This is a genomic window from Pseudomonas sp. B14(2017), assembly GCF_002113255.1.
Taxonomy (GTDB): Bacteria; Pseudomonadota; Gammaproteobacteria; order Pseudomonadales; family Pseudomonadaceae; genus Aquipseudomonas; species Aquipseudomonas putida_Z.
The window spans coordinates 1-56,908 of sequence record NZ_NEJY01000027.1 but is presented as its reverse complement, the minus strand read 5'-3'; the positions used below and the strand labels follow the sequence as shown (position 1 = coordinate 56,908).

Sequence of the window (56,908 nt, the reverse complement as noted above, 5' to 3'; positions counted from 1 at the left end):
GAAGCGGGTGAACACATAGCCATCGATCTGCTCGGCGAAGTACTCGACCATGTCGTTGCGCTCGGCCTCGCCGTGCACCAGCACATCCAGGCCCAGGTCCTCCTGGATTTTCACCGCATGGCGGATCTCGCTGTGCATGGCCTCGACGTAATCGGCCTCGGTCAGCTTGCCCTGCCTGTAGGCCTGGCGTGCCAGGCGAATCGCCGAGGTCTGCGGGAACGAACCGATGGTGGTGGTCGGGAACGCCGGCAGGTCGAGCCCCGCACGCTGCTTGGCGATACGTTGGGCAAACGCCGACTGACGCTGGCTGTCAGCGGGCTCGATGGCCGCCAGGCGGGCCTGCACGGCCGGCTTGTGAATACGCGGCGAAGCGGCGCGGCTGGCCTGCACGGCCTGGCTCTGGGCCAATGCGGCGGCCACGTCGTCGGCTTGTGGGGCATTGATGGCCTTGGCCAGCAGCGCCACTTCCTGGCACTTCTGCACGGCGAAGGCCAGCCAGCTGTGCAGTTCGGCATCGAGCTGGTCTTCACGGTCCAGGTCCACCGGGCTGTGCAGCAGCGAGCAGGACGGCGCCACCCACAGCCGCTCACCCAGGCGCTCATGGGCATGGCGCAGTACCTCCAGCGCCTTTTCCAGGTCGCAGCGCCAGACGTTGCGGCCGTTGACCAGGCCCAGCGACAGCACCTTGTAGGCCGGCAGGCGGTCGAGGATGGTCGGGTACTGCTCGGGCGCACGTACCAGGTCGATGTGCAGGCCATCGACCGGCAGGTTGGCGGCCAGGCCCAGGTTGTCTTCCAGGCCGCCGAAGTAGGTGGCGATCAGCTTCTTCAGTGGCGCCCGCTGAAGGATGTTGTAGACCCGCTCGTAGGCATTCTTCCAGTCCTGAGGCAGGTCCAGGGCCAGGATCGGCTCATCGATCTGCACCCATTCCACGCCTTGGGCAGCCAGGCGGTTGAGGATCTGGTCATACAGCGGCAGCAGGCGATCGAGCAGCTCCAGCTTGTCGAAATCGCCACCCTTGGCCTTGCCCAGCCACAGGTAGGTCAGCGGGCCGATAACCACCGGCTTGACCGCGTGGCCCAGGGCCTGGGCTTCTGCCACTTCTTCGAACAGCTGCTCCCAGCTGAGGGCGAACTGCTGGTCGGCGGTGAATTCGGGGACCAGGTAGTGGTAGTTGGTGTCGAACCACTTGGTCATTTCCTGAGCGTGCGCGCCGCCGCAGCAGCTGTCACCCACAGCGCCACGGGCCATGGCGAACAGGGTCTGCAGGGTGGGCCTGGCAGTGTCGTGGCTGCGAAAGCGCTGCGGGATCACGCCGAAGGTCAGCGAGTGGGTCAGCACCTGGTCGTACCAGGCGAAGTCGCCGACCGGCAGCAGTTCGATGCCGGCGTCTTTCTGCACCTGCCAGTGGCGGGCACGCAGCTCGCGGCCGACGGCGCGCAGGCCGGCTTCGTCGAGCTCACCCTTCCAGAAGGCTTCCTGGGCCTTTTTCAGCTCGCGGTCGCGGCCGATACGTGGAAAGCCCAGGTTGTGTGCCAGTGCCATGTCTTGTCCCTCAGCATGCATAAATGAATGAGGGGATTTTCCGGGCACTGGCATCTTGAGACAAACTCATTAAATTTGAGATGAACTCAAGGTTTTCTCATGTTCATGTTGTTGTGCTGCCTGTACCGGCCCTTTCGCGGCTAAAGCCGCTCCTACAGGTACCGCGCCACCCTGTGGGAGCGGCTTTAGCCGCGAAAGGGCCGGCACAGGCAAACCCGGATGTCTCATTCAGAGCACCACCCTGCGCATCCGGACATGACCCCACCCGCCTTCTGCCGCACAATGCCACCCTGACCAAACCAGGTACCCGGCCCCATGAGCCTGCTGAAAACCGCGCTGCGCGAAAACACCTTCGTCTGCGTCATGGAATTCGTTCCCAAGCCCTCCGCAGAACGCTTCGCCGCCATGGACGCGATCCTGGCCCGTGCGCACCTGTGCGGCTGGCCGATGACCGTGGCCATCGGCGACCGCGTCGGCAGCCCGCTGGACATGTCGCCACTGGACGCCCTCGCCTCGTTCAGCAACCGGGTACCCGCCCTGCCGCACTTCTCCGGCAAGGACCGCGAACGCCACCACCTGCTCGCCCAACTGCAACGCATGGATGCCGCCGGCCTCGACCAGCTGTTGCTGCTCACCGGCGACCGCCTGGCGGGCCACCAGCCCGGCCAGCGCCCGGTGCGCTACCTGGAATCGGTCGCAGCCCTGCAGATCGCCCGCCAGGCCTGCCCGCACTGGCTGCTTGGCGCTGCGCTCAACCCGTTCAAGTACTGCGAGGAAGAAGGCGGCGCCCAATACTTCAAGGCCGAGAAAAAACTGGCGGCGGGCGCCGACTTCCTCACCCTGCAACTGGGTTTCGATGCCGGCAAACACCAGGAAGCCATGCACTGGATGAACCGCCAGGCCGCGCCCAGGCCGATGCTGGCCTGCCTGATGAGCCTCACCCACGGGCGTGCGACGATGCTCGAGCACGTGGCCGGCGTGACCGTCACGCCGTCCATGCGCGACATGCTGGAAGCGGAAGCGGCGCAGTCCAAGGCCTTTGCCCAGGCGCGCAGCGTCGACCGCCTGGCCTTGCAGATCATCGGCGTGAAGCTGATGGGCTACGCCGGCGTGCATCTGTCGGGGGTTCACGAACTCAAGCAACTGCTGGCCCTGGAGGCACGCATCGAGCACTGGCAGGCGCAAATCCACACACTGGAACAATGGGCGCCGGCCTGGCAGGCCAGCTGGCAGATGCCCGGCCTGCCGGCAGTCAGCTTCCATCCGCCGCAGGCAAGCTGGCGCCAGGGCGAGTCACGGGTCGATGCCTCGTTCAAGGAGAAAGCACGCTATCACCTGATGCACGGCATGCATTCGCTGCTGTTCAGCCGCCGCAATAGCCTGAGCAAGGCATTTGGCTGGGCCGTGCGCCAACCGATGTGGGCTACCCGCCTTGGCGCGCAGGTGCTGCACAAGGTGGAGCACGCGGTGAAGCACCCGCTGGTAGGCTGCGACACCTGCGGCCGCTGCCGCCTGGAAGACACCCTGTACATCTGCCCGGAAACCTGCCCCAAGGGCCTGGCCAACGGCCCCTGCGGCGGCACCGCGCTGAACCGCTGCGAGTTCGGCGACCGTGAGTGCATCCACAGCGTCAAGTACCGCACCGCCAAGGCGGTGCGGCAGACGGCGCTGCTGACCGAGCGCCTGATCCCGTGCATCGAGCTCGAGACACGCCACCGCAGCTCATGGCCGCAGTGGTTCCAGGCCCAGACGCCGCGTCAGCTCAGCCCGCAGCCAGCGCCTCGAACCCAGCCCGAATCGTAGCTTCGGGCAGTTCGTCTGCAATGAACACCATCACGCTCTCGCGGGTTTCCCCCTCGGCCCATTCGGCGTCCCAGTCGAAGCCATAGAGCTTGAGCACACCCTGGAACACCAGCTTGCGCGCTTCACCGGCAATGTTCAGCACGCCCTTGTAGCGCAGCAGCTGCTTGCCGTGGGTTTCCAGCAGTTCGTTCATGAAATCGCTGAGGCGGTCGATATCCAGCGCGCTTTCCGTGCGCAGCACCAAGGTGGAGATCCGGTCCGGGGTAGCGGGCTTGAGCAGCGGGCGTAGCGCTGGCTTCAGGTTCGCGCCCAGATCGGGGTTGAGGTTGAAACCACGCACATCCAGCAGCTCGGCCAGGTCGATGCGACCATGCTCGACCACGCGGATCGCCGCCCGGCCATTGATGCGGGCCAGGCGCTCGCGCAGGGCCTCGACCGCAGCGGGCTCGACCAGGTCGGTCTTGCTCAGCAGCAGGCGATCGGCAAAGCCGACCTGGGCCTGGGCGATGGTCTGGGTCAGGTGCAGCTCGGCGTGGGCGGCATCGACCAGGGTGATGATGCCGTCGAGGATGTAGCGCTCACGCAGTTCTTCGTCGATGAAGAAGGTTTGGGCCACCGGCGCCGGGTCGGCCAGGCCGGTGCATTCGATTACCAGGCGGTCGAAGGCGATCTCGCCGGCATCCAGGCGTTCGAGCAGCAGGTACAAGGCGCGGGTCAGGTCGCCGTGGATGCTGCAGCACACGCAGCCATTGGCCAGGGTCATCACCTGCACCGGCTCGTCGCCCAGCAGCTGGCTGTCGATGCCGGCCTCGCTGAATTCGTTTTCGATCACGGCGATCTTCAGGCCGTGCTCGGCCTTGAGCATGTGCTTGAGCAAGGTGGTCTTGCCGGCACCGAGGAAGCCAGTGAGTACGGTTACGGGAATAGGCGTCTGCACGCAGAACATCTCCTGTGCGGAAAAAACACTGGCCTCATCGCCGGCAAGCCGGCTCCCACAGGTACCGCACAGACCTTGAGGCCTGTGGAGTACCTGTGGGAGCCGGCTTGCCGGCGATGAGGCCGGGACAGGTTAACGCTTGTGGCTCAACAGCACTTGGGCCCGGACTTGCCGCCATAACGCGCTTCCTGGCGTTCGCGGAAGAACTCCTCGTACGTCATGACCGGCTTGTCCGGGTGCTTGGTCTGCATGTGCTCGACGTAGTTGTCGTAGTCGGGCATGCCGACCATCAGGCGGGCTGCCTGCCCCAGGTACTTACCCAGTCGACCCAGGTCGTTGAACATCGCAGCAGTCCTCTCAAGCGTCAGGCAGGGCCTGGAACGGGGTTTCCTTGTCGGTACGCTCCTTGCGGCCGAGGGCGGCGAAACCGACCTTGACAGCGAAGAACAGCACGCTGAACACCACCACCAGGAACAGCACGGTCAGGCCGGCGTTGGTGTAGGCGTTGAAGATCACGTGCTGCATCTGCCCGATGTCCTTGGCCGGGGCCAGTACCTGGCCGGCGTCCAGCGCGGTGCTGTACTTCTTGGCCAGGGCAAGGAAGCCGACTGCTGGGTTCGGGTCGAACAGCTTGATCAGGCCTGCGGTGGTGGTGCAGATCAGCAGCCACACGGCCGGCAGCAGGGTGACCCAGACGTAGCGCTGGCGCTTCATCTTGATCAGCACTACGGTGCCGAGCATCAGGGCGATACCGGCCAGCATCTGGTTGGAGATACCGAACAGCGGCCACAGTGTGTTGATGCCACCCAGCGGGTCGATCACGCCCTGGTACAGCAGGTAGCCCCACAGGGCCACGCAGCCGGCAGTACCGATCAGGTTGGCAGTCCACGATTCGGTGCGCTTGAGCGCCGGCACGAAGCTGCCCAGCAGGTCCTGCAGCATGAAGCGCCCGGCACGGGTGCCGGCGTCTACCGCGGTGAGGATGAACAGCGCCTCGAACAGGATCGCGAAGTGGTACCAGAAGGCCATGGTGTTTTCACCCGGCAGCACCTGGTGCAGGATCTGCGCGATACCCACGGCCAGGGTCGGCGCACCACCGGCACGGGCCAGCACGGTGTGCTCGCCAATGTCGCGGGCGGTGGCCTCGAGCTGCTCAGGGGTGATCAGGAAGCCCCAGCTGCTCACCGTTTGCGCAACCGACGCCACGTCGGCACCGACCACTGCGGCCGGGCTGTTCATGGCGAAGTACACGCCTGGCTCGATCACCGAGGCGGCGACCATGGCCATGATGGCAACGAAGGATTCCATCAGCATGCCGCCGTAGCCGATGTAGCGGGCGTTGGTTTCGTTGTCCAGCAGCTTCGGCGTGGTCCCCGAGGAGATCAACGCGTGGAAGCCGGACACCGCGCCACAGGCAATGGTGATGAACAGGAACGGGAACAGGGTGCCCTTCCACACCGGGCCGGTGCCGTCGGTGAACTGGGTCAGCGCCGGCATCTTCAGCTCGGGCGCGATGATCAGGATACCGATGGCCAAGCCGACGATGGTGCCGATCTTGAGGAAGGTCGACAGGTAGTCACGTGGCGCCAGTACCAGCCATACCGGCAGTACCGCGGCGACAAAGCCATAGCCCACCAGCATCCAGGTGATCTGCACGCCGGTGAAGGTGAACGCCGGGCCCCAGGTCGGATCTGCGGCAATCTGGCCCCCCAGCCAGATCGAAGCCAGCAGCAGCACCACGCCGATGACCGAGATCTCACCGATATGGCCCGGGCGGATGTAGCGCATGTAGATGCCCATGAACATCGCGATCGGGATGGTCGCCATCACCGTGAACATGCCCCACGGGCTTTCGGCCAGGGCCTTGACCACGATCAGCGCCAGCACCGCGAGGATGATGATCATGATCAGGAAGCAGCCGAACAGGGCGATGGTGCCCGGGATGCGGCCCATCTCCTCGCGCACCATGTCGCCCAGCGAACGGCCGTTGCGGCGGGTGGACAGGAACAGGACCATGAAGTCCTGCACCGCACCAGCCAGCACCACGCCGGCGATCAGCCACAGCGTGCCGGGCAGGTAGCCCATCTGCGCGGCGAGTACCGGGCCGACCAAGGGCCCTGCACCAGCGATGGCGGCGAAGTGGTGGCCGAAGAGGATGTGTTTGTTGGTCGGGACGTAGTCCAGGCCGTCGTTGTTGAGCACCGCCGGGGTGGCACGGCGTGGGTCGAGCTGCATCACCTTGGTGGCGATGAACAGACTGTAGTAGCGATAGGCGACCAGGTAGATGGCCACTGCCGCGACCACGATCCACAAGGCATTGATCGCCTCGCCGCGACGCAGGGCAACCACACCCAGCGCACAGGCTCCTATGACTGCCAGCGCCAGCCACGGAATGTGGCGTAGCAGGCTATTATTGTTGTTCATGGTTTGCTTCCAGCTGGTGGATTGGAAAAGACCGCCCATCGAGTCTAGGGCGAGTCATCGCGCATTGCCACACTTGCTTTGGTCTAGAGCCTCTGCGGCCAGATTGCGGTACCTGATGTACATACCACTCTAACTATAGTCAGGATGTCACCTGAGGACCTATGCGAGGATCTACCCCATGAGCGATCACGACGAACGCCGCCGTTTCCAGCGCATCGACTTCGACGCCCCAACCGAACTGCGCCAGGGCGTGCAACGCTGGCCTGCCAAGCTGCTGGACCTTTCACTCAAAGGTTTGCTGATCGAACGCCCGGCAAATTGGGATGCCGACCTGACCCAGGATTTCGATGCCATCATTCACCTGGCCCCCGATGCACGGGTACAGATGCAGGTTGAACTGCGCCATGAGGAACCAGACCGCCTGGGTTTCATCTGCCTGTACATCGACGTCGAGTCGATGACTCATCTGCACCGTCTTGTGGAATTGAACGTGGCCGACAGCACCGAAATGATGCGTGAGCTGCGCGAACTCATCGAATAATGAAATCTCTTAGCTAGCTAATGGCTTCCCCACCTTGTGTTTCCTGTCTACCCAGACAGCTTTAAGCCTGGGTAGCAGCGTTTTGTACACACCCCTCTAGCACAGCCTCTGACGAGTTGGTACGCCTTCTGCATTGGGTTCTCGCACACCTTGCGGGCGCTCTTGTGCGCGCTCCGATCAAAATATTGTATACAATTCTTGTGGCAATCATTTGTAGGAAGTGTCTACAGTAGCACCACAACAATAAACAGAGAGCCTGCTCCATGACTACGTCCCCTAGCACGTCTCCCGCCAAGCGCCCCGAGGATGAAAACCTCGGCCTTGGTGCCAACCTGGCCTATGGTCTGCAGCATGTGCTGACCATGTACGGGGGGATCGTCGCGGTACCCCTGATCCTGGGGCAGGCCGCGGGCCTGAACGGTGCCGAAATCGGCATGCTGATCGCCGCTTCGTTGTTTGCCGGTGGCCTGGCCACCCTGCTGCAAACCCTCGGCCTGCCGTTCTTCGGCTGCCAGTTGCCGCTGGTGCAGGGCGTGTCGTTCGCCGGTGTGGCAACCATGGGTGCAATCCTCAGCAGCGAGGGCGGCGGTGGCCTGCCAGGCGTGCTCGGCGCGGTCATGGCAGCGTCGCTGATCGGCTTTCTGATCACCCCGGTGTTCTCGCGCATCACCAAGTTCTTCCCGCCGCTGGTAACCGGCATCGTCATCACCACCATCGGCCTGACCCTGATGCCCGTGGCCGCTCGCTGGGTGATGGGTGGCAACAGCGCCTCGCCGGAATTCGGCAGCGTGGCCAACATCGGCCTGGCAGCCCTGACCTTCGCCATCGTGCTGCTGCTGAGCAAGCTGGGCAGCGCGGCGATCTCGCGCCTGTCGATCCTGCTGGCCATGGTGGTCGGCACCCTGATCGCCTGGGCGCTGGGCATGGCCGACTTCAGCAAGGTCACCGAGGGCCCGATGTTCGCCTTCCCCACGCCGTTCCATTTCGGCATGCCGGAATTCCACATCGCCGCGATCCTGTCGATGTGCATCGTGATCATGGTGACCCTGGTGGAAACCTCGGCCGACATCCTCGCCGTGGGTGAGATCATCGACACCAAGGTCGACTCAAAGCGCCTGGGCAACGGCCTGCGCGCCGACATGGCCTCGAGCATCCTGGCGCCGATCTTCGGCTCGTTCACCCAAAGCGCGTTCGCCCAGAACGTCGGCCTGGTAGCCGTGACCGGGGTCAAGAGCCGCTACGTGGTGGCCACCGGTGGCGTGATCCTGGTGGTGCTCGGCCTGCTGCCTATCATGGGCCGGGTGATTGCCGCAGTCCCTACTCCGGTACTGGGTGGCGCGGGCATCGTGCTGTTCGGCACCGTGGCGGCCAGCGGTATCCGCACCCTGTCCAAGGTCAGCTACAAGAACAACGTCAACCTGATCATCGTCGCTGCCTCGCTGGGCTTCGGCATGATCCCGATTGCCGCACCGACCTTCTACCACCACTTCCCGAACTGGTTCGAGACCATCTTCCACTCGGGCATCAGCTCGGCGGCGATCATGGCCATCCTGCTGAACCTGATCTTCAACCACTTCACCGCCGGCAACTCGGACCAGCAGTCGGTGTTTGCCGCCGCGTACGAGCGCACCATCCAGTACTCGGACATTTCAGCGCTGCGTGATGGCGACTACTTCAAGGATGGCAAGCTGTTCGATGCCGAGGGTAATGAAGTGCCGATGCTGGAACTGGACGAGCATGGCAATGAAACGGTCAGGCGCAGTGCGGTTGCCGAGCATTGACTGCTGACTGAGCGGTGAGGTGGGGGGCCGACGCGCATCGTCGGCCCCTTTTTCGTTTTGCCTGTGCCGGCCTCTTCGCGGGCGCGCCCGCTCCCACAGGGACTGCACAAGCTTCGGAGACCGAGGTGATCCTGTGGGAGCGGGGGTGCCCGCGAAGAGGCCGGTACAGGCCACGAATTATTCGAACAGCGCATCCAGGGCCTGCTCCAGCCGGGTAACGGCAATCACCTGCAACCCTGCCGGAGCCTCTTTCGGCGCATTGCCCTTGGGCACGATGGCCCGCTTGAAACCATGCTTGGCGGCTTCCTTCAAACGCTCCTGACCACTGGGCACCGGCCGCACCTCGCCCGACAGGCCGATCTCGCCAAACACCAGCAGGCCATGGGCCAGGGGCCGGTTGCGCAGGCTGGACATCACCGCCGCCAGCAGCGCCAGGTCCGAGGCGGTTTCCAGCACCTTCACCCCGCCCACCACGTTGAGGAACACATCCTGGTCATGGGTGGGAATACCGCCGTGGCGGTGCAGCACTGCCAGCAACATGGCCAGGCGGTTCTGGTCCAGGCCCAGGGTCACCCGGCGCGGGTTGGCCAGGTGGCTGTCGTCGACCAGCGCCTGCACCTCCACCAGCATCGGCCGGGTGCCCTCCCAGGTCGCCATCACCACGCTGCCCGGTACTTCCTCCTGGGTGCGGTTGAGGAAGATCGCCGAGGGGTTGGATACCTCCTTCAGGCCACGGTCGGTCATGCCGAACACACCCAACTCGTTGACCGCGCCAAAGCGGTTCTTCACCGCCCGCAGCAGGCGCAGGCGGCCATCGGACTCGCCCTCGAAATACAGCACGGTGTCGACCATGTGCTCGAGTACCCGCGGGCCGGCCAGCGAGCCTTCCTTGGTCACGTGGCCGACCAGGAAGATCGCCGTGCCGCTCTGCTTGGCGTAGCGCACCAGCAACGCCGTGCTTTCGCGCACCTGGGCCACGCCGCCGGGAGCCGATTGCAGCTGCTCGGTGAAAATGGTCTGGATCGAGTCGATCACCATGACCCGCGGTTTCTCGACGCGGGCCGTGGCGATGATGGTCTCGATGCAGGTTTCGGTCATCACCTTGAGCTGGTCCTGGGGCAGGCCCAGGCGCCGGGAGCGCATGGCCACCTGCTGCTGCGACTCCTCGCCGGTGACATACAGCGCCGGCATGCCCACGGCAATGTTGCACAAGGTCTGCAGCAGGATGGTCGACTTGCCGATGCCGGGGTCACCACCGATCAACACCACCGAGCCATCCACCAGGCCACCGCCCAGCACGCGGTCCAGCTCGGTGCTGCTGGTGGTGAAGCGCGGGATTTCCTCGACGCTGACTTCGGCCAGGGTCTTGATCTGCGCCTGCTGCCCGGTCCAGCCGGCACGGCCGCTACTGGGTGCAGCTGCGCCGCCGCTTTCGATCATGGTCTCGACCAGCGTGTTCCAGGCCCCGCATTCGCCACACTGGCCGGCCCATTTGGGGAAGGTCGCACCGCACTCGGTGCAGCCATACAAGCGCTTGGCCTTGGCCATGGCTGGGGTCTCCTGGAAAAAAACCGCCATGATAGCCGAGCCGGACGTGCCTCGAACGCCTCGGGATGCGACAAAACTATTCGTTCTAACAGCAGTCTGTGGCCCTGAGCACAACGCATGAAGCGTTTGAGTGGCTTACACTGCGTAAACCTTACCTTTTGTTACAAGGAACCAAACATGGGCATGATCAGTGAATTCAAGGCCTTCGCGGTCAAAGGCAATGTCGTCGACATGGCGGTTGGTATCATCATCGGCGCGGCCTTCGGCAAGATCGTCTCGTCTTTCGTCGGTGACGTGGTCATGCCGCCACTGGGCCTGTTGATCGGTGGCGTGGACTTCAGCGACCTGGCAATTACCCTGAAGGCTGCCGAAGGTGACGTTCCGGCGGTGGTGCTGGCGTATGGCAAGTTCATCCAGACCGTGATCGACTTCGTGATCGTGGCCTTTGCCATCTTCATGGGGGTGAAGGCGATCAACCAGCTCAAGCGTGAAGAGGCCGTGGCGCCGACTGCACCGCCTGTGCCGACTGCAGAAGAGACCTTGCTGACCGAGATCCGCGACTTGCTCAAGGCGCAGAATCAGAACCGCTTGCCCTGAGGTTGTATAGGGAACGCTGTGGGAGCGGGCATGCCCGCGAAGAATCCAACGCGGTGGGTGGCACCGGCTCCGCCGGTGTTCGCGGGCACGTCGGACCGCCGCACCGCCGCTCCCACAACGGCCCCAACGGCCTTACCAGTAGTTCTCCACAGCCACCTGCCCCGGCCGCTTGCTCAGGCTCAATTGCAGGTCGCGCGCCTTCAGTACCTTGCGCGTTTCATCAATCATCTCCGGGTTGCCACACAGCATCACCCGCGAATGTTCCGGCGACAGTTCCAGCCCCGCCGCCTTCTCCAGCTCGCCATTCTCGATCAGCGTGGTAATCCGCTGGTTCAACGCCCCCGGGTGCTGTTCACGGGTCACCACCGGAATGAACTGCAACTTGCCGGCGAATTCGGCCAGGTAATCGCGCTGCTCCAGCCCGGCGATTTCATCCACATAAGCCAGCTCTTTCGCTTCGCGCACCGAGTAGACCAGCTTGATGTTGTCGAAACGCTCCCAAGCCTCGAAGTCCTGCAGGATCGACATGAACGGCGCAATGCCAGTACCGGTCGCCAGCAACCACAGGTCGCGGCCACCGACGAAGCGGTCGAGGGTGAGGAAGCCGAAGGCCTGGCGGTCGATCAACAGGGTATCGCCTGCCCCCAACCGGCTCAGCTCGCTGGTGAATTCCCCACCTGGCACCACGATGGAGAAGAAGTCGAGGTGCTCGTCATGGGGCGCGCTGACCATGGAATAGGCGCGCCACACCACGCTGCCATCGGCCTTGGTCACGCCAAGGCGCGCAAACTGGCCGGAACGGAAGCGGAACCCCGCATCGCGCGTAACCCGCAGGCTGAAGAGGTTCGGCGTAAGTGGCTGAACATCGAGCAGGGTCTGGCGGGTGAACTTTTCGGCGCTAGCGGTCATATCGGGCTCCAGGTTTGGCGTGCGCACAGTGTCGCGCAAAGTGGCGCGGATAAAAACCACTGCTTTGTAGGGCCTCATCTGCGGCGATCCTGCCGAAGTCGCATCGGATCCTGACCGCTATAACAAAAAAATCTCAGCACATTGGTAGGTCTTTTCCTACAATCATCCGGGCATCCAAACGGACTGGACCTGAGGCACAAGGAGTATTTCAGATGCGCCACTGGAAACCCGAGTATCTTCGTGCGTTCGCCGACGAACGCTGCCCACAAAAGTTGTTCGGCATGGCCGTGGATATGGCGCAAGATCTGGGCATGGAGTATCTGGGGCTGAACATTCGCATCCAGATCGCTACACAAACACCCCACCTGTTCATGTACAGCAATTACCCCCGTGAATGGATCGAGCGCTACCAGCGCGATGACCTCTACAAACAGGATTCAGCCGCCAATGCGAGCCATGTCTCGACCATGCCGGTGCTGTGGACCGATGATCTGTATCGCGAGGCTCCGCAATTTCGTAAAGCTGCCTGCCAGAGCGGTTTGCGCCATGGCTGGACGCAGTCATTGCACGACCGGCAGCACAACGAAAGCCAGATAACCGTAGCCAGATCCAGAAGGTCCATCAGTATCGCCGAACTCTATGAAAAGGCCGGCAGTGTGCAGTGGCTATGTCATACCCTGCATGAGGTAATTAGCGCACATCACCTCACAGCGCTATGCCCGCCGCAGCCGAAGTTGAGCGAGCGGGAGCTGGAAGTGCTGAAATGGTCGGCCGCCGGCAAGACCGCCGCCGACGTTGCCTGCATCCTGTCACTGTCGCAAAGCACGGTAAACTTCCATATCCGCAGTGTCATCACCAAGACCAACGCCGCCAACAAGGCCGCCGCCATCGCCATCGCCGTCATGCGTGGCTGGATCTGACCTTCAAACCTGCGACCTTGGGCAAAGCCCTGTAGAATCGCCCGGCAAAGCCCGGGGCGAACCGCAACGGGCAGTTTCGTACCCGAGCCAGACGCCATGCCCCTGTTGACCACCCCCTACGCCGAACTCGACCTGATCCGCCAGCCGGAACAGGCCAACGACCCGCTGCAGGCTTTCGATGCCGCCGACGAGTACCTGCTTGCGCAACTGCACGAACAGGCCCCCGAGGCCAACTGCCGGGTTCTGGTGCTCAATGACAGCTTCGGCGCCCTGGCCGCCAGCTTGGCGGGCAAGCTGCAGGTGGTCAGCAGTGGCGATTCACACCTGGCGCACCTGGCCCTGGAAAAGAACCTGGCACGCAATGGCCTGCCGTTCGACAGCGTGCCATTCGTGCCGGCCAGCGAACGCTGGCAAGGCCCGTTCGACCGGGTACTGGTGCGCGTGCCCAAGACCCTGGCCCTGCTCGAAGAACAACTGATCCGCCTGCAAGGTCACCTGGCGCCCGGTGCGCAGGTGATTGCAGGGGCGATGATCAAGCACCTGCCACGGGCGGCCGGTGACCTGATGGAGAAGTACATCGGCCCGGTGCAGGCCTCGCTGGCGCAGAAAAAGGCCCGCTTGCTGACCGCGACGGTGGCCGAACGGCCGGTCGCCCGCTCGCCCTACCCTAGCCGCTACCGCCTCGACGCGCCGGCGCTGGAGCTGCTCAACCACGCCAACGTATTCTGCCGAGAGGGGCTGGATATCGGCACGCGGGCGTTCCTGCCGCACCTGCCCCGCGAACTGGGCCGCGCGCGGGTGGCGGACCTGGGCTGCGGCAACGGCGTGCTGGCGATCGCCAGCGCCCTGGCCAACCCGGATGCCCAATACACCCTGGTCGACGAGTCGTACATGGCGGTGCAGTCGGCGCGGGAGAACTGGCAGGCCGCGCTGGGCGAGCGCCCGGCGGTGTTCGAGGCAGCCGATGGGTTGGCGGGGGTAGAGAAGCAGTCGCTGGACGTGGTGCTGTGCAATCCGCCGTTCCACCAGCAGCAGGTGGTGGGCGATTTCCTCGCCTGGCGCATGTTCCAGCAGGCGCGTGAAGCGTTGGTGGTGGGTGGGGCGCTGTATATCGTGGGTAACCGGCACCTGGGCTATCACAGCAAGCTGGCGCGGTTGTTCCGGGGGGTGGAGCAGGTGGCGGCTACGCCCAAGTTCGTCATCCTTAAAGCCCGCAAGTAAACCTGTACCGGCCCTATCGCCGGCAAGCCAGCTCCCACAGATACTCCACTGCATTCAAGGGCAGTGACTTACCTGTGGGAGCTGGCTTGCCGGCGATAGGGCCAGAGCAGGCTTACCTCAATGGGTGGTCAGCCCCGCAGCCCCCATGAACAGCCGCATCACGTAGGCCGCCACGCCCAGGGCCGCCACGCTCATCGCCCAGATCAGCAGCAGCCAGCCCAGGCGCTGCCACAGGGGTTTCTTCTCGTCCAAGCCATGCTTGCCGGTCATCATGCAGCCCTCCTAGTGATAGCCGTCTTCATGGGTCACCTTGCCGCGGAACACGTAGTAGCTCCAGAAGGTATACATGAGGATGAACGGCAGGATGAACAGTGTGCCCACCAGCATGAAGCCCTGGCTCTGCGGTGGTGCCGCGGCATCCCAGATCGAGATCGACGGCGGGATGATGTTCGGCCACAGGCTGATGCCCAGGCCGCTATAACCGAGGAAGATCAGCACCAACGTCAGCAGGAACGGCGTGTAGTGCGCATTGCGCGCCACCGCCTTGAGCAACCCGTAGAAGGTTACCAGCACCAGGATCGGCACCGGCATGAACCAGACCAGGTTAGGCATGCTGAACCAGCGGTCGGCGATCTGCGGGTAGGCGATCGGTGTCCACAGGCTGACGATGCCGATCACTACCAGCAGCACCAGCGCCAGCGGCCGAGCGATGTCGTGCATCTTCTGCTGCAGCGACCCTTCGGTCTTCATGATCAGCCAGGTGCAGCCCAACAGGGTGTAGGCAACGATCAGCCCCAGGCCGCAGAACAGGCTGAACGGGGTCAGCCAGTCAAGGGTGCCACCGGCGAAATGCCGGTCGACCACCTTGAAGCCTTCGAGGAAGGCACCCAGCGCCACGCCCTGGAAGAAGGTGGCGATCAGCGAGCCCCAGATGAACGCCTTGTCCCAGATGTGGCGCTTGTCGGCCTTGGCCTTGAAGCGGAACTCGAAGGCCACGCCGCGGAAGATCAGGCCGATCAACATCAGGATCAATGGCAGGTACAGGGCCTCCAGCACTACCGCGTAAGCCATCGGGAACGCCCCGAACAGCCCGGCACCGCCCAGCACCAGCCAGGTCTCGTTACCGTCCCACACGGGGGCGACGGTGTTCATCATCACATCGCGGTCATGCTCGCCCTTGACGAACGGGAAGAGCATGCCGATCCCCAGGTCGAAACCATCCATCACCACGTACATCATGACGCCGAAGATGATGATCACGGCCCAGATCAGCGGAAGGTCGATACCCATGGCTCAGTTCCCCTTGCTCAGGCTGGCGGAGTTGGCCTCTCGGCCATCATCGGCGGCGGACAGCGGCCGCGCCGGCGTGCGTTTGGTGCCAGGGCCACCTGGGTTGTGCTCGTCACCCTCACCGGTCTGCGGCCCTTTGCGCACCAGGCGCATCATGTAGCCAAGGCCGGTGCCGAACAGGGCGAAGTACACCACCACGAAGGCCACCAGGGTAAAGCCGAGCTGGGCGTAACTGTGGTTGGACACACCGTCTGCCGTGCGCATCAGGCCATACACCACCCAGGGCTGGCGGCCGATTTCGGTGGTGAACCAGCCGGCCAGCAGCGCGATCAGCCCGGAAGGGCCCATCCACAGGGCCAGGTACAGGAACGGCCGCGAGGTGTAGAGCGTGCCACGCTTGCGCAGCCAGAGGCTCCACAGCCCGACGAAGATCATCAGGAACCCCAGCCCGACCATGATCCGGAACGACCAGAAGACGATGGTCGAGTTGGGCCGGTCTTCGGGCGGGAACTCCTTCATCGCCGGCACCTGCTTGTCCAGGCTGTGGGTCAGGATCAGGCTGCCGAGCGCCGGGATCTCGAGCTTGAAGCGGGTGGTTTCGGCCTGCATGTCGGGAATGCCGAACAAGATCAGCGGGGTCGGCTCACCGGGCACGTTCTCCCAGTGGCCTTCGATCGCGGCGATTTTCACCGGCTGGTGCTTGAGCGTGTTGAGGCCATGGAAGTCACCGATCACCGCCTGGATCGGGGCGACGATCAGCGCCATCCACATGGCCATCGACAGCATCTTGCGCACCGCCGGGTTGTCACGCCCGCGCAGCAGGTGCCAGGCCGCCGAGGCACCGACGAAGAACGCGGTGGCAACGAACGCGGCCGTGGCCATGTGCATCAGGCGGTAGGGGAACGAGGGGTTGAATACCACCGCCAGCCAGTCCACCGGCACCACCCGGCCATCGATGATCTCGTGGCCTTGCGGGGTCTGCATCCAACTGTTGGAGGCGAGGATCCAGAAGGTCGAGACCAGGGTGCCGAGCGCCACCATCACCGTGGAAAAGAAGTGCAAGCCACGGCCGACGCGGTTCCAGCCAAACAGCATGACCCCCAGGAAGCCAGCTTCGAGGAAGAACGCGGTCAGCACCTCGTAGGTGAGCAGCGGGCCGGTAATGGCGCCGGCGAAGTCGGAGAAGCGGCTCCAGTTGGTACCGAACTGGTAGGCCATGACCAGGCCGGAAACCACCCCCATGCCGAAGTTGACGGCGAAGATTTTCGACCAGAAGTGATAAAGGTCACGGTAGACCTGGTTGTTGGTCCGCAGCCAGAGGCCTTCGAGGACTGCCAGGTAGCTCGCCAGGCCAATGGTGATGGCCGGGAACAGGATATGGAACGACACGGTAAAGGCAAACTGCATTCGGGCGAGCTCTAAGGCCTCTATTCCGAACATGGTGCTTCCTCTTCAGATAATCCGGCGTCCGGGCCGCTGGCCCCGTCGCCCACTGCCCCCACGGTAGTCGAGTGCGGCGCGTTGGAATTGTTCTGTTCGATCGCAGGGATTTCGGCCCGAGGGCCCGATCGTTACATCTGGAACGATTGACCCAGATCAACGATTGCTAGGAAGCATAGTCCTGAATGGCCCGCCGGGCCGTGTGGTTGATTGCCGCGTGACCGGTTGCCCCACCCCCTTTCATGACACGTGAAAAAGTGCCGACCCCGGCAAACAGTAACCGTTTGTTACAAACAGATGATACGCTGCGAACCCCTCTACTGCGCCGAGGCCCCTGGTTTCCGATGTCCGATTCCGCACCGCAGTTGTTGCGTCACCACCGCCCGTTCCTGGCCTTCTGGCTGGCCCGCGTGTTCACCGCCAGCGGCTTCCAGATGCTCACCGTGGCCATTGGCTGGCACCTCTACCAATTGACCGGCAATGTGCTGGACCTGGGCCTGGTCGGCCTGGTCGAATTCGCCCCACGGGTGCTGTTCATGCTGCACACCGGGCATGTTGCCGACCGCTATGACCGGCGCAAGGTCGCTGCGCTGTGCCAGAGCCTGCAGGGGCTGATAGCCCTGGCACTGGCGCTGGGCAGTGCCACCGACAACGTCACCCGCGAGCTGATCTTCGCCCTCGCCTTCCTGCTCGGTGCCACGCGCTCGTTCGAAATGCCGGCGACCCAGGCGCTGCTGCCCAACGTGGTACCGGCCGGGCTGTTCCCACGCGCGGTGGCGGCTTCGGCCTCGGCCACCCAGTCGGCAACCATTGTGGCGCCGGCGGTGGGCGGCTTCCTGTATGCCTTCGGCAGCATCTGGGTATACGGCCCCACCGTGGCCCTGTACGCCATCGCCTGCGTGCTGACCCTGAGCCTGCAGGCACGCGGCCAGGTGGCCCAGCGCGGGCGCGCCAGCATCGAATCGCTGCTGGCCGGCATCCGCTTCATTCGCAGCCGGCCGGACATCCTCGGCGCCATCTCGCTGGACCTGTTCGCCGTACTGCTGGGCGGGGCCACCGCGCTGTTGCCGGTGTTCGCCAAGGACATCCTGCTGACCGGCCCGCTGGGCCTCGGCCTGCTGCGCTCGGCGCCAGCGGTGGGGGCATTGCTGATGTCGCTGTGGCTGGCGCGCTTCCCGTTCGAGCGCAACGTGGGGCGGACCATGTTCACGGCAGTGGGCGTGTTCGGCGTGGCGACCATCGCCTTCGGCCTTTCGACCTCGTTCTGGTTCTCGCTGGCAGTGCTGGTGGTGCTGGGTGCGGCAGACATGATCAGCATGGTTATCCGCGGTGCCTTCGTGCAGCTGGAGACGCCGGATGAAATGCGCGGACGGGTGAGTGCGGTGAACGGCTTGTTCATTGGTGCTTCGAACCAGCTCGGCGAGTTCGAATCGGGGGTGACCGCGCACTGGTTTGGCACAGTGCCGGCGGTGGTGCTGGGTGGGGTGGGCACTTTGGTGGTGACTGGGGTGTGGATAAAACTGTTCCCGACACTGGCCAAGCGAGATCGATTGCATAACGGTTGATCGTAGGCCTGTTCTGGCCCTATCGCCGGCAAGCCAGCTCCCACAGGTACACCACAGTTTCCGAACCCTGTGCAGTACTTGTGGGAGCTGGCTTGCCGGCGATAGGGCCAGAACAGGCCATGCAGAACCCATTCCCCAACGGCCATAGGCCCCCGCCAAGCATGCTGGTATGATGCGCGGCTTTTTTCCGCCCCACACAAAACCACGGCAACCGGTACGGTCTGTGCTTTGCTGATGGGGTCGATACATTCATGGCGCCGGGGGCGCCTTGGGGAGCGGGCATGCTGGAAAGGCTGTTTCAACTAAAAGCACACAACACCAATGTGCGCACCGAGATTCTCGCGGGCGTCACCACCTTCCTGGCCATGGCCTACATCCTGTTCGTCAACCCGAGCATCCTCGGCGAGACCGGCATGGACAAGGGCGCGATCTTCGTCGCCACCTGCCTGGCCGCGGCCATCGGCTCGGTGACCATGGGCCTGATCGCCAACTACCCGATCGCCCTGGCGCCGGGCATGGGCCTGAACGCGTTCTTCACCTACACCGTGGTCCTGCACATGGGCCACACCTGGCAGGTGGCACTGGGTGCGGTGTTCCTGTCGGCGGTGATGTTCTTCCTGCTGTCGATCTTCCGCATCCGCGAATGGATCGTGAACAGCATCCCGCTGCCGCTGCGTTCGGCCATTGCCGCGGGCATCGGCCTGTTCCTGGCACTGATCGCCCTGCATAACGCAGGCATCGTCGTCGATAACCCGGCCACCCTGGTGGGCCTGGGCGACCTCAAGCAGCCAGCACCGATCCTCGCCACCCTGGGCTTCTTCCTGATCGTCGGCCTCGAGTCGCTGAAAGTGCGCGGCGCCGTGCTGATCGGCATTCTCGCCGTAACCATCGCCTCGATCCTGATGGGCGTGACGCCCTTCGGCGGCGTGGTCTCGATGCCGCCATCGCTGGCCCCGACCTTCCTGCAGCTGGACATCGCCGGCGCGCTGGACGTGGGCCTGGTCAGCGTGATCTTCGCCTTCCTGTTCGTCGACCTGTTCGACAACTCCGGCACCCTGATCGGCGTGGCCAAGCGCGCCGGGCTGATGGGCAAGGACGGCCACATGCCGAAGATGGGCCGTGCCCTGATCGCCGACAGTACCGCAGCCATGGCCGGCTCCCTGCTGGGCACCTCGACCACCACCAGCTACATCGAATCCGCTGCGGGCGTGAGCGCCGGTGGCCGCACCGGCCTGACCGCCATCGTGGTCGCCGTGCTGTTCCTGCTGGCGCTATTCTTCGCCCCGCTGGCCGGTAGCGTGCCGGCCTTCGCCACCGCCCCGGCGCTGCTGTTCGTCGCGGTGCTGATGGCCTCGGGCCTGGCAGAAATAAACTGGGACGACGTCACCGAAGCCGCACCGGTGGTAGTGACCGCCCTGGCCATGCCGCTGACCTACTCGATCGCCAACGGCATCGCCTTCGGCTTCATTTCCTGGACCGCCGTCAAGCTGATCTCCGGCCGCCACCGCGACCTGAACCCGGCCCTGGTGATCCTTTCCATCCTGTTCGTCATCAAGCTGGGCTGGTTCAACGCATGAGTGCTGCTTTCGACCCCTCCTCCTACACCACCCAGCTGGACGCCAAGGTGGCCCGGCTGCGCGAGCTGCTGGCGCCGTTCGGCGCGCCGGAGCCGGCTGTTTTCGACTCGCCGCGCGAGCATTACCGCCTGCGCGCCGAATTCCGCCTGTGGCGCGAGGATGGCCAGCGCCACTACGCCATGTTCGCCCCGGGCGAGAAGCACAAGGCGATCCTGATCGACGACTTCCCCATAGCCAGCCAGCGCATCAATGCACTGATGCCGCGCCTGAAAGCGGCCTGGCAGGCCAGCGAGGAACTGGGCAACCGCCTGTTCCAGGTGGAGTTCCTCACCACCCTGGCTGGCGATGCCATGGTCACCCTGTGCTACCACCGCCCACTGGACGAGGCGTGGGAAACGGCCGCACGGCAGCTGGCCGAAGAGCTGGGCGTGAGCATCATCGGCCGCTCCAAGGGCAAACGCCTGGTCATCGGCCGTGACTACGCGGTGGAAAAACTCGACGTCGCTGGCCGTGTGTTCAGCTACCGCCAGCCGGAAGGCGCGTTCACCCAGCCCAACGGCGCGGTGAACCAGAAGATGCTGAGCTGGGCCTTCGAGGCCATCGGCGAGCGCGATGACGACCTGCTGGAGCTGTACTGCGGCAACGGCAACTTCACCCTGCCGCTGGCCACCCGCGTGCGCCAGGTGCTGGCCACGGAAATCAGCAAGACCTCGGTCAATGCCGCGCTGAGCAACCTCGACGAGAACGCTGTGGATAACGTGCGGCTGGTGCGCCTGTCGGCAGAAGAGCTGACCCAGGCGCTGAATGAGGTGCGGCCGTTCCGCCGGCTGGAAGGCATCGACCTGAAGAGCTACGAGTTCGGTACGGTGTTCGTCGACCCGCCGCGGGCGGGGATGGACCCGGATACCTGCGAGCTGACCCGGCGTTTCGAGCGGATCCTGTACATCTCGTGCAACCCGGAGACGCTGGCGGCGAACATTGCCCAGTTGCAGGACACCCACCGCATCGAGCGGTGTGCGTTATTTGACCAGTTCCCGTATACCCACCATATGGAGAGTGGGGTTTTGCTGGTTCGGCGCTGACCTTCAGATCGCCGGGGCTGCTTTGCAGCCCATCGCCGGCAAGCCAGCTCCCACAGGTGCTGCACAGGCCTTGAGGGCCGCGCGGTCGGTGTGGGAGCTGGCTTGCCGGCGATGGGCCGCAAAGCGGCCCCAGGCTTCACTCAGAAGTCGAAGAACACCGTCTCCCCTTCCCCCTGAATACGGATATCGAAGCGATACGCCGTCTTCCCGTCCACCTCGCAACGCTTGGCCACCAGGGTCTCGCGCCGCTGCGGCTGCTCGATCAGGTTGAGCACCGGGCACTTGGCATTGGCCTCGGCCTCGTCATCGAAATACAGCCGCGTGTGCAGGTGGATGTTGATCCCCCGGGCAAACAGGCTGATGTTGATGTGCGGCGCCATCGGCACGCCCGCAGCGTTGTTCACCACACCCGGCTTGACCGTGTGCAGGGTCCACTCACCGGCATCGAAGGTGGTGGCGGTGCGGCCAAAGCTGTTGAAGGCGTTTTCCAGGTTGTAGGCATCCTGGTACTCGCCGTTGGCATCGGCTTGCCACACTTCCAGGAACGAATCGCGCACCAGGTGGCCGTTACCGTCATACACCTGGCCGATCAGCAGGATGTGCTCGCCCGGCGCGTCCGGCTTGGCCAGGCGGTTCCAGATTTCCTGGTCGCGGGTCGGGTTGCCGGCCGCTTCCAGGGCCAGGCCGATGTGCACGTAGGGGCCGGCGGTCTGCGAAGGGGTTTCCGGCAGCAGTTCGATTGGCATGGCGGGGTCCTCAGCAGTTTTCGAAGTGGGTCTTGCGCTGGCCGCGCAGCACGATGTCGAAGCGGTAGGCCAGGCAGTCCATCGGGTTGGCGTTGCTCATGTCGAGCTTGGCGATCAACTGCTGCACGGCTTGCGGGTTGGCGATCGACTTGACGATCGGGCACATCGGGATCAGCGGGTCACCCTCGAAGTACAGCTGGGTGATCAGCTTGGTGGCGATCGACGGGCCGCTGATGGCGAAGTGGATGTGCGCCGGGCGCCAGTCGTTCGGGCCGTTGCGCCACGGGTACGGGCCCGGCTTGATGGTGCGGAAGCTGTAGTAGCCATCACGGTCGGTCAGGCAACGGCCGACGCCACCGAAGTTCGGGTCCAGCGGCGCCAGGTAGCGGTCGTTCTTGTGACGGTAGCGGCCGCCGGCATTGGCCTGCCACATTTCCACCAGGGTATTCGGCACAGGCTTGCCGTACTGGTCGACGACACGGCCGGCGACGATGATGCGCTCGCCGATCGGCAAGCCGCCGTTGTTGAAGTTCAGCAGCAGGTCATGGTCATGGGCGCCGAAGCCTAGGTGGGAAAAGTCCGGGCCGGTGGTTTCGCTGATCGACTGCGGGATGCTGACCAGTGCCTGGCGTGGCGAGCGGGCAATGGACGTCTTGTAGTCAGGCGTAAGGGCTTTCGGGTGCCAGTTGCGATCACGGATCACGAAGCGGCTGTTGTCCTGGGCGGGCATGCCGGTTTCCTCTCTTGGAATTATGGAAATGCGCGGGGGGTTATTTGAAACCCTGTCGCGGGCAAGCCCGCTCCCACATGCAGTTTCAGGCAGGTAGCGTGCAATGAATATTGAAATCAGCCACATCAAACATAACCATTTGGTTATGCATAAGCACCTTGGCCTGACACTCGCCGCTGTCGTGGACTAATCTTTGTCTTCTTGTTTCACGCTCCGGAGAGCATTCATGGATTGGCGAAAAGGCCGACGCAGCGACAATGTGGTCGATGCCCGAGGCGAAGGTGGTGGCGGCGGCATGCGTTTCGGCGGCGGCAAGGGGCTGGGGCTTGGTGCGGTGCTGCTGATTGTCGGCATCGGCTGGCTCACCGGCCAGGACCCGTTGCAGATTCTTGGCCAGCTCGCCGGCCAGATGGAGCAGCAACAACAGCAGGCACCCAGCAGCGCGGGCGGCAAGGCCCCGCCGGCCAACGACCAGCAGGCCGAGTTCGTTGCCTCGATCCTGGGCGATACCGAAGACACCTGGAAAGCCCTGTTCGCCGAGGGCGGCAAGCAGTACCGCGACCCCAAGCTGGTGCTGTTCAGCGGCCAGGTCAATTCGGCCTGTGGCTTTGCCTCGGCGGCGGTGGGGCCGTTCTACTGCCCGGCAGACCAGCGGGTCTACCTGGACATGTCGTTCTTCCGCGAAATGGAAACCCGCTTCGCCGCAGCCGGCGACTTTGCCCAGGCCTACGTGATCGCCCACGAAATCGGCCATCACGTACAGACCCTGCTGGGCGTGTCGGCCAAGGTCGATGCCGCGCGCCGCAGTGGCCAGCGCATGGAAGGCGACAATGGCCTGCTGGTGCGCCAGGAACTGCAGGCCGACTGCCTGGCTGGTGTATGGGCCTACCAGGCGCAGAAGCGCCTGAACTGGCTGGAACCGGGCGACGTCGAAGAGGCGCTGAACGCGGCCAATGCCATTGGCGATGACCGCCTGCAGCAGCAAGGCCGCGGGCGCGTGGTACCAGACTCGTTCACCCACGGCACCTCGGCGCAGCGGGTGCGCTGGTTCAAGGCCGGGTTTGCCGAGGGCGAAGTGAACCGCTGCGATACCTTCAGCGCGCGCAACCTCTGAGGCTTCATGGGGCCGCTTTGCGGCCCTTCGCGGCGGTTCGGCGCCCCGACACGCCCGCTCCCACAGGTAAATCGCTGCCCTTGAAGTTGGCGCTATCCCTGTGGGAGCGGGCATGCCCGCGAAGGGCTGCAGAGCAGCCCCAATCAAGCCAGTTACAATTCTGCTGAAAAAGCGTTTCAGCTTCCTCCATCACTGCCGATAACCCCTGCACGAATCAGCGGGCATCCAGAACAACAACGCCTGGCGATCGAAGATCAAGCGAGCGAAAACAACTTCTGGAGAGCGTGCATGAACAGCTGGTTCGCCAACATCAGCGTCAACCTCAAACTCGGCCTGGGCTTCGGCCTGGTACTGATCCTCACCGGCCTGCTGGCCCTGACCGGCTGGACCAGCCTGGGCAGCCTGATCGACCGCAGCAACTGGATGGGCGATATCGGCCAGCTCAACAAGGACCTGACCGACCTGCGCATTGCCCGCCTGCAGTACATGATCGCCAACGGCGACGATGCCGCCGCCGCCAACACCCAGACCAAGCTGGACGCCTTCAGCAAGCAGCAGGCCTACCTGGCCAGCACCTTCAAGAGCCCGGAAAACATCAAGCTGCTGGGTGAACTGGGCGAGACCATCAGCGCCTACAAGGTGTCGCTGAACAAGATGCGCCAGGGCTACGACGCCACCCGCACCGCGCGCACGGCCATGGACGGCTCGGCCAGCCGTGCCGACCAGGCCATGGACGCCCTCAGCCAGGAAGTCATGGCGCGCCCCGAAGCCGACAGCGTGCGCCTGGCCCAGTACCAGTTGATCAGCAAGGCCCGCCAGCAACTGTTGCAGGTGCGCATCGACGTACGCGGCTACATTGCCGAAAACAGCGCCGCCAACGAGCAGGCCGCCCTGCGCCAGCTGGACGCCGCCCTGGCCGAAATCGACAACCTCAAGCGCCAGCTGCCGGCCGAAGACACACGCCTGCAACAGTTCGAAGGCTCGGTGCTGGCCTACCGTGACGCCGTGCGCCAGTTCCGCGATGCGGTCGCCAACATCACCACTGCGCGCGCCGAAATGACCGTGCAGGGTGCCGACATCGTCAAGCGCAGCGACGCGCTGTACCAGATCCAGCTGCAGCGCCGCGACATCGAGAGCAGCCAGGCTCGCAGCTTGCAGGCCATCGCCACGCTGCTGGCGCTGCTGGTCGGCGTGCTGGCGGCAGTGCTGATCACCCGGCAGATCACCCGCCCGCTGCGCGACACCATGGTGGCAGTGGAAAAGATCGCCAGCGGCGACCTCACCCAGCATCTGCGCGTCACCCGCCGCGACGAACTGGGCGTGCTGCAACAAGGCATCGCCCGCATGGGCACCACCTTGCGCGAGCTGATCAGCGGCATCCGCGACGGCGTCACTCAGATCGCCAGCGCTGCCGAGGAACTGTCGGCGGTGACCGAGCAGACCAGCGCCGGCGCCAACAGCCAGAAGGTCGAGACCGACCAGGTGGCCACCGCCATGCACGAAATGGCCGCTACCGTTCAGGAAGTGGCGCGCAATGCCGAACAGGCCTCGCATGCCGCCACCGGTGCCGATGACGAAGCCCGTGCCGGCGACCGCGTGGTGGGCGAAGCAATTGGCCAGATCGAACGCCTGGCCGAGGACATGCACCGCTCCACCGAAGCCATGAACTTGCTGCAGCAGGAAAGCCAGAAGATCGGCAGCGTGATGGACGTGATCAAGTCGGTGGCCGAACAGACCAACCTGCTGGCGCTGAACGCAGCGATCGAGGCGGCGCGTGCCGGCGAGGCCGGGCGTGGTTTTGCCGTGGTCGCCGATGAAGTGCGCGGCCTGGCCCAACGCACACAGAAATCCACCGAAGAGATCGAAGAGCTGATCGCCAGCCTGCAGCATGGGACCCAGCAAGTGGCTACGGCCATGCACGGCAGCCGCACCCTGACCGACAGCAGCGTCGAGCTGGCGCGCAAGGCCGGGGCTTCGCTGGAGAGCATCACCAGCACGGTGTCGAGCATCCAGTCGATGAACCAGCAGATTGCCGCAGCGGCGGAGCAGCAGAGTGCGGTGGCGGAGGAGATCAGCCGCAGCATCCTGAATGTGCGTGATGTGTCGGAGCAGACGGCGGCGGCCAGTGACGAGACGGCGGCGTCCAGCGTGGAGTTGGCGCGGTTGGGTGGGCAGTTGCAGACGTTGGTCAGCCAGTTCCGCGTCTGACCTGAAGACCCTGGGGCCGCTTTGCGGCCCATCGCCGGCAAGCCAGGCTCCCACAGGGATAGCACAGGCCTCGGGGCTGCGCCGTACCTGTGGGAGCTGGCTTGCCGGCGATAGGGCCGGCACTGACGACCGCTTACTTGATGACCATCCCTACCCCACGCCCACGCGGATCCGAAGCGGTCTCCAGCTTCGTCCCATCAACCCGGATCGCCTGGATATCCCCCATCTCCCAGCCCTGGTCCTCCAGCACATAGCCCATCTTCTTCAGTTCATCAGCCACCGGCCCGGTAAGCGGTGCATAGCTGTCGAAGTAGATGGTGTCCTTGGGCAGCAACTGATGGTGCACGCGCTGCGCCGCCACCGCCTTGTCCAGCGGCATGTCGTAGTCGTACAGGTTGTTCATCACCTGGAAGATCGAGGTGAAGATCCGCGACCCACCCGGGGTACCGATGACCAGCTCGACCTTGCCATCACGGGTCATCAGGCTGGGGCTCATGGACGACAGCATGCGCTTGCCCGGGGCGATGGCATTGGCATCGCCACCAACCACACCAAAGGCGTTCGCCGCCCCCGGCTTGGCGCTGAAATCGTCCATCTCGTCGTTGAGCAGGAAGCCGGCGCCTTTCACCACCACACCACTGCCGTAATCGAGGTTGAGGGTGTAGGTGTTGCTGACCGCATTGCCCTGCTTGTCGACGATCGAGAAGTGCGTGGTCTGGTGCGGTTCCAGGCCCGGCTTGACCTTGTCGGTGTCGGAAATGGCCTTCGGGTTGACCTGCGCGGCGCGCTTGGCCAGGTAGTCCTTGGCCACCAGCTGATCCACCGGCACTTTGGTGAAGGCCGGGTCGCCAAGGTAGTCGGCGCGGTCGGCGAACACGCGCTTCTCGATCTCGGCCAACAGGTGTATGTACTGCGCCGAGTTGTGCGCCACACCCTTGAAGTCCGCCGCGCGGTTTTCCTTGATGCCCAGCAGCTGGGCCAGGGCGACGCCACCGGAGCTTGGCGGTGGCGCGGTATACACCACGTTGCCACGCCAGCTCACGGCCATCGGCTCACGCCATACGGCCTTGTAGTCCTTGAGGTCCTGTTTGGTGATCAGGCCCTTGTCGGCCTGCATCTGCGCCACCAGCAGGTCGGCGGTCTTGCCCTGGTAGAACTCGCTCACACCCTTGTCGGCGATGCGTTCCAAGGTCTGGGCCATTTCCGGTTGCTTGAACAGCTCGCCGACCTTCATGTTGCCGAAGTAGTCGTTGAAATTGGTCGCGGTCTTGAACATGCCCTGGGCATCGTTACGGTACTGGTACTGCTTTGCGGCCACCTTAAAGCCGTTTTTCGCATAGCCGATGGCCGGGGTCAGCAGCTCGCTCCAGGGCAGCTTGCCGAACTTCTGGTGCGCCTCCCACAACCCCATCACCGTGCCCGGTACGCCAGCAGCGCGTGCCCCGACCAGGCTCAGGTTCTCGATGACCTCACCCTTTTCGTCCAGGTACATGTTGCGCGTGGCGGCCTGGGGCGCGACTTCGCGGTAGTCGAGGAAGTAGGGTTTGCCGTCGACGAACAGGGTCATGAACCCGCCACCGCCGATGTTGCCGGCCTCGGGATAAGTCACCGCCAGGGTGAAAGCCGTGGCCACTGCCGCATCCACCGCGTTGCCGCCTTTCTTGAGGATGTCGGCGGCCACCTGTGCACCATATTGATCGGGCGCGGCCACCGCGCCGCCCTCAAGGTTGGCGGCATGAACCGAGGAACAGCTCAGGATCGCGGCTGCGAGAGCCAGGTACTGGAACGGAACAATACGCATGACACTTCCTTGGTGTTGTTTTTGTTGAGCAGTCAGTAAGGCCGAAGCGCTTCGACTGTGCAATCAACCGCAGGAAGTTTCGCCGCCTGTGGACAGGATCTGTCGCGTTCAGGCAACTCAGCTGGCGTACATCGCCAACTTGCGCTGGATGAAATCGAGGAAGCACTGGATACGCAGCGCCAGCTGGGTGTTGCGGTAGTACACCGCATGGATCGGCTGGCGGTAGCCGTTGTTGGCTTCGCTCAGCAGCACTTGCAGGCGCCCGGTGCGGATGTCCTCGTGGGTCATGAAGTGCGACAGGCTGACGATGCCCTCGCCGGCCAGCGCCAGTTGGCGCAGGGTCTCGCCGCTGGAAGCGATCAGCGCCGGGCGGATGCTCCAGCGGTCACCCTGGGCATGGCGCAGTGGCCAGTGGTTGAGCGATTCGGGCTGGCTGAAGCCAAGCAGGCAGTGGTTGGCCAGGTCCTCGACCCGCTGCGGCGTGCCGTGCTGCTCGAGGTAGGCCGGGCTGGCCAGCACCTGTACCGGGCTGCAACCCAGGCTGCGTGCGTGCAGGCTGGAGTCGGCCAGTTCACCGATGCGGATCGCCACATCGGTGCTTTGCTCCAGCAGGTCGATGATCAGGTCGTCGGTATTGAGTTCCAGTTCGATGCCAGGGTATTGGTGGCGGAACTCACCGATCCACGGCAGGATGGCATGCAGCATGAACGGCGCGGCGGCGTTGATGCGCAGGCGCCCGGTGGGGGTCTGGCGGTTCATCGACAGGCGCTCTTCCATCTCGTCCATCTGCTCCAGGATCAACCGCGCGCGCTCGAGGAAGAAGCGGCCCTCCTCGGTCAGGTCCATGCGCCGAGTGGTGCGGTTGACCAGCGTGGTACCCAGCTTGCCCTCAAGGCGCGACAGGGTACGGCTGACGGCGGACGGGGTCTGGCCCATCTGCTCGGCAGCAGCGGAAATCGAGCCGCAGTCGATGACGGTGACGAATACCTGGAGTTCTTCGGATCGGGTTTTCACATCTGCGCCTGTGGTTGGTCTCTGCAGGGATTAGATAGCCGCTTGTCGAGGCCAAGTCCAGCGGTGCCTGTACGGGCCTCTTCGCGGGCTTGCCCGCGAAGAGGCCGGCACAGAGAAAACCTTACTGTGCCTTGCCGAACACCTTGTCCAGATGCGCCTCATAGGCCGCCAAAGCAGCCGGCACATCCGGCCGCTTCATCACATCCACTGCCAGGAAAGTCGGCAGCCCGGTCATGCCGAGGAACTGGTTGGCCTTGTGGAACGGGAAGTACACCGCGTCCACCCCCTTGCCCTCGAAGAAATCGCTCGGGTCGTCGAATGCCTGCTGTGGTGCATTCCAGGTCAGCGAAAGCATGTACTGCTTGCCGTGCACCAGGCCACCACTGCCGTACTTCTGCGAGTGGTCCGCACGGGTACGGCCGTCGTTGGCATACAAGCTACCGTGGCCGGCGGTGAACACCTCGTCGATGTACTTTTTAACGGTCCATGGCGCGCCCATCCACCAACCGGGCATCTGGTAGATCACCACATCGGCCCAGAGGAACTTCTCCACCTCTTCCTGGGCGTCGTAGCCACCGTCGATGAAGGTCTGGCGCACATCGAAACCGGCCCGGTCCAGATGAGCGATGGCCGCTTCGTGCAAGGTCGCGTTGAGGCGACCGTCGGAGTGAGCGAATTGTTTACCACCGTTGAGCAAAAGGATCTTCTTCATGGGGGCCTCGCGGAAAAGTCAGGCCGGCAGGTTAGGGGCTCGCAGGCGCGGGATACAGTAATGCATAGGCAAAATACAATTGATCTGAAGTCACGAATGAACAATACATTATTGCCTTAGAATCGCATCACCTCCCATCAACGAGTAGCGACCCATGAGTGAGCAGTACGCCTTCATCCTCAAAGCCAAGACCCGCCCGGAAATGGCTGAAGCGTTCGAAACCCTGTTCCGCGCCTACGTCGAGCCAAGCCGCCAGGAGCCGGGCTGCATCGAGTACCACATGCTGCGCGACAAGCAGGACCCGAGCCTGTTCGTGTTCTTCGAGGTCTGGGCCGACAAGGCCGCGCTGGATGTGCATTCGGCCCTGCCGCACATGACCGCGTTCTTCGAAAAGCGCATGGACTACCTGGAACGCGATTTCGACATCCAGATGATCGACATGCTCAGCGCATCAAGCGCTAACCGCTGATCAGCAAATGGCCGCCGAGTGCGGCCAGGCCGATGAAGAAGCAGCGTTTGAACAACTGCGCGCTGATGCGCTGACGCAGCCACTGGCCGGCCAGCATGCCGAGCAAGGCCGGCGCCAGCATCAGCAGCGAAGCACCCAGTGCCTGGCCACCCAGGGCATCCTGCCCGGCCAGGCCAACGGCCAAGGCCAGGGTCGAAACCGTGAATGACAGGCCCAGGGCCTGGATCATCTGTTCCCGGCTCAAACCCAAGCTCTGCAGGTAGGGCACCGCCGGTATCACGAATACCCCGGTCGCCGCCGTGACCACGCCCGTAACCAGCCCGCAAAGCGGCCCCGACCAACGCTCCCGCCCCGGTGCCAGGCGCAGGCCCGGGCCGACCAGCCCGTACAGCGCATACACCATCAAGGCCGCGCCCAGTGCATGTGCGGCCCAAGGGCCGCTGTTGATCCCCAGCCAGGCGCTGCCCAGCAAGGTACCGACGAAGATCATCGCCAGCATCGGCCACAGGCGTGCCAGCAACCCCTGCAGGTGCCCACCACTGGCCAGCTGCCACAGGTTGGTGAGGGTCGACGGCACGATCAGCAATGCCGCAGCCTGCGCCGGTGACATAGCCAGGCCCAGCAGGCCCATGGCGATCGTTGGCAGGCCGAGGCCGATCACGCCCTTCACCGCACCGGCCAGCAGGAAGGTCAGTACCACCAGCAGCGACAGCGCTGGGCCAATGTTCTGGTAGAAAGCGAGCAAGGTGTTCATGGGCCGATGATGGCGTGCGCCGGCCGGGGTGAAAATCTGCCATATACTCAGCCAGACTCTTGCCAGGACAGAGCCACATGCATTTCGACCTGATCGACCTCAGGCTGTTCCAGCACACCCTGGAGTGCGGCAACATCACCGCCGGTGCCAGCCGCAGCCATCTGTCGCTGGCAGCAGCCAGTGCGCGCATCCGCGCCATGGAGGCATCGCTGGGCATCCCTTTGCTGGAACGCAACCGCCGTGGCGTGCAGCCGACCCCGGCCGGCCAGGCGCTGCTGCAGCATGCCCGGCTGATAACGCAGCAGGTCGAGCGCCTGCAGTTCGACCTGGGCCAGTACGCACAAGGGCAGCAGGGCCAGGTGCGCCTGCTGTGCAACACTGCTGCACTCACGGAGTACCTGCCGGAGCTGCTGGCCGGCTACCTGGCTGAAAACCCTGGAGTCAGCGTGGATGTGCAGGAGTTGCCGAGCCTGCGCATCGTGCAGTCGATTACCCAAGGCATGGCAGACCTGGGCATTGTTTCGACCGCCGCACCCAGCGCGCACCTGCAGACCCGGCCGTTTCGCGAAGACCCGTTGGTGCTGGTAACGCCGCAGCGCCACCCGCTGGCCAACGAGGTCGCGCCGAGCTTCATCGATAGCCTGGCCCATGGCTATGTCGGCCTGGGGGCTGGCAGTGCACTGGCGTTGTACCTGGAAGAGCAGGCACTGCGCGAGGGGCGGCGCATGCGGGTTCGGGTGCGGGCCGAAGGGTTCGATGGCGTGATCCGCATGGTCGCGGGCGGTGCCGGGGTGGGGGTGGTGCCGCTGGCTGCGGTGAAACGTTGGCAAGGGGTGTTGCCGTTGCACTGGGTGGCGCTGACGGAACCATGGGCCAATCGCCGGTTGCTGGTGTGTGCACGCGATTTTGCGGCATTGCCGGGGTATGCCGCAGGGTTGGTAACCACCCTCACCCGCTGACGGAGTGGATGGCACGGGCTTCGCCCGTGTTCGCGGGTGAACCCGCTCCCACAGGATATGTGGTATCTCTCGGATGGACACTATACCTGTGGGAGCGGGCGGGCCCGCGAAGCAGGCACCGCGATTGATGGCACGGGCTTCGCCCGTGTTCGCGGGCGGGCCCGCTCCCACTGGATACGTGGTATCTCTCGGATGGACGCTATACCTGTGGGAGCGGGTTTACCCGCGAAGAAGGCTCACACACAATGGCGCCGTAACGACCCACCGAAAAGGACTTTCCAGTGGCATCGATCTACCAGCTCAAACCGCGCTTCCAGGCCATGCTCCGCCCTGCTGTCCAGCGCCTCTACGACCGCGGTGTCACCGCCAACCAGGTCACCGTCGCCGCCGCCCTGCTGTCAATCCTGCTGGGCCTGCTGCTGGCTGCCCTGCCCCATCTCACCTGGCTGTTCATCCTGATTCCAGTCTGGATGCTGCTGCGCATGGCACTGAACGCCGTCGACGGTATGCTCGCCCGGGAGTTCGGCCAGCAATCCACCCTCGGCGCCTACCTCAACGAACTGTGCGACGTGATCGCCGATGCCGCGCTGTACCTGCCCTTCGCCCTGCTGGCGGGTGTATCGCCAACCTTGGTCGTACTCGTGGTGCTCAGCGCCACCTTCAGCGAATACGCCGGTGTCATGGGCCCGCTGGCCGGCGCCTCACGGCGCTACGACGGCCCCATGGGCAAGAGCGACCGGGCGTTCGCCTTCGGCGTGCTGGGTACCGGTGTCGCCTTCGGCGTGCTGAACGGCGCCTGGATCAACGGCCTGTTGCTGGTCATCCTCGCACTCTCGCTCTATACCCTCTACAACCGGGTTCGCCAGGGGCTGGCCGAAACCCGCTGAGCCCACTGCCGTCGTAAAAGGATGTCGACCATGCGCCAAGCGCAAGCGCTACACTTCTCCACCCATGACGGCGTCGAGCTGCACTACCGTCACTGGCCTGCCACCCGTAACCAACACCAGCCACGCCGGGCCGTAGTGATGTTCCACCGCGGCCACGAACACGGCGGGCGCATGGCCCACCTGGCCGATGAGCTGGACATGCCGGGCTACGATTTCTTCGCCTGGGATGCCCGTGGCCACGGCCAGTCGCCGGGCGCGCGCGGCGACAGCCCGGGGTTCGCCACCAGCGTGCGCGATGTGCAGACCTTCATCGAGCACATCCAGGCCCGCCATGGCATTGCCGAACAGGACCTGGTGGTGCTGGCGCAGAGCGTCGGGGCCGTGCTGGTCGCCACCTGGGCCCACGACTACGCGCCGAAGGTGCGCTGCCTGGTGCTGGCCTCGCCAGCGTTCAAGGTCAAACTGTACGTGCCGTTCGCCCGCCCCGGCCTGAAACTGCTGAAGGCCTTGCGCGGCAACTTCTTCGTCAACAGCTACGTCAAGCCTCGCCTGCTCACCCACGACCCCGAACGGGTCATGTCGTATGTGGCCGACCCGCTGATCAGCCGGCCGATTTCGGTAACCATGTTGCTGGGCCTGTACGAAGCCGCCGACCGGGTGGTGGCGGATGCCCAGGCCATCCAGCTACCGACTCAGCTGCTGGTTTCCGGTGCCGACTTCGTGGTCGAACGCCAGCCGCAGGAACGCTTCTTCGAACGCCTGGGCAGTGCGCGCAAGGAAATGCACATCCTGCCTGGCTTCTTCCACGACACCCTTGGCGAGCGTGATCGGGCCCATGCCTTGCGGCGTATCGAGCGGTTCGTCGAACATTGTTTCACCAGCCCCGCCGCCCTGCCGTCACTGCTCGATGCCGACAAGACCGGCGCCACCTGCGCCGAGGCTGAAAGCCTGGCCGCACCGCTGCCGCGCAACTCGCCCCGCGACCTTTACTGGCGCGCTACCCGCGCCGGGCTGCACCTGGGCAAGGGGCTGTCCGAAGGTGTGAAGCTGGGTTTCGATACCGGTTTCGATTCGGGCAGTACCCTGGACTACGTGTACCGCAACCAGCCGACCGGCAAAGGCAAACTTGGCCGCCTGGTCGACCAGAACTACCTCGACGCCATCGGCTGGCGCGGCATCCGCCAACGCAAGCTGCACGTAGAGGAACTGCTGCGCCTGGCCATCGCCCGCCTGCGCGAACAGCAGCGGCCGGTGCACATCGTCGATATCGCCGCCGGCCATGGCCGCTACATCCTCGAGGCCCTGCAGGAACTCGAACAACTGCCGGACTCGATCCTGCTGCGCGACTACAGCGAACTGAACGTGCAGCAAGGCAGCGCACTGATTGCCGAAAAGGGCCTGGCCGACATCGCCCGCTTCGTCCAGGGCGATGCCTTCGACCGCCAGAGCCTGGCCACCCTGGAACAACCACCGACTCTGGCCGTGGTCTCCGGCCTGTACGAACTGTTCGCCAGCAACCAGTTGGTAGGCAACTCGCTGGCCGGCCTGGCCGATGCGCTGGAAGATGGCGGTTACCTGGTCTACACCGGCCAGCCGTGGCACCCGCAACTGGAAATGATCGCCCGCGCCCTCACCAGCCACCGCGGCGGCGAGGCCTGGGTGATGCGCCGCCGCAGCCAGGCCGAAATGGACCAGCTGGTAGAGGCGGCGGGGTTCCGCAAGCTGGCCCAGCGCATCGATGAATGGGGCATTTTCAGCGTCAGCCTGGCACAACGGGTGCGCTGAATGAGCCCATCACGCGAGCCCGGGCTGATCCGCCGGGGCGTTTTCTGGCTTCTGCTGCTGGGGCCGCTGTTTTTCCTCAGCTACGGGCTGGCGAACAACCACACGGCCGGGCGCAGTGATGTCGGCAGCCTGGTGTTCGGCTGGGAAAGCCGCATGCCGTTGTGGCCGTGGACGATCATCCCGTACTGGTCGATCGACCTGCTCTACGGCTTGTCCTTCCTGCTGCCGCGCACGCGCCAGGAAATGGACCGGCACGCGCTGGCGCTGCTAACCGCGCAGCTGATCAGCGTCAGCTGCTTCCTGCTCTGGCCGCTGCGCTTCACCTTCGAGCGGCCGGAACTGGGCGGGGTGTTCGGCTGGATGTTCGATGTGCTGATGGGCTTCGACAAGCCGTTCAACCAGGCGCCTTCACTGCATATTGCCCTGCTGGTGATCATCTGGACGATGTTTGCCCGGCACGTGCAGCGCCAGCCCTGGCGTTGGCTGATGCATGGCTGGATGGCACTGATCGGGGTGTCGGTGCTGACCACCTGGCAGCACCATTTCATCGACGTGCCGACCGGGGCATTGGCGGGGTTCGTCTGCGTCTGGTTGTGGCCATATCGGGGGCAGCTGCCCTGGCAGCGGGTGCGCCTTGCGCGGGATGCCAAGCGTTGGCGGTTGGCGTTGTTCTATACAGTGGGTGGGCTGCTGTGCGCAGTGCCGGCCGTTGCGTTGGGCGGCGCCTGGCTGTGGTTGAGCTGGCCGGCCGTGTCGCTGGCTTTGGTGGCGCTGAACTATGGCGTGCTCGGTGCAGGCGGGTTTCAGAAAGGCGCCGATGGGCGCTTGTCGAATGCGGCCAGCTGGCTGCTGGCGCCGTACCTGATTGGGGCGTGGGTCAACTCGAGGTTGTGGACCTGGCGGCACCCGCAGGCGGATGAAGTGTGTGACGGTGTCTACCTTGGGCGGATTCCAGGGCGTGACGCGCAGTTCGCTGCGGTGGTCGATTTGTGCGCAGAGCTACCGTGCATTGTTGGCCGCCCTGTCGCGGACACTTGTGGGAGCGGCCTTGTGTCGCGAAAGGGCTGCGAAGCAGCCCCAGATTTTCAGCTTCGCCGCAGATATTGCTGGGGCCGCTTCGCGACCCTTTCGCGACACAAGGCCGCTCCCACAGGGTCCGCGTCAGCCGGTCAGGCAGAGCATGGCTACGCATGTTTCCCTACCCTGGACCTGATCGCCCCGGAAAGCCCATTGCTGCACCAGGCCGCCATCGCCATCGAACGCCTGCGCTCCCAAGGCCCGGTGCTGGTCTGTTGCGCCCTGGGCTATTCGCGCAGTGCCAGCGCCGTGGCCGCCTGGCTGGTGCTCACGGGCCGCTGCACTGATGCTCGCCAGGCCGAGGCGCTGATCCGCAAGGCCCGCCCCGGCGTGGTCCTGCACAGCGCACATCGCCAAGCCTTGCAACAGCTAGGGACACAACCATGACGCTGTACGTGGTGGCCAGCCTGCTGGGCCGTGGCAAACAACTGGAACGCCTGTCGGACGGCCTCACCCTGCTGGCCCTGGCCTACGGCCTGGCGCCCTTGCTGGGTGCACAGTTGCAACCACTGGCCAGCCTGCTGTGCATTGCGCTGCTGGTACTAGGCGTGCTGCACAAGTACTGGGCCATCCGTGTGGCCATCGATGCCCAACTGTTCGCCCACCTCGCCGCTAGCCGCGACCTGGCGGCGGACACCTTGGCCCTGGACCGCGCCTTGTTCGAGCTGAATCTCAAACCGCAGGCCGCCGACTCCCGCGCCTGGCCTGCCCGCAGTCAGGCCGCGCTGGCCCTGTTACGCCGCCAGGCAGTGTGCCTGGGCCTGCAGCTATCGCTGGCCTTGGCTACCCTGCTGACACTGCCTTTGAAGGGATGACTACCGATCCATGCTCGCCAACCTGACCGCCTACCTCATCACTTCCGCCGCCCGCCTGATCACCGGCGCCCGCGCCCTGTGGCTGGGCTGCACGCCGCTGCCGGTGCAGCGCCTGTATTTCGCCAACCACAGCAGCCATGGCGACTTCGTACTGCTGTGGGCCTCGCTGCCACAACCGCTGCGCAAGCGTACCCGTCCGGTAGCCGGCGCCGACTACTGGGCCAAGCCGGGCATTCGCGACTTTCTCATCCGCAAGGTCTTCAATGGTGTGCTGATCAACCGGCAACACAGCGCCGGCCAGGGCAGCCCGTTGCAGCCGATCCTCGAAGCCGTGGCCCAGGGCGACTCGCTGATCTTCTTCCCGGAGGGCACTCGCAATCTCGGCGACGAGCCGCTGATGCCGTTCAGGAGCGGGCTGTACCACCTGGCAGCAGCCAACCCCGAAGTCGAACTGGTGCCGGTATGGATCGCCAACCTCAACCGGGTGATGCCCAAGGGCCGCGCCTTGCCATTGCCGTTGTTGTGCACATTGAGCTTTGGCGAGCCGCTGCACCTGCAGGCGGATGAAAGCAAGCAAGCCTTTCTCGAGCGGGCCAGCCAGGCCCTGCTGAACCTGGCCCCCAAGGATGCCTGAGATGGACGACAACACCCTTTCCCTGTTTGCCGGCATCGGCGCCCTGCTGCTGCTCGCCAGCGTGATCGGCCGCCTGCTCAAATGGCGCGCCGGCCCGGCACCGCACGCGGTGATCGACAACCTCAACGCCCGCATCAACGCCTGGTGGGTGATGGTACTGGTGATCGGCATCGCCTTCCTGTTCGGCAAGTACGGCGTGATCGTGCTGTTCTACGGCGTATCGTTCTATGCCTTGCGCGAGTTCATGACGCTCACCCCGACCCGGCGCAGCGACTACCCGGCACTGGTGGCGGCGTTCTATGTGGCGCTGCCGGTGCAGTACGTGCTGATCGCCATGGATTGGTACGGGTTGTTCAGCATCTTCATCCCGGTGTACCTGTTCCTGTTGCTGCCGATCCTGGCCAGCTTCGGCGGCGACACCACGCGCTTTCTCGAGCGCGCCTCGAAGGTGCAGTGGGGGCTGATGATCGCGGTGTACTGCGTGTCGTCGGTGCCGGCATTGATGACCCTGGACATCCCGGGTTACGAGGGCCGCAACCTGCTGCTGATTGCCTGGCTGATCCTGGTGGTGCAGATCAGCGACGTGCTGCAGTACGTGTGCGGCAAGCTGTTCGGCAAGCACAAGGTAGCGCCCAACCTGTCACCATCCAAGACCGTCGAAGGCCTGGCCGGCGGCGTGGCGCTGTCCACCCTGATCGGCGCCCTGCTGTGCTGGATCACCCCGTTCACCTTCTGGCAGGCCGCACTCATGGCGTTGGCGGTGAACGCCATGGGCTTCTTCGGCGGGCTGGTGATGTCGGCGATCAAACGCGACCGTGGGGTAAAGGACTGGGGGCACATGATCGAAGGCCACGGCGGCATGCTCGACCGCATGGATTCGGTGTGCTTTGCCGCGCCGGTGTTCTTCCACTTTGTGCGGTATTGGTGGGCGTAATCATACCCCCTGGGGGTATAGGGCCCCCTGTAGGAGCGGCCTTGTGTCGCGAAAGGGCCGCAGAGCGGCCCCAGGACTCCAGCAGTGGTGCACAAATTGCTGGGGCGTGCCTACCCACCTAATTCACTTGAGGTACGACCGCAGCAACGTCGCCACCTTGTCCGCCTCGTCCTGCCGCTCCTCGGCACTCAGCCCGTCCGCCACCAGGTGTTCGCGGATATGCCCTTCCATCACTTCGGCCATCAGCCCGTTCACCGCACCGCGGACGGCGGCGATCTGCTGCAGTATCGCCAGGCAGTCCTTGTCCTGCTCCAGCGCGGTCTCCAGGGCGGCGGCCTGGCCTTTGATCTTGCGCACCCGGGTCAGCAGCTGCTTCTTGCTCTTCAGGGTATGTGCCATTGGGTTTCACACCATGCTAGGTATACTGGGGTATAGTATAGTTCTCGACGTTCCGGGAGCATGATAAACCATGGCGACACAAACCTCAGACCGCTGGCAGCACAGCCACCAGTTCCATACCAGCAATCTGGGCGCCGAGCGCAAGACGCGCCTGGCCGTTTGGCTGACCGCGGTGATGATGGTGGCGGAAATTACCGGTGGCTGGTTCTTCAATTCCATGGCGTTGCTGGCCGACGGCTGGCACATGAGCTCCCACGCCCTGGCCCTGGGCCTGTCGCTGCTGGCCTATGCCGCCGCGCGGCGTTATGCCGGCGACCGGCGCTTTGCCTTCGGCACCTGGAAGATCGAGATTCTCGGTGGCTACTCCAGCGCCCTGCTGTTGCTGGGCGTGGCCGGGCTGATGGCATTCCAGTCGGTGGAGCGCCTGCTGGCACCGGGGCCGATCCATTATGACGAGGCGATCTTCATCGCCGCCGTGGGCCTGGCCGTCAACCTGATCTGCGCCTGGCTGCTGCGTGACGACCATCACCATCACGATCATCACCACCATGGCCACGACCATCATCATGACCATGGCCACCATCACCACGACCTGAACCTGCGCTCGGCCTACCTGCATGTGATGGCCGACGCCGCGACTTCGGTGCTGGCTATCGTCGCCCTGCTGGCCGGCAAGTACTGGGGCGCCGGCTGGCTCGACCCGGTCATGGGCCTGGTCGGTGCGCTGCTGGTGGCGATGTGGGCCCGCGGGCTGCTGCGCGATACCGGGCGAGTGCTGCTGGATGCGGAGATGGACGCGCCGGTAGTGGAGGAAATCCGCGAGGTGGTCGCGCAGCTGCCGGTGCCGGCCAGTATCACCGACCTGCACGTGTGGCGCGTGGGCAAGGACCAGTACGCCTGCATTCTCGGCCTGGCCGCCCGGGCCGAACTCAGCGCCGACAGCGTGCGCAAGGCCCTGGGCGTACACGAAGAACTGGCGCACATTACCGTCGAGGTCAACCGCCTGGCATAGCGCGACCAGACAGCTGGACGTCGAGCCCAGGCAACTGCGGCTCGGCCGATGGCCCTATGGTGACGAGTCATTCAGCCAGTCACCAGGAGTTGTGCCATGTCCGATTTCATCACCGTCCTGCGCGAAACCTGCCCGACGCCGGTCGTGGACGCCACCAAGTGGAAGCGCATCGGCGGCGATCCGCACACCGTCAACCTCAACGCCTATCTGTCGGCCGACGGCAGCAAGATCATGGGCACCTGGATCTGCACCCCGGGCAAGTTCGAGGTCAACTACGAGAAGTGGGAGTTCTGTCACTTCCTCGATGGCTACTGCATCATCACCCCGGAAGGCGAAGAGCCGAAGCACCTGAAAGCGGGTGATGTGTTCGTGATCGAACCGGGGATGAAAGGCACCTGGGAAGTGGTCGAGACCGTGCGCAAGTACTTTGTCTTTGCTTGATTCATAAGCGGACTTTGCCTGGTCATGTGGGATGCGCAAAAAGTCCCACATGACGCCGCTCAGGTTCAAGCATGATGATCAAAGGGGCCGCGGGTCGAATAAAATATCCTGCTGCAAGTATAACAGTGGCTTTCGGCGCATCGCCCTCGACTAGGAGTGGTCACTCTTCAAAGGTTTCACACCCTTCTGAGAAAGACAAACGACTCTGTAATTTACTTTGTCTCGTGAGGTACGACTTTCGATAGACCTCAGGAACTTTTCCGGTTCTGCCAGATTCAGCTCTCTCAAGGTAGCAGTATCCAAATCCCACCACTCGCTGTCCATGAGCCTGGCAATGATGTCTTCAGCATGTCGATACTTGATGACTTTTGCCGGATTCCCGCCCACGATCGCATACGGCGGCACATCACGCGACACCAAAGCCTGGGTCGCGATGATGGCTCCGGTCCCGACCTTCACGCCTGCAAGGACAGTGGCTCCGGCGCCAATCCATACGTCGTGACCTATCTGGGCAAGCGCTTCATCAGCTCGGTACTCCAGATTTCCTCCATCTTCATACTGAAATGGATGGGTACTTACCCAGGAGGATGGGTGTGTGTGTTTCTCTTGACCAATGACACAATCGGAGCCAATGGAGCAGAATCGACCTATGGAAGATACAAATGAAAGATGGGTACCACTTCTAATATAGGTGTAAGCACCAATCCCAACTTGGGAAGATCGGATTTTTATATGGCCCAGCTGAACATATTCCTCTAGATCAGCACGGGCATATTTACTGAATGTTGATGGCCCGGCAGCAATCTTACCCCCGTGAGACCTGACTATTCGCTTGTAACGAGCGGTTTTTATTGACTCTATTATCTTGAACATGAAGATGGCTCGGGTTTCCCTATCTGGAAACTATAGCAAATTGACATCTTAGGTTGAAGATGCTTGTTGCCTGGGCAAATGTCAGTAAACCCATCACAATACGTGGAATAAATCTGGCCGCCCGCCGGCAAAAAAAATCGCGGATCAGACGCCCTTCCCTCTGGTGCGCAGTTACAGAGGGAAGGCCGCCTGGCCCGCGATGAAGTCCTCGCTCGTCAATCTTTCTTGCGGTAACCCTCGACGATCGCCGAGAAGTCCTTGCCACCCTCGCCGCGCAGGCTCATGGCCTGGTACAGCTGCTGGGCCACAGCCCCCAGGATCACCGGTTGATGCGCCTGGCGTGCAGCCTCGGTGGCCAGCCCCAGGTCCTTGAGCATCAGCTCGGCGCCAAAGCCTCCGGTATAGCCACGCGATGCCGGCGCGGTTTCGATGATGCCCGGCCATGGGTTGTAGGTGTCCGAGCTCCAGCAACGCCCGGTCGAACTGTTGATGATGCCGGCCAGCACTTTGGTGTCGATGCCCAGCGCATTGCCCAGGGCCATGGCCTCGGACACGCCGATCATCGAGATGCCCAGCAGCAGGTTGTTGCAGATCTTGGCGATCTGCCCTGTGCCGACTTCACCGCAGTGCACGATGTTGCGGCCCATCTGCTCCAGTACCGGCTTGAGGGTGGCAAACAGCTCGGTGCTGGCGCCGACCATGAAGGTCAGGGTGCCTGCCGCCGCGCCGCCGGTGCCACCGGACACCGGCGCATCGCCCATGTCCACGCCCTTGGCCGCTGCGGCCTTGGACACATCACGCGCAGTCTGCGGGTCGATGGTGCTGCAATCCACGGTCGGCGTGCCGGGGCGAATGCCGGCCAGCACGCCGTCTTCGTTCAGGTACACGCTGCGCACATGGGCAGCAGCCGGCAGCATGGTGATCACCAGCTCGCTGTTGGCCGCCGCGTCCTTTGGCGAAGGGCTGATCTGCCCGCCCAGTTCTGCCAGCTCGGCCAGCACGGCCTTGTTCAGGTCGAACAGGTTCAGTTGGTGCCCGGCCTTGATCAGGTTGCGGGCCATGGGTGCGCCCATGTTGCCGAGCCCGATGAATGCGATACGCATGACTCTCTCCTTAGCGCAGGCTGATGGTGGTGTTCACACCGTCGTTGACGCTGTCATCATCGAACCAGCGGGCGGTGACGGTCTTGGTCTGAGTGTAGAACTGCACCACTTGCTTGCCGTACGGGCCGAGGTCGCCGAGCTTGGAGCCACGCGAACCGGTGAAGCTGAAGAACGGTACCGGGACCGGGATCGGGATGTTGATGCCGACCTGGCCGATGTCGATTTCGCTCTGGAACTTGCGCGCTGCCGCGCCGCTCTGGGTGAACAGGCCGGTGCCGTTGCCGAACGGGTTGGCGTTGACCAGGGCGATGGCCTCGTCGAGGGTATCGACTTCCAGGGTCACCAGCACGGGGCCGAAGATTTCCTGGGTGTAAACCTGCATGTCGGTCTTCACGCCCGAAAACAGGGTCGGGCCGATGAAGTTGCCTTGCTCGTAGCCCGGCACCGTGACGTCACGGCCGTCGAGTTCCAGCTTGGCGCCTTCCTTGATGCCACTTTCGATCAGGCCCAGCACACGCTCCTTGGCGCGCTTGGAAACCACCGGGCCGACATCGGTGCCTGGCTCGCAACCGGCATTGACCTTGAGCTTGCTGGCCGCGTCCTTGATATCTGGCAGCCATTCGCGAGCCTTGCCCACCAACACCGCCACCGAGGTGGCCATGCAGCGCTGGCCTGCTGCACCGAAGGCGGCACCGACCAGGGCGTTGACGGTTTGCGTGCGGTTGGCATCGGGCAGCACCACGGCGTGGTTCTTGGCGCCCATCATCGACTGAACGCGCTTGCCGTGCTGGCTGCCCAGGTTGTACACGTGAGTGCCCACTTCGGTGGAGCCGACGAAGGAAATCGCCTTGATGTCCTGGTGGGTGCAAATGGCATCCACCACTTGCTTGCCGCCGTGCACCACGTTGAGCACGCCAGCCGGTATGCCGGCTTCCAGCGCCAGTTCGACCAGCAGCATGGTCGACAGCGGGTCTTGCTCGGACGGCTTGAGCACGAAGGTGTTGCCGCAGACGATGGCCATGGGGAACATCCACAGCGGGATCATCGCCGGGAAGTTGAACGGTGTGATGCCGGCGCATACTCCGATCGGCTGGCGCAGGGTATAGGTATCGACGCCGCCGGCAACGTTCTCGGCGAATTCGCCCATCTGCAGGGTGCCGATAGAGGCGGCGTGCTCGACCACTTCCAGACCGCGGAAGATATCGCCTTCGGCGTCGGCCAGGGTCTTGCCCTGCTCGGCACTGAGGACCTGGGCGATGCGTTTGGTGTTTTCGCGGATCAGCGCCTGCAGCTTGAGCATGATGCGCATGCGCGCGCCGATCGGCGTGTTACGCCAGGTCTGGAAAGCGCGGTGGGCAGCGGCGACGGCTGCGTCGACTTCTTCGACGGTGGCGAACGGTACGCGCGCCAGCACCTCTTGGGTGGCCGGGTTGACGATGTCGCGCCATTCGGTGGTCGTGGACTCGACCCATTGGCCGTCGATCAGCAGCTTGACCTGCTCGATTTTGGTCTGGGTAGGGGATTGCGGTGCGTTCATCTGCGTTCTCCTTGGAATTATTGTCGGGACGAGATCGCCAGCGCCGTGCAAACGCGAGGTGGCGTCCTGAGGCTTGTTTCGAGTATAGATGTGCAAACATCCAACAAGAACGCACAAAAAAACCGGATCATCATGCAAAAAGACCTTACATCCCTGAGCGCGCTCAACTGGGACGACCTGAAGTTCTTCCTTGAAGTGGCGCGTACGCGCAAGGCCAGCAGCGCAGCCAAGCGCCTGAGCGTGGACTACACCACTGTGTCGCGGCGCATCAGCTCGCTGGAGGGGGCGCTGGGCACCTTGCTGTTCGAGAAATCCCGGACCAACGGCTTTGTCCTCACCGCTGAGGGCCAGCGCTTGCTGGGCTATGCCGAGTCGATCGAGAGCACGTTGCACATGGCCTGCGAGCAGGTATCCGGGTCGGGCGTGGCGTTGTCGGGACATGTGCGCATGGGCTGCACCGAAGGCTTCGGCAGCTTCTTCGTCACCCCGCAGCTAAGCCACTTCGTCGATGCCTACCCGGCGATTTCGGTGGATATCCTGCCGCTGCCGCACTTCATCAGCCTGTCCAAGCGCGAGGCGGACATCGTCATCGCCCTGGAGCGGCCGGAGCATGGGCCTTATGTGTGCTGCAAGCTGTGCGACTACCGCTTGCGGCTGTATGCGACCCAGGGCTACCTGGACAGCCATGCACCGATCAACCAGATCGCGGACCTGGCCAGGCACCCGTTCATCAGCTACGTGGACGACCTGGCGTTCAGTTCGGAGCTGCTGTACCTGGCCAACCTGATCCCCAGCGCCAGCGCGCATTTGCGCAGTACCAGCGTGATTGCGCAGTACACGGCAGCGTTGCAGGGGCGTGGGCTGGCGATCTTGCCGTGCTTCCTGGCGGCGCAGGACCCGCGGCTGGTGACGGTGTTGCCGGAAGAGATCGAGGTGACACGGCAGTTCTGGATGTATTGCCGGGAGGATTTGAGGAAGTTGAAGCGGATTACGCTGTTGTGGGATTACATTCGCGGGGTGACGGAGGCGAATGCGCCGCTGTTGATGGGGGAGACCCGGGAGATGCGGTTTGCTCAGGAATAAGGGGGCTGCGTTGCAGCCCATCGCCGGCAAGCCAGCTCCCACGGGTGCAGCGTTGATCTCGAGGTTGTCGCTGTACCTGTAGGAGCGGCCTTGTGTCGCGAAAGGGCTGCAGAGCAGCCCCGGCAATTTGTGCATCTGCGCTGAAACCCCGGGGGTAACACAGATAATGTGGGAGCGGGTTTACCCGCGAAGCAGACAACTCGGTGCATGGCACCGGCTTCGCCGGTGTTCGCGGGTGAACCCGCTCCCACAGGGATATCTGATAGCCCGTAGGCTGTGGTCAGTAGGAAGCCACCACAATGGACACACGGCGGTTCTCGGTACGCCCGGCGCTGGTGCGGTTGTTCGCCACCGGCTGGCTGCTGCCCAGCCCGCGGGACTGGATGTTCTGCGCCGGCATGCCTACCCCGACCAGCGCCCTGGCCACGCTCTGCGCGCGGCGCTCGGACAGCTGCTGGTTATACGCCGCCTTGCCGGATGAGTCGGCATGCCCATCCACCCGCACGCCCTGGATGCCAACGCCGAGCAGCGCCTTGCCAATGCGTTCGACAATCGCCTGGCTCTGGCTGTTGAGGCTGTCCAGGTCGCTGCCGAACAGCACCTTGCCGGACAAATCGTAGGCCCAGCCTTCGTCGGTCGGGGTAAAGCCTTCACGCTTGAGCACGGCAATCTGCTCGGCGGTCAGGCCCTTGGGCGGAGCGCTCTGGCAGCCGGTCAGCGCCAGCACGGCGAGCAACAAGGCCCATAGGGGGAAACGCAAAGCCTGTATCACGGGTTCAACTCCTGTTCTTGATTTCGCTGGCGGACCGTTCCGTCTGCGCCATTTGCCAGTGACCACGGCGTTTGCGCTTGGCCTGGTACATCGCTGCATCGGCGGCATTCAGAAGACTGGCAGGGTCAGCGCCGTCATCCGGGTAATAGGCAATACCGACACTCAACGAGGTGGCGATACTGCGACCGCTGTCCAGCTGCACCGGCAACTTCATGCTGGCAACGATCTTCTCGGCAATGTGCTCGGCGTCCTGGCGCGAATGCAAAGGCGTCAGCAGCACGGCGAACTCGTCGCCACCCAGGCGCGCCACCAGGTCGTGCTCGCGCAGTTGGGCACGCACGCGGTCGGCCACGCTGATCAGCACTTCGTCGCCCACCGCATGGCCGAGGGTGTCGTTGATCTGCTTGAAGTGGTCGCTGTCGAGAAACAGCAACGCCAGGTGATCTTGCTGCCGTTCTGCATTGCGCACACTGCGGCTCAGGCGCCCCTCGAAGAATGCGCGGTTGGGCAGGCCGGTCAGGCTATCGTGGCTGGCCTGGTGCGCCAGGGTCTGGTTTTCGCTCTGCAGGTGGCTGTGCCATACCTCCAGCTCATCCAGTAGGGCGTTGAAGTCATTGCCCAGCTCGTTGAGCTCGGCAATCGGCGCTTCCGGCACGCGCCGGTCGAAACTGCGCTCGCGGCGGGCGGCGTGGGCGACACTGGCCAGGCCACGCAGCGGGCGGACGATATCGCTGAGCAGACGCCGCGACAGGTATTGGGCAGCCAGGGCGCTGAGCACCGTGCAGAACAGGATGCCGGCCAGCCCGCTGAACAGGAACAGCAACAGGCTACGCCCCTGGCCAACCAGCTCGATGCGCCCGACCTGCTGTTGCTGGTGCGTGATCGGCAGGTTGATCGGCTCATCCAGCAAGGCGGTGGCCACCTGCGCCTCCAGCCGCGCGAGCACGCCGGTATCGCTGCGCTGCCAATGCGCCAGCTGCTCGCCTTCGTTGTTGAAGACCCTGGCTTCGGCCACTTCCTCGGTACTGGCAATCAGCGCCAGCGATTCATTGGCCGCTGCGCTGTCGTCAAACACCACCGCCGCTTCCACGGTGTAGCTGATCGAGCGGGCGATCAGGTGCAGGTTGTCGTTGGCGTAGACACGCAGGGCGAGCACGCCCAGCAGGGTCAGGGATATGCCGGCCAGTCCCACGGCGAGCAAGGCGACGCTGAGATGGCCACGGCCCAGCACCGAGCGCAGGGTCGGGCGCACGCCGCGCTTGCGGGTTGGTTTCATGGTTGCACCGCCCGGCGCCGCGACAATTGCAGCACGCTGGGGTGAATGCGCACGCCGGAGCGTGCCACCGAGTCCAGGTTGACTTCAAAGGCGACCTGCTGGTCGCTGACCCGCAAGCAGAACAGGCTGCCGACTGTGCACGGGTCGTCTGCCTCGCTGATGCTCAGCACCGGGTGGCCACTGACGCGCTCGAACAGCCGGTCACGCTGGCCCTGGTCGAGTTTGCCGATGTAGATGGCGTCGCATGCCTGGGCGACCTGGCTATCGTCTGCCAGTAGTCGCCGCACTTGCAGCGGTCGGCCGGACTCCTGCACATGGCCTTTGATCAGGTCATCGGCGTATTCGGTCGGGCCGACCAGGCACAGGCGCAAGGGCGAGGGTTCGACGGGCCAGCGGGCGTAGCTGAAAATGCCCAGCACCACCTGGGTGACGGCCTTGGCACGTTGCTGCGCCTGGGCGGCAGTTATGGCGGGGTCTGCCTGGGCCGGGCCTGCGGAAAGGAACAGGGCGGCCAGCAATAGCGAAAGCGCACATCTCGTCACTCGCCTTGCGGCCACTTTCATGTGGGAAATCTCTTAAGGTCCTTTCCGATATCGGCGCAACGATAGCACATGGCCGCATCAATGTAGGTACGAGCAGCTTTGTGCATGGGGATTGATGGCCCCATCGCCGGCAAGCCAGCTCCCACAAGGACTCCACAGCCCTTGCAAGCTGCGCTGCACCTGTGGGAGCTGGCTTGCCGGCGATAGGGCCTTATCGGTCCTACACCTGCTCCAGCATCAACCCGGAAATACGCCGTACCTTGCGCGCCACCGCCTCTTCGAAAATACCCTGGCGGGGCTCGACCAGGCTGAAGCAGTGCTTGGCGCGGGTGATGCCGGTGTATACCAGCTCCTTGGTCAGCACCGGGTTGAGCGCATCCGGTAGCACCAGCGCGGTGTGGCTGAACTCCGAGCCCTGGGACTTGTGCACGGTCATGGCGAATACCGTTTCCACTTCGTTCAGCCGGCTGGGCAGGACGAAGCGTACGCCGCCGCTGCCGTCGTTACGCGGGAAGGCCACGCGCAGCAGGGGTTCGCCGCGCTCGTCCGGCAGGCGCAGGGCGATGCCGATGTCACCGTTCATCAGGCCCAGGCCGTAATCGTTGCGGGTCACCAGCACCGGGCGCCCTTCGTACCAAGGCTGCTGGCTGTCGATCAGCCCGGCATTGTGCAGTACCCGCGCCACCCGCTCGTTGAGGCCTTCGACACCCCAGGCGCCGCGGCGTACCGCACACAGCAGCTGGAAGTCCTCGAAGCTGTGCAGCACCTTGCCCGCCCATTGCTCCCACGCGGGGTCGTCAACGGCGGTATCGAGTGCCGGGCGAAAACGGCCAAGGGTACGCAGGTAGCTGCGATAACCCTGCGGGCCGTCGCTGCCGCGGTTCAGGCCGTCGAGCAGCAGGCGGTCGAAGGCGCGGTCCTGTTCCTGCTTCAGGGCCAGGCTGTGCACATCGGGCGGCGGCGCGGCCAGCAGGTTGCGCGCCGCATGGGCGTCCTGGCGGTTGACCAGCCGGGCCAACTGGCCAATGCCGCTGCCTTCGCCGAAACGCCGCGAGAAGCGCAGCATCACCACCTGCTGGGCCAACGGGTTGCGTTGCTCATCGCCGGCCCTGAGGCCGCTGCCCGCCAGCGACTCGCCACCGGTCTGCTCCAGCCATGCCTCGGTCGCCGGCGAGTAACAGCCCTCCTCGGCATCCCGGCACAGGTCACCCAGTACCGCACCGGCTTCGACCGAGGCCAGCTGGTCCTTGTCGCCCAGCAGTACCAGACGTGCCCGTGGCGGCAGGGCATCGAGCAGGTTGGCCATCATTTCCAGGTCGATCATCGACGCTTCGTCGACGACCAGCACGTCCAACGGCAGCGGGTTGCCGGCATGGTGGCGGAAGTGCCGCGAACCGGGGCGGCTGCCGAGCAGGCGGTGCACGGTGCTGACCTCGGTGGGGATCTGCGCGCGCACCTCGGCGCTGACCTGCAGGCGCTCGACCTGTTGGCCAATGGATTCGGTCAGGCGCGCGGCCGCCTTGCCGGTCGGCGCGGCCAGGCGAATGCGCAATGGCCTGCCCTGCTCTACCGCCGGCGCCTGCAGCAAGGCCAGCAGGCGCACCACGGTAGTCGTCTTACCCGTGCCGGGGCCGCCGGTGATGATGCTGAAGCCTGCGCGGGTGGCCAGGGCGCAGGCGAGCTTCTGCCAGTCCACCTGGCCTGCCGGCGCACCACCGTCGAACAGTTGCGCCAGACGGCCAGGCAGGTCGGCCGGAGGCGCTTCGGCCTGGGTCAGGCGCTGGCGAAGGGTATGGTCGATGCGCCGCTCGTAACTCCAGTAACGGCGCAGGTACAAACGCTCGCCGCTGAGCACCAGAGGCCGCGCTTGCTGGCCCGGGGTATCCCCGGCGGCCACCAGCGGGCTGGTGGCAATGCGCTGGCGCCAGGCGTGCAGGTCGAGGTTGGCCAGCAACTGCGAGGGCAGCAGCAAGGGGCCGGTCAAAGCGTCGCCTTCAGGCGGCAACGACAGGGCAAAATCGGGCTCGGCCAGAGTTTGCTGCAGGTCGAGGCAGACATGGCCGTGGCCCAATTGGTGGCTGGCCAGGGCGGCGGCCAGCAACAGCAGGGGGTCGCTACCGGGGGCCCGCTCCTCGAGGAACGATACGAACGCACGGTCCAGGGCACGCAGCCAGCCCCGCTCTACCCAGCGGTCGAGCAGTTGCAGCAGGTCACCGCTGTCATGCTGCGGCGCCAGTGCGAGCAGGTGCTCGGCGTGCAGCGGGGTGGGCAACAGGTCGACTAGGCTTCGGCTCATATCACGGCTCCGGCAAACAGGTCCTGCTGTACGGGCGGATGCTCACCACGGAACAGCGCATCGAGGCTTTCGATCAGCTCACGCGGTGGCTTGGCGTGGTAAACGCCGTGGCCGCTGCTGCTGGCGCCTCGCAGGAAAATGAACAGGGCGCCGCCGACATGGCGGTCGTAGTCGTAGTCAGGCAGGCGGGCACGCAACTGGCGATGCAGGGCCAGCAGGTACAGCACGTACTGCAGGTCGTAGCGATGCTCGAGGATGGCCTTTTCCATGGCCTGGGCATCGTAGGCCTGGATATCCGGGCCCAGCCAGTTGGACTTGTAGTCGGTCACGTAGTAACGCCCGTCCAGCTCGAAGGCCAGGTCGATGAAACCTTTGAACATGCCATTGAGCACGGTCGGCTGCGCCGCCGGGCGTGCCAGGCCGGGGTGGGTGTGGCGTGCCACCAGGCGGTCGAGTTGTTCGGCATCGACCTGGTGGCTGGCGAACCAGAACTCCATTTCGATCTGGTAGTGGCGCAGCTGCCCGAGCGTCACACCAAGGTCGTTGCCCGGCAACGGCAGCGCTTCGCCCAGGAGGCGCTGCAGCCAATGCGTCAGGGTGGGGATCCAGCCGGTCCAGTCACGACGGTTGCAGCGCTGGCCAACGGTTCGCTCGATCAGCCGTGCATTGCCGCTGACCTGGCTGAAGCCCTCGCGGCCAACCCATTCCAGCAAGCCATGCAGGAAGGTGCCGGGGTTGGGCCCGCGCGGGAAGCGGTGAATATCACCACTGTCGGCCGGGACCTCGCGCAGCACCTGAGTATCGACCACTTCATCATCCAGTAACTGCTGGGCCTGGGAGCTGTCGGCACCGAGGGTCTGGTCGCCGACGCGCAGGGCACTGTACGAGGCAATCCACCAATGCTCGGCGCCCGCTGCGCGGCGCGGTTTGCGGGCAGGTAGCAGCTCATGCTCGGCGTGCGGCATGCGATATACCTGCTCGTCTGCCGGCGGCAGGCTCGGGCAAGAGATGTGCGGGCAGGTCTTGGCCAAGGCCTGCAACCAGTCCGTCAGTTGCTGCGAGCCCGGCAGGGCGAGGCCGCCACCCAGCAGGTAGCCGAACGCCGAGCGGTGCAGTTGCGAGCTCTTCTGGTTGCCCCGCTTGAGGTCGGCGACACCCAGCCAGCAGGCATGCTGGGCGCGGGTCAGGGCCACATAGAGCAGGCGCAGGTCTTCGGCCAGGCGCTCGTCGTCGGCGCGCTCGATCTGTTCCTGGTCTGGTGTGAGGGTGAGATGGGCGTTGCCCTGGCTATCATGCCAGGCCAGCGGCAGGCGGCTGCCGTCCAACGGTTTGCTGGTGCAGATGAACGGCAGGTAGACCAAGGGGTATTCCAGGCCCTTGGATTTGTGGATGGTCACCACTTTCACCAGCTGCTCGTCACTCTCCAGGCGCAGGATCTGCTCTTCACCAGCCTGGCCGGAACTGGCCAGGTGCTCGGCCAGGTGGCGGATCAGCGCCTGCTCGCCGTCCAGTTCGCCGGCAGCCTGTTGCAACAGCTCGGCCAGGTGCAGCAGGTTGGTCAGCACCCGCTCGCCATCGCTGCGGCGGATCAGCGTGCGCGGCAGCTGGAAGTCATGCAGCAGGTGCCGCAGCATCGGCAACACGCCCTGGCGCTGCCAGGTGTCGCGGTAACGGCGAAAACGCATGACCCAGTCTTCCCAGACCCGCTCGTCCTGGTTCAGGCGGTCCAGCGCAGCCAGCGACAGATCGAGGGTAAGGCTGGCCAGGGCGGCCTTGAGCAGGCGCTCCGAGTCGGGTTCGGCGCAGGCCTTTAGCCAGGCCAACAGGTCGTGGGCTTCCTGGGCGGCGAATACCGAGTCCTTGTCGGACAGGTACACACTTCGCACCTCGCGCGCGGCAAGCTCGGCGCGGACCATCTGCGCTTCATGGCCATCGCGCACCAGGATGGCGATGTCCGATGGCAGGCACGGGCGCAGTTCGCCCTCGGCATTCTGGAAACCAGCCGTGCCTTGCTGGCCGCCATTGAGCAAGGCGACGATATGGCTGGCGCAACTTGCTGCCAGCTGCTGCCGGTAAACGCTGCCGGAGACCGGCTCTTCGCTTTCCAGATGCCAGCATTGAAGGGCTGCGCAGGCTTCACCGTCGATCAACAGCTGCTCGCCACGGCCTTTGGCGCGGACCTCGATGAACGGCAGCGGGTTGTCATCGGCCTCGCGGAACAGGAAGGCGCCACGCCCTGCCTCACGCGCCTCGGCCTGCAGGAACACCTGGTTGACCGCCGCGACCATGGCCTTGCTGGAGCGGTAGTTGGTGTCCAGGCTGTGCAGGCGACCACTCGTGGCACGGCGGGCGGCAAGGTAGGTGTAGATGTCGGCGCCACGGAAGGCATAGATCGCCTGCTTGGGGTCGCCGATCATGAACAGGCCGGTTTCGGCGCGGTTTTCGCTGATCTGGTAGATGCACTCGAAGATGCCGTACTGCACCGGGTCGGTGTCCTGGAACTCGTCGATCAACGCCACCGGGAACTGTTCGCGGATCAGGCTGGCCAAGCGCTCGCCGGCCTCGCTGGCAAGGGCGTGCTGCAGGCGCAGGAGCATGTCGTCGAAGCCCATTTCCGCACGCCGACGCTTCTCCACTTCGAAGCGTGCCGATACCCAGTTGGCGGCATGCTCGAGCAATGGGGCATCCGGGCTGTCCAGGGCTTGGAGCTGTTGCTGCAAGCTCTGCATGGCATTGAGGGCCGGGTGCTCGGGTGGCTCGCCCTTCCAGGCTTCGGCCATGCCCGCCGGGGTCAGGCGGGTAAAGCCGGTGCCCAGGTCGAGCTCCACCAGTTGTTCGTCTGCGGCCCAGGCGCAGAGCTTGTCGAACCAGGGCTCGAAGTAACGGGCCTGCATCTTGCGGCCATCGACCTGTTTGGCGGCCAGTGCATCACGGCAGATCTGGCGCAACTCCTCGGCCCATTGCGCCCAAGGCGCCTTGAGCCGGGCCAACTGCTCGCCACGCTGCTGCAGCGATGCCTGGATCAGTGCCGCCGGCTCGGGCCCGTCGTGCTGGGCGCGCACGCGACCGAACAGCGGGCGGATCCGCGGCAGCAAGGCGTCGGGGCTGCCCCAGTGGCCACGCACCCAGGCCAGCGCGTCGCCTTGCATGCCGTAGCAGAAGCGCCGCCAGTAGTCGCGCATGACCTGGCCCAGCAGTTCGCTGTGGTCGGTTTCCAGGGTCTGGGTGAACAGGCTGCCGCTATCGAAGGCATGTTCGCGCAGCATGCGCTGGCACCAGCCGTGGATGGTCGATACCGCTGCCTCGTCCATCCACTGCACGGCGATTTCCAGGCGCCCGGCACAGCGTGGCCAGGTTTCTTCCGGGTAATCGTCACGCAGCTGATGCAGCAGCGGGTCGGCCGCCTCCAGCTCGCCACGGAAGAACCGCGCAGCTTCGGCCAGGCGGGCGCGGATACGTTCGCGCAGCTCTTTGGTGGCGGCGTCGGTGAAGGTCACCACGAGGATCTGCGGTGGTAGCAGCTCGCGGTCGAAGCCCTGCTCGCCACCGTGACCGAGGATCAGGCGCAGGTACAGCGCCGAAATTGTGAAGGTCTTGCCCGTGCCGGCGCTTGCCTCGATCAGCTGGCTGCCATGCAGGGGGAAACTCAGTGCCAGTGGGCGGTCCTGGGTCATGCGCCTTTCTCCGGGTTGCCCAGGGTCTGCCACGGGGCGTTGAACAATGGGCGGTACAAGGTTTCGCACCAGCCTTCGAAGGTTTCATCAGCGGTGAGCGCGGCAAAGTCGCGGAACTGCCGGGCCAGGGCGATGCTTTCACTGCGCTCGCCGAAGCTGGTGCGCTCGTCGCCTTCGTAGGCGCGGGCAGCAGCAGCCAGGGCTTTGTCGCTATCGTCCTGGCCCAGCCAGGCGAACGCGGTCTTGGCAGCGACCGGCAACGGCGCATTCATCGCCGCCTGACGGGCTACCAGCAGGTCGCCCAGCAATTGCGCCGCCTGCGCTTGCGGCAGTGGCGCAAGCAGCAGGGTCAGGTCGCTGGCTACCAGCGCGCTGTTATAGGGGTAGCCCGCCGCGCAAGCCGCCAGGTGCGTGACCCAGGGCGCGATCAGGCGGTGCCACTTGAGGGCGTTACGCCCGGCACTGATGGTGTTGGGTACGGTGGTGATGCTGAGCAGGCTCTGGTCATCCGCCTGGAACACCCGCCCCAGCCAGCCCTCGAGACGATGCTGGCCGTGCTCGAAATGCACTGGCAATGCCCCCTCGACCAGCTGCGGCCAGCGTTGCAATAGCTGGCGGTGGCGTTGCAGCAGGTCTGGCAGGGGCTCGATCAGCTCGCGCTGCAGCAGTTCGCCGAAGCCGGCCAGTGGCAGCACGCCACAGGCCTGCAAACGCCGGGCCTGGGCCTGCAGGGCCTGTTCGGCATTGTCCGGCTCGGCCAGCGCTGCACCCAGCAGGCTTTCACTGGCGCCGTACCGTTGCAGGGTATCGAGGACGAAGGGTTCCTCGTCCGGGGTCGGTGCTTCCAGCGCTTCGAAGTAGACTTTCAGACGCTGGCTGAAGAAGTGCCGCACCGGGTGGCGCAGGAAGTCATTCAGCTGGGTCAGGCTCAAGGCCTCATCGTCATGGTATGGCGGCAGGCCGGGGTCAGCCTGCTGGTCCTCCTGGCCCTGCTGGTGCAACACCTGCCATTCGTGGGCAAAGCTGAACAGCGGGCTGCCCTTCTGGAAGTAGCGTGGGCTGAACGGTTGCAGCGGGTGCTCCTGGGTCAGTGCGTGCAGCAATTGCTCGCCCGGTTCTGCTGGCTGCCCCTGCTCCGCGCCTGCCAGCTGCCAGCCGGCTGCAAGGTGATCGCGCAACTGGCCGATGAGCACCGAGGCCGGGCGTTCGCTGTTGTCGCGGATGCTGCGCCCGACCCAGCTGACATACAGCTGGTCGCGGGCCGACAACAATGCTTCCAGCAGCAGGTAGCGGTCATCCTCACGGCGCGAGCGGTCACCGGGGCGGTAGTCGCTGGCCATCAGGTCGAAGTCCAGCGGCTGCTGAGCGCGGGGGTAATCGCCATCGTTCATGCCCAGCAGGCAGACCACCCGGAACGGGATGGCGCGCATCGGCATGAGGGTACAGAAGTTCACCGAGCCGGCGAGGAAGCGCTGGGACAACTTGCCCTGGTCGAGGCCCGAAAGCCAGGCTTCGCGCACTACGGTCAGCGGCAATGGGTCTTGCAGGCCAACGGCCTCGCACACTTCAAGCCAGCTATCACGCAGATCCTGCAACTGCATCAGCAGGAACTCGTCGTGCTCGCCCTCGGCCAGGAAAAACACTTGCAGCAAGGCATGCAGGCGCTCGCCCCACTGGCTGACAGTGGCAGGCTCGGACAAAGCCTGGCCGGCCACTTCGAGGGCGTCCAGCAAGGCGACCAGCGGGCCGATCAGTGCCGCATCCAGGCCACCGATTTCATCGTAGGGTTCGATGCCGTCACAGGCCTCACCCACGCCGACGGCATAACCCAGCAGCATGCGCCGCAGGCCGAACCGCCAGCTGTTCTGTTCCAGCCCGGCGGGCAAGCCCAGGCTGGCCCGCTGCTCGGCATTGAGGCCCCAGCGGATGCCAGCCCCCTCGATCCAGCGGTGCAGCGTGGGCAGGTCGTTTTCGCGTATGCCGAAACGGGCGCGGACTGCCGGCACATCCAGCAGGTCGAGCACTTCGCTGACCGCGAAGCGGCTGTCCGGTAGCTTGAGCAGGTGTTCGAGGGCAATCAGCAAGGGTTCGCGGCCACGCTGGCCCTGGTCGGTCAGGGTGAACGGGATGTAGCGCGGATCGTTGCGCTGCAACTGGCCGAAAACGGCGCGAATATGCGGCGCGTAGGTATCGATGGCCGGCAGCATGACGATCACGTCACGTGGGCGCAGGGTTGGGTCGGCGCTGAACCGGGCCAGTAACTGATCGTGGAGGATCTCCACTTCACGTTGCGGGCTGTGGGCGATGTGGAAGCGAATCGAGCGGTCCTTCGCCGGGTCGACTGGATGCCACTGCTCGCGAGTTTCGGCGAGCGGGCGCAGTTCGAGGATATCGTCCTGCAACTGGTTGAGCAGCGTGGTGGGCGAGCCGTCACTGAACAGGTCGATGCGACCGTCGCTGAACACGCCCTGGTAACTGCCGGGGTCATCGTAGCTGTCGAGCAGGTTGATGTAGTCGCGGCCTTGTTTGCCCCAGGCGGCCAGCAAAGGGTGGGCATGCTGGTGCAGCGACTGGTCGTCCAGTTGCAAGGGCATGCCCTGCTTGCGTTGCTGGCGCTTGTACTGGTGGCGCAGCAGGTCCTTGTCGGCAACGATATCGGCCCAGTGGTGGCGGCAGGGGTTGTGCACGCACAGCAACACCTGGCTGAAGCATGCCAGGCCGGCCAGTGCCTCGAGAGCCTGGGCTGGGAGCGAGGAGATACCGAATACGATCACCCGGGCCGGCAGACCGGCAGGTGCCTGCTCCAGGCTGTTGATCCGTTCGATGAAGCGTTGATGTACGCCGGCACGGCTCTGCGCCATGCCCTGCTCGCCAACATCCTCCAGCAATGCACGCCACAACTCGGCCTGCCAGCGGTTGCCCGGGGGCAGCGCCTTGCGCTCACCGCGAGCGGTGTTGAGGATGTGCTCGCCAGCGGCCCAGTCCTTGAGCCAGTCGGCGCGGTAGACCTGATACTGGTCGAACAGGTCGGCCAGGCGCTCGGCGAGCTGATAGCGCTTGCGCAGGTCGCTGTCGTCGGTGAGGAAGCGTCGCAACGGCTCGAAATGCGGGCGTTCGATCAAGGCCGGGAGCAGACGCATCAGACGCCAGGTCAGCGGTGCCTTGTCGAGCAGGGAGACTTCGGGAATTTCGTCACGGCCCAGCACGCTGCGGTACAGCTGCCACATGAAGCTGCCTGGCAGTTGCACATCGATGGCGGCGGCGATGCCACAACCACCCTGGTCATCGTCCTGAGGGTCCTCGGCGAGGGCCAGTTTGAGCCATTGGGCGATGCCATTGCTCTGCACCAGGGCGATTTCGTTTTCCAGAGGTGCCAAGGGATAGCGACGCATCCAGCTCACCACCAGGCTGCGCAGGTCGTCGAGGCGGTTGCCGTGGACGATCATGAAGCCGGGTTGGAGGTGAGTGGTATTGGGCATCGGGAGGTCTCTGGCTGGCGCTGGGGATGAGGGGAAACGATATCACGTAGGTACCATACGGAGAGTATGGCGCAGTGCCATTAGCCGATTGACAAGGGATCGGTGGAACCCTGTTAGCGGCCTTGCGCCGTTCCTGTGGGAGCGGCTTTAGCCGCGAAGCAAGCGACGCGGTGGATGGCACCGGCTATGCCGGTGTTCGCGGGTGAACCCGCTCCCACAGAGGAGGGTTGTGCAGGCCTGGGATTTTTTTGCCAGAAAGACAAAACCCCTACCTGCATGTGCAGATAGGGGTTTTGCGAAATGAATCTTGACGATGACCTACTCTCACATGGGGAAACCCCACACTACCATCGGCGATGCATCGTTTCACTGCTGAGTTCGGGATGGGATCAGGTGGTTCCAATGCTCTATGGTCGTCAAGAAATTCTGTTGCCAGAATGTCCAGATGGACAGCCCAGCGAATTCGGATATGCGATATTTGTGATGTTGCGAATTTTCGGTTCTTTCGTCTTCACCACCACAATTTGGCTTTCGTGCGCAAATTGCTTGGGTGTTATATGGTCAAGCCTCACGGGCAATTAGTATTGGTTAGCTCAACGCCT

The 56,908-nt window shown here is 64.3% G+C and carries 47 protein-coding genes and 1 rRNA gene (1 of these 48 cut by a window edge); 22 read left to right on the top strand and 26 right to left on the bottom strand.

Annotation, left to right across the window (positions count from 1 at the left end):
- Positions 1 to 1,545 carry the 5' portion of a 5-methyltetrahydropteroyltriglutamate--homocysteine S-methyltransferase gene (gene metE / locus CAG34_RS24935; protein ID WP_085593018.1) on the bottom strand. Its footprint begins 747 nt before the window's first position, so 1,545 of the gene's 2,292 nt are visible here — the first part of the coding sequence; it begins with the start codon at positions 1,543 to 1,545; the stop codon falls past the left edge of the window.
- 315 nt (positions 1,546 to 1,860) lie between these two features.
- On the opposite strand from metE, the gene CAG34_RS24930 reads away from it, so the two are divergent.
- Positions 1,861 to 3,348, top strand: coding sequence for a methylenetetrahydrofolate reductase C-terminal domain-containing protein (locus CAG34_RS24930; RefSeq protein WP_085593016.1), 1,488 nt, complete (start codon positions 1,861 to 1,863; stop codon positions 3,346 to 3,348).
- On the opposite strand, the gene yjiA is transcribed toward CAG34_RS24930, so the two are convergent.
- From yjiA to CAG34_RS24915, 3 genes are all read right to left on the bottom strand, one after another.
- Positions 3,308 to 4,285, bottom strand: a complete 978-nt coding sequence (yjiA, locus tag CAG34_RS24925) for a GTPase (protein ID WP_015271793.1) — start codon at positions 4,283 to 4,285, stop codon at positions 3,308 to 3,310. The genes CAG34_RS24930 and yjiA overlap by 41 nt on opposite strands.
- Before the next feature lie 146 nt (positions 4,286 to 4,431).
- Positions 4,432 to 4,629, bottom strand: a complete 198-nt coding sequence (locus CAG34_RS24920; protein ID WP_013974210.1) for a YbdD/YjiX family protein — start codon at positions 4,627 to 4,629, stop codon at positions 4,432 to 4,434.
- Positions 4,630 to 4,642: 13 nt separating this feature from the next.
- On the bottom strand, positions 4,643 to 6,709 hold the full coding sequence (locus CAG34_RS24915; protein WP_024087740.1) for a carbon starvation CstA family protein: 2,067 nt from the start codon (positions 6,707 to 6,709) through the stop codon (positions 4,643 to 4,645).
- Positions 6,710 to 6,887: 178 nt separating this feature from the next.
- Here CAG34_RS24915 and CAG34_RS24910 point away from each other — a divergent pair, with 178 nt between their 5' ends.
- Complete coding sequence (locus CAG34_RS24910; protein ID WP_085593014.1) at positions 6,888 to 7,250, top strand: PilZ domain-containing protein; 363 nt, start codon at positions 6,888 to 6,890, stop codon at positions 7,248 to 7,250.
- 263 nt (positions 7,251 to 7,513) lie between these two features.
- Positions 7,514 to 9,031 (top strand): nucleobase:cation symporter-2 family protein, encoded by a 1,518-nt coding sequence (locus CAG34_RS24905; RefSeq protein WP_085593012.1) that lies wholly within the window; start codon positions 7,514 to 7,516, stop codon positions 9,029 to 9,031.
- A 177-nt stretch (positions 9,032 to 9,208) separates the two neighbouring features.
- Here CAG34_RS24905 and radA read toward each other — a convergent pair whose 3' ends face one another.
- Positions 9,209 to 10,579, bottom strand: a complete 1,371-nt coding sequence (gene radA, locus CAG34_RS24900) for a DNA repair protein RadA (RefSeq protein ID WP_003251626.1) — start codon at positions 10,577 to 10,579, stop codon at positions 9,209 to 9,211.
- A gap of 177 nt (positions 10,580 to 10,756) precedes the next feature.
- Here radA and mscL point away from each other — a divergent pair, with 177 nt between their 5' ends.
- Positions 10,757 to 11,176, top strand: coding sequence for a large-conductance mechanosensitive channel protein MscL (mscL, locus tag CAG34_RS24895; RefSeq protein WP_013974214.1), 420 nt, complete (start codon positions 10,757 to 10,759; stop codon positions 11,174 to 11,176).
- Positions 11,177 to 11,308: 132 nt separating this feature from the next.
- On the opposite strand, the gene CAG34_RS24890 is transcribed toward mscL, so the two are convergent.
- Positions 11,309 to 12,085 (bottom strand): ferredoxin--NADP reductase, encoded by a 777-nt coding sequence (locus CAG34_RS24890; protein ID WP_046616355.1) that lies wholly within the window; start codon positions 12,083 to 12,085, stop codon positions 11,309 to 11,311.
- Between the two features lie 212 nt (positions 12,086 to 12,297).
- On the opposite strand from CAG34_RS24890, the gene CAG34_RS24885 reads away from it, so the two are divergent.
- Positions 12,298 to 13,005 carry an autoinducer binding domain-containing protein gene (locus CAG34_RS24885; RefSeq protein ID WP_085593010.1) on the top strand — a complete coding sequence of 236 codons (708 nt, stop codon included), beginning with the start codon at positions 12,298 to 12,300 and terminating at the stop codon, positions 13,003 to 13,005.
- Positions 13,006 to 13,101: 96 nt separating this feature from the next.
- Positions 13,102 to 14,226, top strand: a complete 1,125-nt coding sequence (locus tag CAG34_RS24880; protein WP_085593008.1) for a methyltransferase — start codon at positions 13,102 to 13,104, stop codon at positions 14,224 to 14,226.
- 117 nt (positions 14,227 to 14,343) lie between these two features.
- On the opposite strand, the gene CAG34_RS24875 is transcribed toward CAG34_RS24880, so the two are convergent.
- Genes CAG34_RS24875 through CAG34_RS24865 form a run of 3 tightly spaced genes read right to left on the bottom strand, consistent with a single transcriptional unit; the run spans position 14,344 to position 16,956 of the window.
- Complete coding sequence (locus CAG34_RS24875) at positions 14,344 to 14,499, bottom strand: DUF2474 domain-containing protein (protein WP_008094148.1); 156 nt, start codon at positions 14,497 to 14,499, stop codon at positions 14,344 to 14,346.
- A 9-nt stretch (positions 14,500 to 14,508) separates the two neighbouring features.
- Positions 14,509 to 15,516: a cytochrome d ubiquinol oxidase subunit II gene (gene cydB / locus CAG34_RS24870; protein ID WP_085593005.1), complete on the bottom strand. Its 1,008-nt coding sequence runs from the start codon at positions 15,514 to 15,516 to the stop codon at positions 14,509 to 14,511.
- A 3-nt stretch (positions 15,517 to 15,519) separates the two neighbouring features.
- On the bottom strand, positions 15,520 to 16,956 hold the full coding sequence (locus CAG34_RS24865; RefSeq protein ID WP_075046379.1) for a cytochrome ubiquinol oxidase subunit I: 1,437 nt from the start codon (positions 16,954 to 16,956) through the stop codon (positions 15,520 to 15,522).
- Between the two features lie 344 nt (positions 16,957 to 17,300).
- Between CAG34_RS24865 and CAG34_RS24860 the strand changes: the two genes are divergently transcribed.
- From CAG34_RS24860 to trmA, 3 genes are all read left to right on the top strand, one after another.
- Positions 17,301 to 18,521 carry an MFS transporter gene (locus CAG34_RS24860; RefSeq protein ID WP_025340646.1) on the top strand — a complete coding sequence of 407 codons (1,221 nt, stop codon included), beginning with the start codon at positions 17,301 to 17,303 and terminating at the stop codon, positions 18,519 to 18,521.
- A 281-nt stretch (positions 18,522 to 18,802) separates the two neighbouring features.
- Positions 18,803 to 20,098, top strand: coding sequence for an NCS2 family permease (locus CAG34_RS24855; protein ID WP_015271803.1), 1,296 nt, complete (start codon positions 18,803 to 18,805; stop codon positions 20,096 to 20,098).
- Positions 20,095 to 21,180, top strand: coding sequence for a tRNA (uridine(54)-C5)-methyltransferase TrmA (gene trmA, locus CAG34_RS24850; protein WP_085593003.1), 1,086 nt, complete (start codon positions 20,095 to 20,097; stop codon positions 21,178 to 21,180). The genes CAG34_RS24855 and trmA overlap by 4 nt, the downstream gene beginning before the upstream one ends.
- A gap of 140 nt (positions 21,181 to 21,320) precedes the next feature.
- Here the strand turns inward: trmA and pcaG are convergent, their stop codons facing one another.
- Positions 21,321 to 21,926 carry a protocatechuate 3,4-dioxygenase subunit alpha gene (gene pcaG / locus CAG34_RS24845; protein WP_015271805.1) on the bottom strand — a complete coding sequence of 202 codons (606 nt, stop codon included), beginning with the start codon at positions 21,924 to 21,926 and terminating at the stop codon, positions 21,321 to 21,323.
- Positions 21,927 to 21,936: 10 nt separating this feature from the next.
- A complete protein-coding gene (gene pcaH, locus CAG34_RS24840; RefSeq protein WP_003251597.1) occupies positions 21,937 to 22,656 on the bottom strand; it encodes a protocatechuate 3,4-dioxygenase subunit beta in 720 nt (239 codons plus the stop codon).
- Between the two features lie 226 nt (positions 22,657 to 22,882).
- Here pcaH and CAG34_RS24835 point away from each other — a divergent pair, with 226 nt between their 5' ends.
- Positions 22,883 to 23,770: a neutral zinc metallopeptidase gene (locus CAG34_RS24835; protein ID WP_025340648.1), complete on the top strand. Its 888-nt coding sequence runs from the start codon at positions 22,883 to 22,885 to the stop codon at positions 23,768 to 23,770.
- 288 nt (positions 23,771 to 24,058) lie between these two features.
- The gene (locus CAG34_RS24830; protein WP_085593001.1) at positions 24,059 to 25,978 is read left to right on the top strand and encodes a methyl-accepting chemotaxis protein; all 1,920 of its coding nucleotides are present in this window, start codon (positions 24,059 to 24,061) and stop codon (positions 25,976 to 25,978) included.
- A 133-nt stretch (positions 25,979 to 26,111) separates the two neighbouring features.
- On the opposite strand, the gene ggt is transcribed toward CAG34_RS24830, so the two are convergent.
- The 3 genes from ggt to CAG34_RS24815 all read right to left on the bottom strand — a co-directional run bounded on the left by ggt (position 26,112) and on the right by CAG34_RS24815 (position 29,505).
- Positions 26,112 to 27,779, bottom strand: a complete 1,668-nt coding sequence (ggt, locus tag CAG34_RS24825) for a gamma-glutamyltransferase (protein WP_085592999.1) — start codon at positions 27,777 to 27,779, stop codon at positions 26,112 to 26,114.
- Between the two features lie 117 nt (positions 27,780 to 27,896).
- Positions 27,897 to 28,793, bottom strand: coding sequence for a LysR family transcriptional regulator (locus CAG34_RS24820; RefSeq protein WP_085592997.1), 897 nt, complete (start codon positions 28,791 to 28,793; stop codon positions 27,897 to 27,899).
- A gap of 121 nt (positions 28,794 to 28,914) precedes the next feature.
- Positions 28,915 to 29,505, bottom strand: a complete 591-nt coding sequence (locus CAG34_RS24815) for an NAD(P)H-dependent oxidoreductase (RefSeq protein WP_085592995.1) — start codon at positions 29,503 to 29,505, stop codon at positions 28,915 to 28,917.
- A 154-nt stretch (positions 29,506 to 29,659) separates the two neighbouring features.
- Here CAG34_RS24815 and CAG34_RS24810 point away from each other — a divergent pair, with 154 nt between their 5' ends.
- Positions 29,660 to 29,974: a putative quinol monooxygenase gene (locus tag CAG34_RS24810; protein WP_003258316.1), complete on the top strand. Its 315-nt coding sequence runs from the start codon at positions 29,660 to 29,662 to the stop codon at positions 29,972 to 29,974.
- Here CAG34_RS24810 and CAG34_RS24805 read toward each other — a convergent pair.
- Positions 29,964 to 30,728: a sulfite exporter TauE/SafE family protein gene (locus tag CAG34_RS24805; RefSeq protein WP_085592993.1), complete on the bottom strand. Its 765-nt coding sequence runs from the start codon at positions 30,726 to 30,728 to the stop codon at positions 29,964 to 29,966. The genes CAG34_RS24810 and CAG34_RS24805 overlap by 11 nt on opposite strands.
- A gap of 77 nt (positions 30,729 to 30,805) precedes the next feature.
- Between CAG34_RS24805 and CAG34_RS24800 the strand changes: the two genes are divergently transcribed.
- The 7 genes from CAG34_RS24800 to CAG34_RS24770 all read left to right on the top strand — a co-directional run bounded on the left by CAG34_RS24800 (position 30,806) and on the right by CAG34_RS24770 (position 37,819).
- The gene (locus tag CAG34_RS24800; protein WP_085592991.1) at positions 30,806 to 31,687 is read left to right on the top strand and encodes a LysR family transcriptional regulator; all 882 of its coding nucleotides are present in this window, start codon (positions 30,806 to 30,808) and stop codon (positions 31,685 to 31,687) included.
- Positions 31,688 to 31,968: 281 nt separating this feature from the next.
- Complete coding sequence (locus CAG34_RS24795) at positions 31,969 to 32,574, top strand: CDP-alcohol phosphatidyltransferase family protein (protein WP_085592989.1); 606 nt, start codon at positions 31,969 to 31,971, stop codon at positions 32,572 to 32,574.
- Positions 32,575 to 32,604: 30 nt separating this feature from the next.
- Complete coding sequence (locus CAG34_RS24790; protein WP_085592987.1) at positions 32,605 to 34,359, top strand: bifunctional alpha/beta hydrolase/class I SAM-dependent methyltransferase; 1,755 nt, start codon at positions 32,605 to 32,607, stop codon at positions 34,357 to 34,359.
- Positions 34,360 to 35,823: a phosphatase PAP2/dual specificity phosphatase family protein gene (locus CAG34_RS24785; RefSeq protein ID WP_085592985.1), complete on the top strand. Its 1,464-nt coding sequence runs from the start codon at positions 34,360 to 34,362 to the stop codon at positions 35,821 to 35,823. It begins immediately after the preceding gene.
- Entirely contained in the window at positions 35,820 to 36,251 is a 432-nt protein-coding gene (locus CAG34_RS24780) for a hypothetical protein (RefSeq protein WP_085592983.1), read from the top strand. Before CAG34_RS24785 ends, CAG34_RS24780 begins: the two co-directional genes overlap by 4 nt.
- Positions 36,252 to 36,261: 10 nt before the next feature.
- Entirely contained in the window at positions 36,262 to 36,885 is a 624-nt protein-coding gene (locus CAG34_RS24775) for a lysophospholipid acyltransferase family protein (protein ID WP_025340660.1), read from the top strand.
- Between the two features lies 1 nt (position 36,886).
- Positions 36,887 to 37,819: a phosphatidate cytidylyltransferase gene (locus CAG34_RS24770; RefSeq protein WP_085592981.1), complete on the top strand. Its 933-nt coding sequence runs from the start codon at positions 36,887 to 36,889 to the stop codon at positions 37,817 to 37,819.
- A gap of 123 nt (positions 37,820 to 37,942) precedes the next feature.
- Here the strand turns inward: CAG34_RS24770 and CAG34_RS24765 are convergent, their stop codons facing one another.
- The gene (locus CAG34_RS24765; protein WP_003258414.1) at positions 37,943 to 38,218 is read right to left on the bottom strand and encodes a metal/formaldehyde-sensitive transcriptional repressor; all 276 of its coding nucleotides are present in this window, start codon (positions 38,216 to 38,218) and stop codon (positions 37,943 to 37,945) included.
- 70 nt (positions 38,219 to 38,288) lie between these two features.
- Between CAG34_RS24765 and dmeF the strand changes: the two genes are divergently transcribed.
- The gene (gene dmeF, locus CAG34_RS24760; protein WP_085592979.1) at positions 38,289 to 39,230 is read left to right on the top strand and encodes a CDF family Co(II)/Ni(II) efflux transporter DmeF; all 942 of its coding nucleotides are present in this window, start codon (positions 38,289 to 38,291) and stop codon (positions 39,228 to 39,230) included.
- Between the two features lie 96 nt (positions 39,231 to 39,326).
- On the top strand, positions 39,327 to 39,671 hold the full coding sequence (locus CAG34_RS24755; RefSeq protein WP_003258412.1) for a cupin domain-containing protein: 345 nt from the start codon (positions 39,327 to 39,329) through the stop codon (positions 39,669 to 39,671).
- 150 nt (positions 39,672 to 39,821) lie between these two features.
- Here CAG34_RS24755 and CAG34_RS24750 read toward each other — a convergent pair whose 3' ends face one another.
- From CAG34_RS24750 to CAG34_RS24740, 3 genes are all read right to left on the bottom strand, one after another.
- A complete protein-coding gene (locus CAG34_RS24750; RefSeq protein WP_085592977.1) occupies positions 39,822 to 40,544 on the bottom strand; it encodes a CatB-related O-acetyltransferase in 723 nt (240 codons plus the stop codon).
- Positions 40,545 to 40,759: 215 nt separating this feature from the next.
- A complete protein-coding gene (mmsB, locus tag CAG34_RS24745) occupies positions 40,760 to 41,647 on the bottom strand; it encodes a 3-hydroxyisobutyrate dehydrogenase (RefSeq protein WP_025340663.1) in 888 nt (295 codons plus the stop codon).
- 10 nt (positions 41,648 to 41,657) lie between these two features.
- Positions 41,658 to 43,184, bottom strand: coding sequence for a CoA-acylating methylmalonate-semialdehyde dehydrogenase (locus CAG34_RS24740; protein ID WP_085592975.1), 1,527 nt, complete (start codon positions 43,182 to 43,184; stop codon positions 41,658 to 41,660).
- Between the two features lie 132 nt (positions 43,185 to 43,316).
- Between CAG34_RS24740 and CAG34_RS24735 the strand changes: the two genes are divergently transcribed.
- Complete coding sequence (locus tag CAG34_RS24735) at positions 43,317 to 44,267, top strand: LysR family transcriptional regulator (protein WP_025340665.1); 951 nt, start codon at positions 43,317 to 43,319, stop codon at positions 44,265 to 44,267.
- 280 nt (positions 44,268 to 44,547) lie between these two features.
- On the opposite strand, the gene CAG34_RS24725 is transcribed toward CAG34_RS24735, so the two are convergent.
- The 7 genes from CAG34_RS24725 to rrf form a co-directional block, all read right to left on the bottom strand.
- Positions 44,548 to 45,039, bottom strand: a complete 492-nt coding sequence (locus tag CAG34_RS24725; RefSeq protein ID WP_075046399.1) for an OmpA family protein — start codon at positions 45,037 to 45,039, stop codon at positions 44,548 to 44,550.
- Positions 45,040 to 45,043: 4 nt separating this feature from the next.
- Complete coding sequence (locus CAG34_RS24720) at positions 45,044 to 46,315, bottom strand: diguanylate cyclase domain-containing protein (RefSeq protein WP_085592973.1); 1,272 nt, start codon at positions 46,313 to 46,315, stop codon at positions 45,044 to 45,046.
- Positions 46,312 to 46,878 (bottom strand): YfiR family protein, encoded by a 567-nt coding sequence (locus tag CAG34_RS24715; protein WP_085592971.1) that lies wholly within the window; start codon positions 46,876 to 46,878, stop codon positions 46,312 to 46,314. Before CAG34_RS24715 ends, CAG34_RS24720 begins: the two co-directional genes overlap by 4 nt.
- Positions 46,879 to 47,077: 199 nt before the next feature.
- On the bottom strand, positions 47,078 to 49,153 hold the full coding sequence (recD, locus tag CAG34_RS24710) for an exodeoxyribonuclease V subunit alpha (protein WP_085592969.1): 2,076 nt from the start codon (positions 49,151 to 49,153) through the stop codon (positions 47,078 to 47,080).
- The gene (recB, locus tag CAG34_RS24705) at positions 49,150 to 52,827 is read right to left on the bottom strand and encodes an exodeoxyribonuclease V subunit beta (protein ID WP_085592967.1); all 3,678 of its coding nucleotides are present in this window, start codon (positions 52,825 to 52,827) and stop codon (positions 49,150 to 49,152) included. Before recB ends, recD begins: the two co-directional genes overlap by 4 nt.
- Positions 52,824 to 56,306, bottom strand: coding sequence for an exodeoxyribonuclease V subunit gamma (recC, locus tag CAG34_RS24700; protein ID WP_085592965.1), 3,483 nt, complete (start codon positions 56,304 to 56,306; stop codon positions 52,824 to 52,826). The genes recB and recC overlap by 4 nt, the downstream gene beginning before the upstream one ends.
- 305 nt (positions 56,307 to 56,611) lie before the next feature.
- Positions 56,612 to 56,727 (bottom strand): 5S ribosomal RNA (rrf, locus tag CAG34_RS24695).
- Positions 56,728 to 56,908: the final 181 nt, after the last annotated feature.

What these genes read in the sequence shown, in the direction of transcription:
- CAG34_RS24920 (WP_013974210.1), bottom strand. Translation starts at nt 4,629, where the DNA reads ATGTTCAACGACCTGGGTCGACTGGGTAAGTACCTGGGGCAGGCAGCC.
- CAG34_RS24780 (WP_085592983.1), top strand. Translation starts at nt 35,820, where the DNA reads ATGACGCTGTACGTGGTGGCCAGCCTGCTGGGCCGTGGCAAACAACTG.
- CAG34_RS24830 (WP_085593001.1), top strand. Translation starts at nt 24,059, where the DNA reads ATGAACAGCTGGTTCGCCAACATCAGCGTCAACCTCAAACTCGGCCTG.
- CAG34_RS24855 (WP_015271803.1), top strand. Translation starts at nt 18,803, where the DNA reads ATGCTGGAAAGGCTGTTTCAACTAAAAGCACACAACACCAATGTGCGC.
- cydB (WP_085593005.1), bottom strand. Translation starts at nt 15,516, where the DNA reads ATGGGTATCGACCTTCCGCTGATCTGGGCCGTGATCATCATCTTCGGC.
- CAG34_RS24885 (WP_085593010.1), top strand. Translation starts at nt 12,298, where the DNA reads ATGCGCCACTGGAAACCCGAGTATCTTCGTGCGTTCGCCGACGAACGC.
- CAG34_RS24860 (WP_025340646.1), top strand. Translation starts at nt 17,301, where the DNA reads ATGTCCGATTCCGCACCGCAGTTGTTGCGTCACCACCGCCCGTTCCTG.
- CAG34_RS24775 (WP_025340660.1), top strand. Translation starts at nt 36,262, where the DNA reads ATGCTCGCCAACCTGACCGCCTACCTCATCACTTCCGCCGCCCGCCTG.
- CAG34_RS24810 (WP_003258316.1), top strand. Translation starts at nt 29,660, where the DNA reads ATGAGTGAGCAGTACGCCTTCATCCTCAAAGCCAAGACCCGCCCGGAA.
- CAG34_RS24755 (WP_003258412.1), top strand. Translation starts at nt 39,327, where the DNA reads ATGTCCGATTTCATCACCGTCCTGCGCGAAACCTGCCCGACGCCGGTC.
- CAG34_RS24735 (WP_025340665.1), top strand. Translation starts at nt 43,317, where the DNA reads ATGCAAAAAGACCTTACATCCCTGAGCGCGCTCAACTGGGACGACCTG.
- CAG34_RS24905 (WP_085593012.1), top strand. Translation starts at nt 7,514, where the DNA reads ATGACTACGTCCCCTAGCACGTCTCCCGCCAAGCGCCCCGAGGATGAA.
- ggt (WP_085592999.1), bottom strand. Translation starts at nt 27,779, where the DNA reads ATGCGTATTGTTCCGTTCCAGTACCTGGCTCTCGCAGCCGCGATCCTG.
- CAG34_RS24740 (WP_085592975.1), bottom strand. Translation starts at nt 43,184, where the DNA reads ATGAACGCACCGCAATCCCCTACCCAGACCAAAATCGAGCAGGTCAAG.
- dmeF (WP_085592979.1), top strand. Translation starts at nt 38,289, where the DNA reads ATGGCGACACAAACCTCAGACCGCTGGCAGCACAGCCACCAGTTCCAT.
- CAG34_RS24880 (WP_085593008.1), top strand. Translation starts at nt 13,102, where the DNA reads ATGCCCCTGTTGACCACCCCCTACGCCGAACTCGACCTGATCCGCCAG.
- CAG34_RS24800 (WP_085592991.1), top strand. Translation starts at nt 30,806, where the DNA reads ATGCATTTCGACCTGATCGACCTCAGGCTGTTCCAGCACACCCTGGAG.
- CAG34_RS24875 (WP_008094148.1), bottom strand. Translation starts at nt 14,499, where the DNA reads ATGATGACCGGCAAGCATGGCTTGGACGAGAAGAAACCCCTGTGGCAG.
- mmsB (WP_025340663.1), bottom strand. Translation starts at nt 41,647, where the DNA reads ATGCGTATCGCATTCATCGGGCTCGGCAACATGGGCGCACCCATGGCC.
- pcaG (WP_015271805.1), bottom strand. Translation starts at nt 21,926, where the DNA reads ATGCCAATCGAACTGCTGCCGGAAACCCCTTCGCAGACCGCCGGCCCC.
- CAG34_RS24750 (WP_085592977.1), bottom strand. Translation starts at nt 40,544, where the DNA reads ATGTTCAAGATAATAGAGTCAATAAAAACCGCTCGTTACAAGCGAATA.
- CAG34_RS24930 (WP_085593016.1), top strand. Translation starts at nt 1,861, where the DNA reads ATGAGCCTGCTGAAAACCGCGCTGCGCGAAAACACCTTCGTCTGCGTC.
- recB (WP_085592967.1), bottom strand. Translation starts at nt 52,827, where the DNA reads ATGACCCAGGACCGCCCACTGGCACTGAGTTTCCCCCTGCATGGCAGC.
- radA (WP_003251626.1), bottom strand. Translation starts at nt 10,579, where the DNA reads ATGGCCAAGGCCAAGCGCTTGTATGGCTGCACCGAGTGCGGTGCGACC.
- CAG34_RS24815 (WP_085592995.1), bottom strand. Translation starts at nt 29,505, where the DNA reads ATGAAGAAGATCCTTTTGCTCAACGGTGGTAAACAATTCGCTCACTCC.
- CAG34_RS24770 (WP_085592981.1), top strand. Translation starts at nt 36,887, where the DNA reads ATGGACGACAACACCCTTTCCCTGTTTGCCGGCATCGGCGCCCTGCTG.
- CAG34_RS24835 (WP_025340648.1), top strand. Translation starts at nt 22,883, where the DNA reads ATGGATTGGCGAAAAGGCCGACGCAGCGACAATGTGGTCGATGCCCGA.
- CAG34_RS24715 (WP_085592971.1), bottom strand. Translation starts at nt 46,878, where the DNA reads ATGAAAGTGGCCGCAAGGCGAGTGACGAGATGTGCGCTTTCGCTATTG.
- recC (WP_085592965.1), bottom strand. Translation starts at nt 56,306, where the DNA reads ATGCCCAATACCACTCACCTCCAACCCGGCTTCATGATCGTCCACGGC.
- recD (WP_085592969.1), bottom strand. Translation starts at nt 49,153, where the DNA reads ATGAGCCGAAGCCTAGTCGACCTGTTGCCCACCCCGCTGCACGCCGAG.
- CAG34_RS24915 (WP_024087740.1), bottom strand. Translation starts at nt 6,709, where the DNA reads ATGAACAACAATAATAGCCTGCTACGCCACATTCCGTGGCTGGCGCTG.
- CAG34_RS24910 (WP_085593014.1), top strand. Translation starts at nt 6,888, where the DNA reads ATGAGCGATCACGACGAACGCCGCCGTTTCCAGCGCATCGACTTCGAC.
- CAG34_RS24785 (WP_085592985.1), top strand. Translation starts at nt 34,360, where the DNA reads ATGAGCCCATCACGCGAGCCCGGGCTGATCCGCCGGGGCGTTTTCTGG.
- CAG34_RS24765 (WP_003258414.1), bottom strand. Translation starts at nt 38,218, where the DNA reads ATGGCACATACCCTGAAGAGCAAGAAGCAGCTGCTGACCCGGGTGCGC.
- CAG34_RS24865 (WP_075046379.1), bottom strand. Translation starts at nt 16,956, where the DNA reads ATGTTCGGAATAGAGGCCTTAGAGCTCGCCCGAATGCAGTTTGCCTTT.
- trmA (WP_085593003.1), top strand. Translation starts at nt 20,095, where the DNA reads ATGAGTGCTGCTTTCGACCCCTCCTCCTACACCACCCAGCTGGACGCC.
- CAG34_RS24790 (WP_085592987.1), top strand. Translation starts at nt 32,605, where the DNA reads ATGCGCCAAGCGCAAGCGCTACACTTCTCCACCCATGACGGCGTCGAG.
- CAG34_RS24805 (WP_085592993.1), bottom strand. Translation starts at nt 30,728, where the DNA reads ATGAACACCTTGCTCGCTTTCTACCAGAACATTGGCCCAGCGCTGTCG.
- CAG34_RS24720 (WP_085592973.1), bottom strand. Translation starts at nt 46,315, where the DNA reads ATGAAACCAACCCGCAAGCGCGGCGTGCGCCCGACCCTGCGCTCGGTG.
- mscL (WP_013974214.1), top strand. Translation starts at nt 10,757, where the DNA reads ATGGGCATGATCAGTGAATTCAAGGCCTTCGCGGTCAAAGGCAATGTC.
- CAG34_RS24890 (WP_046616355.1), bottom strand. Translation starts at nt 12,085, where the DNA reads ATGACCGCTAGCGCCGAAAAGTTCACCCGCCAGACCCTGCTCGATGTT.
- pcaH (WP_003251597.1), bottom strand. Translation starts at nt 22,656, where the DNA reads ATGCCCGCCCAGGACAACAGCCGCTTCGTGATCCGTGATCGCAACTGG.